Annotated in this window: 35 protein-coding genes and 1 other annotated feature; of the genes, 6 read left to right on the top strand and 29 right to left on the bottom strand. The window is 33.1% G+C overall.

Features of this window, described 5'->3' with window-relative positions; all coding sequences use genetic code 11:
• Positions 1–89 precede the first annotated feature (89 nt).
• Complete coding sequence (serS, locus tag FC81_RS02635) at positions 90–1,403, bottom strand: serine--tRNA ligase (protein ID WP_057742762.1); 1,314 nt, start codon at positions 1,401–1,403, stop codon at positions 90–92.
• A 50-nt stretch (positions 1,404–1,453) separates the two neighbouring features.
• Positions 1,454–1,659 (bottom strand) — a binding site (T-box leader).
• A 309-nt stretch (positions 1,660–1,968) separates the two neighbouring features.
• Between serS and FC81_RS02640 the strand changes: the two genes are divergently transcribed.
• A complete protein-coding gene (locus tag FC81_RS02640; RefSeq protein ID WP_057742764.1) occupies positions 1,969–3,315 on the top strand; it encodes an MFS transporter in 1,347 nt (448 codons plus the stop codon).
• Positions 3,316–3,413: 98 nt separating this feature from the next.
• Here FC81_RS02640 and FC81_RS02645 read toward each other — a convergent pair whose 3' ends face one another.
• The 23 genes from FC81_RS02645 to FC81_RS02755 form a co-directional block, all read right to left on the bottom strand.
• Positions 3,414–4,370: a TcaA 3rd/4th domain-containing protein gene (locus tag FC81_RS02645; protein WP_057742766.1), complete on the bottom strand. Its 957-nt coding sequence runs from the start codon at positions 4,368–4,370 to the stop codon at positions 3,414–3,416.
• An 80-nt stretch (positions 4,371–4,450) separates the two neighbouring features.
• The gene (locus FC81_RS02650; RefSeq protein ID WP_235804618.1) at positions 4,451–5,233 is read right to left on the bottom strand and encodes a hypothetical protein; all 783 of its coding nucleotides are present in this window, start codon (positions 5,231–5,233) and stop codon (positions 4,451–4,453) included.
• Positions 5,234–5,407: 174 nt separating this feature from the next.
• The gene (locus FC81_RS02655; protein ID WP_057742769.1) at positions 5,408–6,067 is read right to left on the bottom strand and encodes a hypothetical protein; all 660 of its coding nucleotides are present in this window, start codon (positions 6,065–6,067) and stop codon (positions 5,408–5,410) included.
• A gap of 840 nt (positions 6,068–6,907) precedes the next feature.
• Entirely contained in the window at positions 6,908–9,427 is a 2,520-nt protein-coding gene (locus tag FC81_RS02660) for an amidohydrolase family protein (protein WP_057742771.1), read from the bottom strand.
• A complete protein-coding gene (locus FC81_RS02665) occupies positions 9,427–12,102 on the bottom strand; it encodes a P-loop NTPase fold protein (protein ID WP_057742773.1) in 2,676 nt (891 codons plus the stop codon). The genes FC81_RS02660 and FC81_RS02665 overlap by 1 nt, the downstream gene beginning before the upstream one ends.
• Before the next feature lie 279 nt (positions 12,103–12,381).
• Positions 12,382–13,737 (bottom strand): phosphoglucosamine mutase, encoded by a 1,356-nt coding sequence (glmM, locus tag FC81_RS02670; protein WP_057742774.1) that lies wholly within the window; start codon positions 13,735–13,737, stop codon positions 12,382–12,384.
• 77 nt (positions 13,738–13,814) lie between these two features.
• Positions 13,815–14,660 carry a dTDP-4-dehydrorhamnose reductase gene (rfbD, locus tag FC81_RS02675; RefSeq protein WP_057742776.1) on the bottom strand — a complete coding sequence of 282 codons (846 nt, stop codon included), beginning with the start codon at positions 14,658–14,660 and terminating at the stop codon, positions 13,815–13,817.
• A gap of 16 nt (positions 14,661–14,676) precedes the next feature.
• Positions 14,677–15,660 (bottom strand): dTDP-glucose 4,6-dehydratase, encoded by a 984-nt coding sequence (gene rfbB, locus FC81_RS02680; RefSeq protein WP_057742778.1) that lies wholly within the window; start codon positions 15,658–15,660, stop codon positions 14,677–14,679.
• Position 15,661: 1 nt separating this feature from the next.
• Entirely contained in the window at positions 15,662–16,240 is a 579-nt protein-coding gene (rfbC, locus tag FC81_RS02685; RefSeq protein WP_420806339.1) for a dTDP-4-dehydrorhamnose 3,5-epimerase, read from the bottom strand.
• A gap of 7 nt (positions 16,241–16,247) precedes the next feature.
• The gene (gene rfbA / locus FC81_RS02690) at positions 16,248–17,117 is read right to left on the bottom strand and encodes a glucose-1-phosphate thymidylyltransferase RfbA (protein WP_057742781.1); all 870 of its coding nucleotides are present in this window, start codon (positions 17,115–17,117) and stop codon (positions 16,248–16,250) included.
• Positions 17,118–17,172: 55 nt separating this feature from the next.
• Positions 17,173–18,687: a lipopolysaccharide biosynthesis protein gene (locus FC81_RS02695; protein ID WP_268871903.1), complete on the bottom strand. Its 1,515-nt coding sequence runs from the start codon at positions 18,685–18,687 to the stop codon at positions 17,173–17,175.
• A 32-nt stretch (positions 18,688–18,719) separates the two neighbouring features.
• Complete coding sequence (locus FC81_RS02700) at positions 18,720–19,628, bottom strand: glycosyltransferase family 2 protein (protein ID WP_057742784.1); 909 nt, start codon at positions 19,626–19,628, stop codon at positions 18,720–18,722.
• A 24-nt stretch (positions 19,629–19,652) separates the two neighbouring features.
• On the bottom strand, positions 19,653–20,765 hold the full coding sequence (locus tag FC81_RS02705; protein WP_057742785.1) for a polysaccharide pyruvyl transferase family protein: 1,113 nt from the start codon (positions 20,763–20,765) through the stop codon (positions 19,653–19,655).
• 50 nt (positions 20,766–20,815) lie between these two features.
• Positions 20,816–21,862, bottom strand: a complete 1,047-nt coding sequence (locus FC81_RS02710; protein ID WP_057742787.1) for a glycosyltransferase family 2 protein — start codon at positions 21,860–21,862, stop codon at positions 20,816–20,818.
• Positions 21,863–21,940: 78 nt separating this feature from the next.
• On the bottom strand, positions 21,941–23,224 hold the full coding sequence (locus FC81_RS02715) for an oligosaccharide repeat unit polymerase (protein ID WP_057742788.1): 1,284 nt from the start codon (positions 23,222–23,224) through the stop codon (positions 21,941–21,943).
• A 17-nt stretch (positions 23,225–23,241) separates the two neighbouring features.
• Positions 23,242–24,150 carry a glycosyltransferase gene (locus FC81_RS02720; protein ID WP_057742789.1) on the bottom strand — a complete coding sequence of 303 codons (909 nt, stop codon included), beginning with the start codon at positions 24,148–24,150 and terminating at the stop codon, positions 23,242–23,244.
• A 19-nt stretch (positions 24,151–24,169) separates the two neighbouring features.
• Complete coding sequence (locus FC81_RS02725; RefSeq protein ID WP_057742791.1) at positions 24,170–25,417, bottom strand: glycosyltransferase family 4 protein; 1,248 nt, start codon at positions 25,415–25,417, stop codon at positions 24,170–24,172.
• A 161-nt stretch (positions 25,418–25,578) separates the two neighbouring features.
• On the bottom strand, positions 25,579–26,550 hold the full coding sequence (locus FC81_RS02730; RefSeq protein ID WP_057742792.1) for a glycosyltransferase family 8 protein: 972 nt from the start codon (positions 26,548–26,550) through the stop codon (positions 25,579–25,581).
• 48 nt (positions 26,551–26,598) lie between these two features.
• Positions 26,599–27,342, bottom strand: coding sequence for a CpsD/CapB family tyrosine-protein kinase (locus tag FC81_RS02735; protein ID WP_057742794.1), 744 nt, complete (start codon positions 27,340–27,342; stop codon positions 26,599–26,601).
• A 14-nt stretch (positions 27,343–27,356) separates the two neighbouring features.
• Positions 27,357–28,121, bottom strand: a complete 765-nt coding sequence (locus FC81_RS02740) for a YveK family protein (protein WP_057742795.1) — start codon at positions 28,119–28,121, stop codon at positions 27,357–27,359.
• An 85-nt stretch (positions 28,122–28,206) separates the two neighbouring features.
• Positions 28,207–28,875: a sugar transferase gene (locus FC81_RS02745; RefSeq protein ID WP_057742797.1), complete on the bottom strand. Its 669-nt coding sequence runs from the start codon at positions 28,873–28,875 to the stop codon at positions 28,207–28,209.
• A 298-nt stretch (positions 28,876–29,173) separates the two neighbouring features.
• Positions 29,174–30,130: an LCP family glycopolymer transferase gene (locus FC81_RS02750; RefSeq protein ID WP_187327404.1), complete on the bottom strand. Its 957-nt coding sequence runs from the start codon at positions 30,128–30,130 to the stop codon at positions 29,174–29,176.
• Between the two features lie 185 nt (positions 30,131–30,315).
• Positions 30,316–31,068: a hypothetical protein gene (locus FC81_RS02755; protein WP_057742798.1), complete on the bottom strand. Its 753-nt coding sequence runs from the start codon at positions 31,066–31,068 to the stop codon at positions 30,316–30,318.
• 228 nt (positions 31,069–31,296) lie between these two features.
• Here FC81_RS02755 and FC81_RS02760 point away from each other — a divergent pair, with 228 nt between their 5' ends.
• Both FC81_RS02760 and yjeM read left to right on the top strand, forming a co-directional pair.
• Entirely contained in the window at positions 31,297–31,869 is a 573-nt protein-coding gene (locus tag FC81_RS02760; RefSeq protein WP_057742799.1) for a sigma-70 family RNA polymerase sigma factor, read from the top strand.
• Between the two features lie 332 nt (positions 31,870–32,201).
• Entirely contained in the window at positions 32,202–33,695 is a 1,494-nt protein-coding gene (gene yjeM, locus FC81_RS02765) for a glutamate/gamma-aminobutyrate family transporter YjeM (RefSeq protein ID WP_235804620.1), read from the top strand.
• Positions 33,696–33,804: 109 nt separating this feature from the next.
• Here yjeM and FC81_RS02770 read toward each other — a convergent pair whose 3' ends face one another.
• From FC81_RS02770 to FC81_RS02790, 5 genes are all read right to left on the bottom strand, one after another.
• Positions 33,805–34,485: an MgtC/SapB family protein gene (locus FC81_RS02770; protein WP_162254809.1), complete on the bottom strand. Its 681-nt coding sequence runs from the start codon at positions 34,483–34,485 to the stop codon at positions 33,805–33,807.
• Positions 34,486–34,794: 309 nt separating this feature from the next.
• Positions 34,795–35,613, bottom strand: coding sequence for an aldo/keto reductase (locus FC81_RS02775; protein ID WP_057742804.1), 819 nt, complete (start codon positions 35,611–35,613; stop codon positions 34,795–34,797).
• A gap of 215 nt (positions 35,614–35,828) precedes the next feature.
• On the bottom strand, positions 35,829–36,617 hold the full coding sequence (locus FC81_RS02780) for a cyclase family protein (RefSeq protein WP_057742806.1): 789 nt from the start codon (positions 36,615–36,617) through the stop codon (positions 35,829–35,831).
• Positions 36,618–36,638: 21 nt separating this feature from the next.
• Complete coding sequence (locus FC81_RS02785) at positions 36,639–37,982, bottom strand: APC family permease (protein ID WP_057742808.1); 1,344 nt, start codon at positions 37,980–37,982, stop codon at positions 36,639–36,641.
• Positions 37,983–38,018: 36 nt separating this feature from the next.
• Positions 38,019–39,137 (bottom strand): 5-methyltetrahydropteroyltriglutamate--homocysteine S-methyltransferase, encoded by a 1,119-nt coding sequence (locus FC81_RS02790; RefSeq protein WP_057742810.1) that lies wholly within the window; start codon positions 39,135–39,137, stop codon positions 38,019–38,021.
• Positions 39,138–39,743: 606 nt separating this feature from the next.
• Between FC81_RS02790 and FC81_RS02795 the strand changes: the two genes are divergently transcribed.
• The 3 genes from FC81_RS02795 to FC81_RS02805 are packed head-to-tail and all read left to right on the top strand — an operon-like array spanning position 39,744 to position 41,676.
• On the top strand, positions 39,744–40,640 hold the full coding sequence (locus FC81_RS02795; RefSeq protein ID WP_057742812.1) for an XRE family transcriptional regulator: 897 nt from the start codon (positions 39,744–39,746) through the stop codon (positions 40,638–40,640).
• Positions 40,640–41,374 (top strand): hypothetical protein, encoded by a 735-nt coding sequence (locus FC81_RS02800; RefSeq protein WP_057742814.1) that lies wholly within the window; start codon positions 40,640–40,642, stop codon positions 41,372–41,374. Before FC81_RS02795 ends, FC81_RS02800 begins: the two co-directional genes overlap by 1 nt.
• On the top strand, positions 41,374–41,676 hold the full coding sequence (locus tag FC81_RS02805) for a hypothetical protein (protein ID WP_057742815.1): 303 nt from the start codon (positions 41,374–41,376) through the stop codon (positions 41,674–41,676). The genes FC81_RS02800 and FC81_RS02805 overlap by 1 nt, the downstream gene beginning before the upstream one ends.
• Positions 41,677–41,823 lie beyond the last annotated feature (147 nt).

Below are 41,823 nucleotides of genomic sequence, written 5' to 3' on the forward strand. Positions count from 1 at the left end.
AGGCTTCCCTTTTTCAATTCCCAATAATTCATTTACACATAATTATTTAAACACTCATTAAAATATACTAAGACTCTGCTAAATATACATTATTTTATATTATGAGCCTTCAACGCTGCCTTAATCTGTTGATCTTTGCTGATACTTGTCATTCCGTCCATATATGGTATTAAGACATCTGGAATTTTAATTGATCCGTCTTCTTGCTGATAGTTTTCCATAATTGCCGCAACTGTTCGTCCAACTGCCAATCCTGATCCATTTAAAGTATGGAGGTATTCAACCGTTCCATCCTCTTTACGATAACGAATCATCGCACGGCGTGCCTGAAAATCAAGACAGTTTGAACATGAACTAATTTCACGATAAGTATGTTGATAAGGCATCCATACCTCTACATCATAGGTTTTAGCTGATGAAAAGCCAGTATCACCAGTTGATAAAACGATCACGTGATGTGCTAAACCCAACTGTTTCAAGACCTCTTGTGCATCTAAAGTTAGTTTCTCCAGTTCAGAGTATGACTCCTCCGGTTTAACGTATTTAACCATTTCAACTTTATTAAATTGATGCATTCGTATTAATCCACGCGTATCACGTCCTGCACTACCTGCTTCTGAACGGAAACATGGCGTCAACGCTGTCAAATAAACTGGTAACTGTTTTTCATCTAGAATTTCTTGGGAATAATAATTAGTTAGTGGAACTTCAGCAGTTGGGATCAGCGTTCTTTGAGTCGCTTCAACTGTATAAACATCCTCTTTAAACTTAGGAAATTGTCCGGTCCCAAACATAGTTTTACCGGTTACTAAATATGGCGGCAATACTTCTTGGTAGCCTTGCTTTTTAGTGTGTAAGTCTAACATGAAATTATAAACTGCTCGTTCCAACCGTGCACCTGCATTTTTATAAAATACAAAACGTGCTCCAGATATTTTAGCAGCTCTCTCAAAATCCAATATCTGCAGATCATCACCCAAATCCCAATGGGGTTTAGGTTCAAACTTGAAATCAGGTATTGTTCCCCACTTTCTGATTTCAACATTGCTATCTTCATCTGGTCCAATTGGAATACTATCATCTGGTAAATTAGGTAAACGAACTGCAATATATTTGAATTTTTCTTCTAAATCCTTGATAGTTTTTTCAGATTGTTTAATCTGTTGGTTTAGTCCCTTTACCTCATCTATTAGTTCTTGTCGTTTATCCTGTTCTTTTTGTTGTTTAATTTCATCAGTTAATTGATTCTTTTTATTTTTCAACTCATCATTTTCTTTAATTTTAATTCTTCTTTGCTGATCCAAAGCTAAATAATTATTAATCTCTTCTTCTTTCACACCCCGAGTTGCTAATTTTTCTCTAACAAGTTTTTGATGTTCACGTACATATTTTGGATTTAACATAAACTTCACTCCTTTAAAATAGAAAAATCCCATAGCCTACTCTAAGTAAGCTATGGGATGTTAATTGCAAACATGGTACCACCCAAGTTAACTGCATTCCGGACTGCAGCACTCTTTTAGTTAACGATAACCCGTCCTAACTTAATTCATTAGGAAAGCTCGGCAGTGGATTCAACTAACTTCATCAGTCAATTTTCAGCTAACATGACTCTCTAAAATGACTACATCAGTTTACTAGCTGCTTCAGTGCAAATCTTTATTGCGACTCAACTATAGTTCAAATTAAATATCATGTCAATAATTTTTTATCACTTTTTAAAAGAATTATTATCTTAATTAAATTTATAACTACAGTATGGAACACAAACAATACTTTTTACAGCTTTATACAAAGAATGACAGCACAATTAATTTATCAAATTAAGAATATAGTTAGTAGTATAACCAAGAAAATCCTCAATATATTACTATTTGTATAGCTTATTTAATTAATCAAAATTTGCAAAGGCATATTATAAGTGACACAATAGTTATGGAGCAAAAAATGTTCAAGGAGGATAATCTTATGTTGGAATTCTTAAAACCTTTGCCTAATGCAAAAAAAGTTGCTGCAGAAAAAATTGGACCCGAGTACAAGAAAAGACAACTGGGCGTCTTAGTTGCAACTTGTTTTAGTTATATTGGGTATTATGTTATTCGCTTAATTTTTACAACTGAACAAGTTCCTTTGATGAAGGCCTATGGCTTCACATTAGGCCAAGTTGGCTTTATTCTATCAACTTTTGGAATTGGTTATGGTGTCTCCAAACTATTTATGGGTGCATTAGCTGACAAGTCAAATACCAAACGCTTTTTAGCTCTGGGATTGTATTTATCATGCTTCTTCAACTTATTAGTTGGTTTTACTAGTAATTATTATGTCATTTTATTTCTAATGCTCTTTATAGCAGTCACTCAATCCATGGGTGCCCCTGCTTGCCAACGTCAGATTAGTTTGTGGTATTCAAAAAAACATCGTGGAACAGCCTTTGCTATTTGGGCATCAGCACATAATGCTGGCGCATTTCTCTGCGTAGCTTCTGTTCAATTAGCTACATTTCTCTTTTCAGGATCCTTAATTGCAGTTTTCACCACTGCTTCAGTTATTTCAGCGGTTATTGCTACTTTGATGCTCCTGATTAATACTGATCGTCCTGAATCTGCCGGCTTACCCAATATTGCTGACTATTCCGGTTACTCTGAAGTTGATGAACATGGTAAATTAACTAATCAAGAATTAACTAACAAGTCCTTCCGCGAAATCTTTGTTCAAGATATCTTACTCAATAAGGTCGTTTGGGCCGTTACGTTGACCTCAATGTCCATCTATGTAATTCGCTATGGCGTTATGAGTTGGATTCCCAGTTACTTGCCTACTAAAGGTTTTACTGTTGAATGGGCTAAATGGTTTATTGGAATCTTTGAACTGTCAGCTGTTCCTGGAGTTATTCTAATGGGAATGCTTTCTGACTTTATCCAAGGACGACGCTCGCTCGTCTGTTTAATTTGTAGCCTTGGAATGGTTGCTTGCTTAATAACTTACTTCACTAGCAATAATCATCTAATAATTACTATAATGTTGTTTATTCTCGGCAGCCTAATCTATGCACCACTTGCACTTGTTGGCTTAATGGTTAATGAAGCAGTTCCCAACTACGCTGTAGGTCTTTCAACTGGTTTTATGGGGTTCTTCCAATATGTTTTCGGAGAAACAATGGCTACTGCCTTAATAGGTAATCTTGTTGATAAATTTGGTTGGAGTGCTGAATCAATAACTATTTATGCTGCTTCAGCTCTTGCCATTATCTTATTAGTCTACCTTGTCTTCAAAGAACGACAAATTTTAAAAATGGAATTTAAAGTGAATAAATAACTGTACTAACACTTAAAAACAACTCTCTAAAAACAACGTTGATAGTTTTTATTTCAGCGCTATTTTTATACAGAAAAACAAATATCAACTGTTATTCTCTACTCACCATACTGAGTAGCAACAACTTCATCTGTTGTCTGATTTTGCAGATTTCCATCTCCATCGATAATGAACATTCCGATATTAGGTGTAGTCATAGGGTCCGCCCCATGGTTCTTCATATTCTGACTAGCATGGTTTTCACGAACTACAATTTCTAACAAACCATCGTCATTTTTCTTCTGTTCAAACGTAAAGTCATCTTCAGTTACGGAGAATGGATAGTTGGACTTGATATGCATAAAGACCCAATCATTAACTTGCTGCGTGGTTAGATTCTTAGTATCAACTTGTTCCTTATCTGCCTTTTCTGAATCTGAATCAGAGTCTGTTTCATCAGCACCAGCATTAGCTATAGTTGGATCTACATCCGTTGTAAGGTAGATATAGTGCCTCCCCTCCGTCAATTCTTGATCAACACTAACAACAGGAGATTTCTTTTTTGAAGAATTGATTGTATAAACTTTTAGTTTGCCGCTCACCAGATAATTGCTGAACTTTAGCTGACCTTCACTATCTAAAGTTCCAACTTTTTTGCTATTTAAATATACCATTGCCCGCGGATCACCATAAATTGTGAAAGTTGCTGTCTTCGACTTTAATGCAACCTTAGTTGTGCCGGCAAAAACAACCTTAGTCGAGCTACTAGTAACTTTTCTACTTGCAATAACTCTTTCAGCTCTAAAAGTATGCTTACCTGGAAACAGTGGACCAACTTTTTTAACTGCCTCATGCGCACTTGTTTCTGAGATCTTTTTACCATCTTGATAGATTTCTGTTCCAGTACGATCAATATGTAATTTTACATATGCTGCCTTGATACTTACCTTGTAACGTGGGAAGAACAGCCAAGCATTGCCTGTCCGCTTAAATGCATAACTCCCCTTATAACTAATATTATTTTGAAAGGCTGTCTTTATAAAATAAGATCTTTGAACAATACATGAAAAGCTCATATCTTATAAATCTAAGATATGAACTTTATTTACATTCCTCTTAAATTGGATAAATACTATCTTATAATTATCTTTATCAGCTAATAAAAACTTTTTAAAACATATTTTGTTACTATTCCGGACGTTAAAAGATAAGATAAAGTAGTAAAAACTACGAACATAAGTGATACATTTTTAAATCCGTCTAAAATTTCTGTTTTATTTATGATACGTTGCAAAACCTTGATTGACTTTATTGAGTCAACTTTTATAGCAAACATTCTCAAAAATAAACAAGCAACTAATATCATCTCAACTATAGCCACAATAAGCCCTAAAAATATATAGATTGTTGCAAAGAATACAGAGTTATTCCAAAATAGTAATTTCATACTAAAATCTGATGGTATTTTAGCGACCATTGCTGGCAATATATTTGCATTATGGTAAATATAAAACGATAGCAGTACACTAAAAATACTAAACATTAATGTACTTTTTTGGATTTTATTCGTAATTGCTGATACAGTAATGCAAATCAAGCCGCTAGAGATAAAAAATAAGCTGATTGCGTATATATCAATTTGTACAATATGTTGGTAATCTTTTAAAGCTAATGCTCCAAAAACTAGTATTAAGAGGAACCAAAATAGCGTTGACAAAGAAACCTTTTGAAAGGTTCTTGACTTTCTATCTGAGAATCTATAGCTAGGAGATGGAATTATCTGATAACTCATGTTTGGCTTTTTTTCATTGAATGCAGATGGCAAATTACTTAGACATCTCTTAATGATAAAGAAATGCTTGCTGCACTTGTTAAATATTATCCTTAGTAAAATAACTCCTAAACTGATAATTGCACTAGTTACTATATCCCCTGGCACTGCCTTTACACAATCCATAAACCAAATAAAAAAACTTCTTAAAATACTCAGAATGAATTTTCACCTTCTCATAATACTTATCATAGAAAAAATAAACAGGCGCACTATCTATTGTGATTTCTATTATATTGAATCAATACTAACTTCACTTCAATATTATAGTACATGACATTTTTAAATTACCCAAGGTTGTAGACGATCTTTTGAAAAGCGTTCCTGTAATTTTGCTTGATCAACACCTTGTATGCCAAACTGCCAAGTTCCTTCAAATCTAATTTTTGTTTTTTCAAGATTTGAGTACTCACTAATATGCTCACGAAAATATTTAAGTAAATCATTAACATTTTGTTGATGTGCCGCATTACCCATAACTCCCGTAAATAAAATTTTTATTTTTATATTTACTAACGATAATAGTTCCAACTGATCCATAATTCTTTGGAAATATGGATCACTATCTTTTTTACCTCTTATTGCTTTAGAAGATATAGTATCCTGAATATCTGGATAAAAATCAGTTAGGTATGCTCCGTAATATTCTTGATAATTTGACACATTTTTTAAAATATAGCGCATATTTCTATCAGTTACACCCTTATGATGAAAAGCTGAGAAATCACTTTCTGGATTATTTTTTTGTTTATTTGAAGGATTAATTAGTAAAATTACCCTATCAAAACGAATCTTAGAAATTTCTCCTGCCTTCAAAGCATCCTGATATTCAATACCATCTCCAGCAACCTTATTCTTCTTCTTACTATCGGCCCAGATTGCAAAACTTGCTTGTTTATTGTATTTTTTATGTAATTCTTTATAAACTTTATCTTTTATCACTTCATAAACTCCCCTTTCAAAAATAAACTAGTTATCAATCCTTACAGACTTCTAAATCTACCACTTATATTTTTTCTCTATCGTCTTCAACAACCATCCTTCCATACATAGATGGGCGTAACTAAAAACCTGTTCAGTTAAAGTAAATACCTCTTTATTTTTAAGTCAATAATTCCCAAAATAGTATTAATATTGATCGTTGTAAGCAAATCTTTCTACCTCCAGTTAGAGTATCGTAACTATGAAAGTTTAGGCGCTAGCAATATTTTTTTGTATTTCACAACAACCATTCAGAGTTATTTACCTTAGTGCTGCAATTTTATGTATCTTAATCCGTTTGCAAACACACCAGCAGTCCTTTCTAATCAATACCGTTCAATCAACCCAGTACTCTTTAATTGATCGACCTCAGCATAGACGGACCACCGACGACCTACCTACACTTTTATAAGCTTGACTATCTCTGTCATGATAAGCACCATAAGAACTAAAGCCTGCTTTAGAAGCTATTTTAATATTATCTTTAACAACTGTTTTTACCGGAAATTACTCTATGTGCACAAACAAATAGTATTTATAGAGGGTAATAATAAGGTTCAAGAAAACGTCTACCGCCGGGGAAGTTATATAAATTATCAAAGAAAAATTGGGGTACAGATATTTTCTTCCCAATAATACCATCACAACTTTAAAATCGTCGGTATATCCTTTCATAATAAAAACTCTTATCCCAGCTATTAATTATGGAACAAATTTTTTAAGCATTTATATGTCAAACAATAGGATAAGAGAAATACGACACTGATTAACATTGACAAAATATTATATAAAATTAATTATTTATATTCTAGAATTTTTTTCTTTTTTACATGAATAATCTACTTTCTTTGGATCATCTACAAAACTAATTAAATTTGAAATCTCACGAATTTTATCCATATATTCTAACATTTCATCACTCGAAAAGTTTTTCTTTCTTAGACTAAGGGCAACCATACCATACTCAGTTGATAGATTAGTCTGAAACAAAGAACTGTCATCTGTATTAATTGAGGTAAGTACATCTTCTCTTGTTAATTTCAAATTATATTTAGCCTGTTTAAACAACGGCAAATCTTCATAATAATCAATTGCACTCATTTTACGATTAGATGTTGGATTAGCTTCAATATAAATTTTGTCATCAATCATTTTAGCCATAACTATTTTTTGGCAAAACTTAACCAGCTCAACTAACTCTTTGTTAGCCTTCAAAACTACAGTTTCTCTTGATTCCGTATAAAATTTTTCGCTATATTCAAAAATCAATTTTAATTTTTCTACCTTACTTAAACAAATCTTTTTTGAAGAAACTGCTTCTTTATTTTTGCTTTTTCTAAAAAAGCCCATTTCTTTATCTTCTCCAAAACGATTTCTATAAAATTCGCTATATTCTTGAATAGTTATCGTTTGCTTTCCTAGGTAATTACTCAGCCAAAAAGCATTATCATCAAATAATGTATTCAGCATCAATGCATTATCAATTCTTTCCTTGGAGTTTTTCACCATTTCAAATATCCATACAAGATTATCCAGCAACTCTATTTTAGTACAAATTATTTCCATATTTTTCCTTTTAAAATATTTTTTGACCTTAAAACCTAGGGCAAGTGCATGTCCTAAGCGATCACCGGGACTATAACTTAGATAATTTATCACTTCATACACATGCCGAATTCCCGTTATAAGACAGTTAAAAGCTTCTCCAACATGAAAAGTATAGTGGATGTTATACTTTTTCTTTAAAGGTACAAAACTTTTATAAAGCTTCACATAAAATTCAGGTGGATTATCTTTTTCATAATTTGCCGTATCAATACCTACTATTCTATGAGAAAATTTTCTGTTTTTTTCAATAAAAGCCATAAGTCGGTCAGCATTTCGTAAATAACTATCTTCTACATATTTCTTATGTTTACCATATGTTTTTATATTTTTTGTTTTTTCATCTTCTGACTTTTCGCTTTTTATAAAATGTACTATTAATCCATATTGTATTTTTGCATTTTTTTCCCTACACCTTCGTGACTCTTCTTCGTTATAGTAGTCCAATTTTGTAATTAGATCCGTATAATCGTCAATATCCCTTTTGGGAGCAATTCTTAATTCTATTTTATTAACCTTTGATTCCTTATAGTATTTATGAAATACAGACCTGTAGTTTTTTTCATCATCATCTGCAAATAATCCTTTAATATCTTCAATACTTTTAAAACTGTCAAACCCGCCTAACTCATTTCCTTGGATAAAAGATAATTTTAACTTCCCATAACATTGAAGTAATAAATTCAAATAATTCTGTTCAACTACTGTAGGCCGATTTTCCTTTTTTATATCCATCAGAATATTCCAATAGAATATTCTTTCTCTTAAATAATCATTTTCTGGTCTTTTAGATGTTATTTCTTTATTCCACCAGAAACTTTTATTGTGCTGCATACGTAATATCGAATCTCGCAACGTCTCATTTTTTAGGACATAGTATCCATTAAAGCCAAAAAGTTTCTCCCAGTATAGCAGCCTTTTTTTTAGTTCAGCAGGTTGAAAACTACTATTTTTATTAAAGCAGTAAGATTTATAACATGATAATTCATACAAATATATCCTTAAGATTTTAGTTTTATAAAATAGTATTTTTATCTCATCAATAGTACAAATCCTTCTCAGTGAAGCCATTGCTAATGAGTTTTCAATAAATTCATCTAAGCTATCAATCTCTTTTTGACTAAATTCCGTGCTTTCCAAATAACGGTCCATATTTTGCTCATAAATATACCCTGAAGCCTTTAAGTGAGCATGATTCTCAGAAAACCCATTTTTCAGCTTTTGAGCTAATCTATTATTATCATTTCGAGGTATATATGGAGTTTTTTCTATAATTTCTTTCGAATTTCCTGCTGAAAATTCTATCGCAGCAAAACTTATCAAGAAATTCAAATCAATCCTATTTATTAAACCATCCCATCTGAATAACATCTTAAAATCAAGCATCAATTGGTCATTCTGGACATAGAAGAGCCTACTTATTAATAATTTAACCAAACCTAAACTATTAGTACTTTTATATTTTTCTTGGAGTACATCACATATTTCTTTCAATAATAGTAACAATTCATTTTTATCATGTTCTTTGGGATACTTCATGAAATAGACATTAATAACATCCTCTCGAAACCTGGCATTTTTACGTAGATCAAATGCATATATATCAAATTTAAAATCAGTAAATTTATTAAGCAGTTTTATAGGGTTAAGATCCCTATAAACTACACCACAAAAATGTTCTATTACTTCAAGATCTAAATTTGTAACTTTTGCCATTACTTATCCTCATCTCTGAGCCTTGTCCTATTAAGCATTCCTTGGACACCAGGCTGTTCAATTTTTGATTGGCTAATTCGTTTTCTACTAGGTCTAGTTAACTCTTCATAAACAGCTTTATCCTCTTTATTTGGCGCAGGAGCTAATTTTTTCAAGTATCTTTTTCTTTCTAAAAAGGTAGTTCCTTGTTTAGTAATATTATCAATAATAGCTCTACGTTCATTTTGTCCTGCTTCATTACTAAAACTATTTAATAAATCGCTAACACCTTCAAGTGAAATTTTCGAATTATTATTTTCAGAATTTTCTTCTTCTGATTCCCCTTTAAAGTTTTCTGGATTATAGGGTGTCATGTACTTAAAATTCTCACCTTTATAGGCAAATAAAGACTGAAAACAGTCCGCTAACATACTGGCTTCTCTATTAATTCTTTGGTAAGTTAGGTAATTATTAATTCTTTCTAGTGTATAATTAGCCCAAGTATCTTTAGAATCATCTGCATAGTTATAAGTATTTATTAAATCTAGCTGAAAGACATCTGTTACTAAATACCCTAATTTTTTTTCATCACCTGGAGTATTAGTAAATATTCTTTTAGCCATCTCAATCTGTTCTTCAATATAATCTTGATGTGTTAAATACGCTAGCGGATCTAAATTATAGTTTCTTTTTGCAAACATCTGCATTTCAAATTTCATCATAGGATTTCTAAGATTCCAATACTTGATGTTATTTCCTTCTTTACTTACAGCATTTATAAAGTATCTTCTATTGAAAAGTAATGGTATTACATCCTTATCGCTTAAAACTTCTCTTGTCTGAGATCCCAAACTTGAGCGATTAGTGTATACCATGTATGGGAGAACATCTCTTAATAACATTGTAATATTACTATCTTTACTACTATTAGTTGGCCAGATAAATGGCTTTCTGAAACGTTTATTATAAGCTATAAAACTAGTTGTAACTTTACCATTCAATAAAAGTATGTAATTATTTTTGCTTATCTGCATTTTTTCTTTATTATCTTCTTTATCAATTACTCCTAAAATATTTTTCATTAATAAAATTGAATAATTAATTTTTATGAAATAAATTAATTTGTATATACTATTATTTTCTAGAAATCTTTGATAAGAAAATTCAAGAATCTCAATTATATTAAGTACATCACCAAGCGAAACATTCTCAGATGATATATAATTTATATTAAGAATATAATTTTGAAAAACACCATTTTTATATGTATCAATTCTTTCAGTATTTATTTCATTATCTAGTTTACCTAGCAAATTAAAGATTTCCCGATAAATGACATAGTTATGTTCTTTTATATCTGAATTCTTAATTTTGTTATATACCTCAATCAAATTTGAAGGTAAGATGCTTTTGGCAATTAAATTAAGATACGATTCAAATTTTTCGATATTTTTTAATTTTTTAGTTACTACGTCACTTAGTTCTACACTGTTAATATCTGAATTATTTTCAAACATATCCATATCAAAAATAACTTTTAAAAACTGTATCAAATCGCGCAAGTTTTTTGTAAAAAAATTATCATAAAATTCATTGTTTTTTGTTGGCTCAAATGTAAGCCCCGTTGCATTAAAAATAGCTTTAGTTAACCAATCCTTGACCGAGAGCCCATCATAATGTTTTTCACCTGACAAATCAATACTTGTAAGTAAATCCCTAATTTGTTGAGTATCCTTACCCTTTATTAAAAAGTCCCTTAAATAATCATACATTGGTTTTGCCATAGCGACAGATTGTTCTGGCAATAATATTTGATGGTTATGCGGAATTAACTTAGATAGCTGATTATTAACCCTGTCTTCAAGTTCGTTTATATCTATGACATTTTCGTCTAATAAAATTTTATTCTCATTTATACTTTCTGCTAATAAAGTATTTTCTAATTGCTTCGGACGATACGCAAGTATTACAATAAGTTTAGTATATGCAATAAACTTACTTAACATTTCAATTTCTTTTACGATGTACTTGTTACTAATAAGATCTAAATCATCAATAACACAAACCACTTTCATGTCTTTTTTGCCCTTTACACTAACAAATCTATCTATAAGGCAATTAACTTCTTTAATAAAATTAACTTTATTTTTCAAGTCTTCCGTAAAACTTTCTGTTGAAAGTCCTTTAGCTAAGTCTTTACGATCAATTCTTAAAGAACTTAAAGTCTTATTTACTTTTTCTAACTGTCCATAGAAATTATTCAAGGTATATTCAAAGCCGTCAGTGCTGCAAAAAAAGCTATCATCATCTATTTTATCTATTGTATTTTTCCTCTCACCCTCGACCTCCGAAGCTATTTTTGATATGATAAGTTCTAAAATATTAAGTTGATCGTCCAGTATACTTGGATCTATTGGATCAAGAATTATTATTTTTGAATTTTCTTCTTTTTTCTCGTCTCCTTTTATTTTATTAATTGCCACCTTTAAAAATGAACTTTTACCACTACCTCTATTACCTAAAATCCCAATAATTCTCGATTCGATTTGCTCATTATCAATCCCACAAATCTCTTTAAAAATATTTTTAAATTTTTCAAGTTTATCATCATACAAACTATGACTAAAACTATCGCTATTATTTCCAAAGGAATATATATTTCCATCAGATGGTAACTTCAAAAAATCAGTTTTCACTTTACTAACTCCTTATTATTTTAACTGTATTTTTTAGCTAAAGACAAATCATTATATTTTTATTATATAACTTTATTGCTAAATAGTAAGTATTAAAATTAGACTTATAAAGAATTGCCAGTGATGGTTTAAAAATATCCACATCACTTTATGAAATTTTCAAACTACTCTTAATAATCCTATATAAATTCCGAATTCATACAAAAAGGATTCTAATCACAACATGATTAGAATCCTAAATTATTATTTTCTTAACCACAGTTAAATCTATGTCTCTTACTAACCTACCCCAACTTCACTTTTAACAACATCAACTATCTCCATTACATAGTTATGAACAAGTTCAGGTGTGGCAGCTTCTGCCATTACTCTAAGTAGGTTTTCTGTTCCACTAGGTCTTACCAGTACACGACCTTCACCAGCCATTTTTTCTTCAACTTCAGTAATTTTACTTTTTATCAGTTGATTGTTCAATGCCGCCTTCTTATCAACTACGTGTACATTTACTAATTCTTGCGGATAGGTAGTAACTTCTGCAGCTAATTCAGAAAGTTTCTTACCCGTTTGTTTTAAGACGTTCAGTAATTGAATAGCTGTTAACATACCATCACCAGTCGTATTATAATCCGAAAAGATAATATGACCAGACTGCTCTCCACCAAGATTATAGCCGTTTTTTCTCATTTCTTGTGCTACATAACGGTCTCCTACCTGTGTTTTTACAGAACTAAGCCCATTAGCACCCATTGCTTTATAAAGCCCAAGGTTACTCATTACTGTAGTCACGATAGTTTCTTTCTTTAAACGGCCTGTATCACTCATATACTTACCACAAATGTACATGATCTTGTCACCGTCAATAATATTGCCTAACTCATCCACAGCAATACAGCGATCACCATCACCGTCAAAAGCTACCCCACCTTGGGCACCTGTCTTAGTAACAAATTTTGCTAGATTATCAGGATGAGTAGATACTACTCCATTGTTTATGTTAAGCCCATTTGAGCTTACTGCGGTTGTTTCAAGTTCAACACCAAGCTCTAAAAATAATGATTTAATTAATTCACTAGTTGATCCATTAGCACCGTCAACCGCAATATGTAATCCTGTTAAATCATTCGGAATCGTTTTCTCTAAAAATTGAATATATCTTTGGACGCCTTCATTAAAATTCTTAGCTGTTCCCAAGCCTTCTGCAGCTGGACGTGGTAAAGAATCAGTTTTCTTATCTAATAAGACTTCAATTTCTTCTTCTTGTTCATCAGATAATTTATACCCATCTCCGCCAAAGAACTTAATTCCATTATCTTGAACTGGATTATGGGATGCTGAAATCATGATACCTGCGTTAGCTCCTTCAGTTCTTACAAGATAAGCAACACCTGGAGTTGTCATAATCCCCAACTTTAAAACTTCAATCCCAACTGACAGCAATCCAGCAACTAAGGCATTTCCCAACATTTCACCAGAAATCCGTGTATCTCGAGCTACAATAACCTTAGGTCTCATACTCTTATTCTCAGCATGCTTTGTTAAAACATAACCACCGGCTCTCCCAAGTTTAAAAGCTAATTCAGGACTAAGCGTTTTATTTGCAACACCACGAACACCATCGGTACCAAAATATTTCATTTTTGTACTCCTTCAAAAAACTCTTCACCAAGTTAACCATAGATAACTAATATCTCTATATGCAAATACAATATTAGTTATAGATTATTATCAATTTCTTTTATAAACTTCTGCAGAGCATCTTCCCATTGTGGAAACTTAAAACCAGTTTCCTTAGCTAAATGCATCACTGAGTAATGTGGTCTAAATGCTGCAGTTGGATATTGATCAGATGAAACCGGAAGGACCTCAACGTCCTTATCCTTTAGTATCTCTTTAGCAAATTCATACCATGAACATTGACCATCATTGCTACATTGGTAAATACCATATTTGATTTTATTGTCAATTAAATAAGTTAAAAATTCTGCTAAGGTACGTGTCCAAGTTGGTCGCCCTATCTGATCAGACACAACAGTCAATTTATCATGACTTTTTGCCAGATTTAGCATAGTGTAGACAAAGTTATGCCCCCATTGTCCATAAACCCATGCTGTCCGAACAATATAATACTTATCACAATACTTCTGTACAGCTTCTTCACCTAATAATTTAGTACGTCCATATTCATTACGTGGACCTTTAGGATCATTAGGCATATATTCGCCACTTGTTCTTGTTCCGTCAAAGACATAATCAGTACTTACATAAACTAACAAAGTATCATATTTCTGACAAGTTCGAGCAATAATCTCTGTTCCAACAGCATTGATTAGTTCATCTGCAGCTTTACCTTCACCTTCAGCTTTGTCAACTGCCGTATAAGCTGCACAATGATATACTATCTCTGGCTGATGTTCAGCAAAATAACTAGCTACTTGTTTTTCATTGGTAATATCTAACTCTTTAACATCAGCTGCTTCGTATGCAACATTCCGTTCATCTAACAAATGTTGCAATTCTTGCCCTAATTGACCATTCCCACCTGTAATTAAAATTTTCACTTAGTATTCCCCCAAACTAATTTAATGCTGCCTTTTTTTTCAAAGGACGCCACCAATCTTCATTATGCAGATACCACTGAACTGTTTCCTTAATTCCAACATCAAATGTATAGTTCGGTTTCCAACCAAGTTCTCTTTCAATCTTGGCTGGGTCAATTGCGTAACGTCGATCATGCCCTAAGCGATCTTTAACATATTCAATTGAATCTTCAGTTAAACCCAATTTTTCAACAATTAAGTGAACAATTTCATTATTAGTTCGCTCATTATGTCCACCAACATTATAGATTTCGCCCTTAGTACCTTTATGCAAAACTAAGTCAATTGCTTGGCAATGATCTGACACATGCAACCAGTCTCGAATGTTTTTACCATCACCATAAATTGGTAACTTTTTGCCATCCATCCCATTAGATGTCATTAATGGAATAAGTTTTTCTGGAAATTGATAAGGGCCATAATTATTCGAACACCGCGTAATATTAACATTTAAACCATAAGTTTCATAATACGCACGAACTAGCAAGTCTGCTGAAGCTTTACTAGCAGAATATGGCGAATTAGGTGCTAAAGGTGTTGTTTCTTTAAAGTATCCTGCTGCACCCAAAGTCCCGTATACTTCATCAGTTGAAACCTGTAAATATTTATGAACACTTAACTTCTTAGCAGCATCTAGTAACGCCAAAGTCCCCTGTACATTAGTCTCAACAAAGACTTCTGGGTGTAAAATAGACCGATCAACATGGCTTTCTGCAGCAAAATTAACGATTGTATCAATTTGATGTTCTTGGATAAGGTGCTTTAATAATTCACGATTTGTTATATTCCCCTGCACAAATGTATAGTTATCATTGTTAGCAATATCGTCTAAGTTGTGGATATTTCCCGCATAAGTTAGCAAATCTAAATTAACTATTTTATAGTCCGGGTATTTTTTAAGCATGTAATGGATAAAGTTGCTTCCAATAAATCCTGCTCCACCAGTAACTAATAAATTCATGCTATTTACCCTCCCCATAGACAAAATTCAGCTTTGCATCTTTAAGTCTTGGATGCTTTGTATCTTTGTCAGATAGAATTAAATGCTCCAAAGGCATTGGCCATTCAATCCCAATATCAGGATCATCATACGCTATACCGCCATCTGCTTCAGGTGCATAATAACCATCGACTTTATAAGCTACATTAACATTTGGAGTTAAAGTCACAAAACCATGAGCAAAGCCCTTGGGAACTAATAACTGTCGATGATTATATTCACTAAGAATATATCCTTCCCACTTGCTGTAGGTTGGAGAACCTTTGCGGATGTCCACGAGTACGTCATAAATAACACCAGTAACTGCCCTTAACAATTTGGTTTGAGCATATGGCGCAAGTTGGTAATGCATTCCACGTAAGACACCGGGTTCAACAGAAAGAGATTGGTTATCTTGCGTAAATTCAACATTAATCCCTGCATTCTGAAACTTATTTTGTGTATATGTTTCTGTAAAAAAGCCACGATGATCCCCAAAAACATCTGTTTCTACTAGTTTTACATCTTGTAAATTTGTATCAATAATTTTCAACTTTACCACTCCTTATTTAGTTTTGGTTTATTAGTCTTATTAAGTATTGACCATAATCATTTTTTTTCATTGGTTGTGCTAATTCAAATAGTCGTTCTTTATCAATGTAACCCATCCGATACGCAATCTCTTCTAAACAGGCAACCTTTAAGTTCTCACGTTTTTGAATCGTTGAAATAAAACTAGCTGCATCAAGCATCGATTCATGTGTTCCCGTATCAAGCCATGCATATCCGCGACCCATCAGTTTAACGTTAAGCTCACCGTTATGTAGATAAATTTTATTGAGATCTGTGATCTCAAGCTCACCGCGCTCAGAAGGTTTAAGGTCAGCTGCGTAATTAACAACCTTATTATCATAGAAATATAAACCTGTAACCGCATAATTACTTTTAGGCTTCTTAGGCTTTTCTTCAAGTGAAACTGCCTGCATATTTGAATCAAATTCGACAACCCCGAAGCGTTCTGGGTCATTCACATGGTATCCAAAAACCGTTGCCCCCGCAGTTAGCTTAACTGCATCCTGCAGCATATTAGCCATACCACTGCCGTAATAAATATTATCTCCCAAAATTAAACATACCGGATCATTTCCAATAAATTCACGTCCAACTATGAAAGCTTCAGCTAAACCATTAGGTCTTTCCTGTACTGCATAGCTTAAATTAATTCCGAAGTCAGAACCATCACCTAACAATTGGCTAAACATAGGTGTGTATTCTGGTGTTGAAATAACCAATATATCTTGTATTCCCGCTAACATTAATGTAGATAATGGATAATAAATCATTGGTTTGTCGTAAACTGGAATCAATTGTTTTGAAATACCACGCGTGATTGGATATAACCGTGTACCACTGCCACCTGCTAACACAATTCCTTTCATTACACCCCACCTCAATATGAATCTAATTTAGTGTAGATACGTAAAAAACATACTATTATTTTCTTCTTTGTTTAATAATTAATTTTATAATTATACTTCTAAAGTCTAATCTAGCAGAAAATATTGCCATAAATATTATAATTATAATCAAACCTATAATAATTATGTTTAACAAAAAATTAAACATACTAGTTACTATTAACCAACGATTTAGCATAATTATTGGAATTACAGTAATAAAAAAACTAAAATAAAACCATATCGTATTTTTAATGTACCACCAAGCACTAGATTTAAAGCCATACTTAAAGACTATATATGGTTCAAACCACAAATTAATACATGCCGAAGAAAATATCGTACCTAGAAGTACACCATCTATTTGTAATTTAAAAATAACTAGTAATAAAGTCGAGATTACAATATTTAAAAAGGCTTCGCACATTGCTTTCCATCGTTGTTGCCAAAAAAGACCATACGCCGAGATAAAGGTCCGAACGGTTCCTTGGTACATTAAAATAACTAAGTATAATGACATAAAAAAAGAGGTATGTATAGGTAAAACATATTTTTTACCTAACCATATAAAAATAAAATTATTTATAAAAGCAAATACTAGAACTCCCGCTAAATAACTAATAGCTGCATTAAGAATCCAGTACATTTTAAATGCCCTATATGATTTTCCATTCGTACTATCTGCAATTAAATTACCTATACTGGGAATTACAGCATTAGTAGCCTGTTGTAGAATACTTTTTACTGAATTAGTTATTAATGTATAGTTAGAATACAACCCAACTGATGCTAACCCAACAAAAGCAGACAACATAATGTTATCAGAACCAAGAACAATTATAGTACCTACTTGAGAAGAAACGTTACCTACTACGTTCTTTTTCAAATTTTGAATTACATCTTTTGATAATTTTTTTACTTTTTTTTCTTTTAAAAAAGGGTACTGTCGATTAACAACAAACGTAATACTAATATTTGAAACTATTGTAGTAGTAATTTGAATTATTAAATAATAAGTATAGCTGTGAAAAAAAACTAAAAGTATAATTTGTAAGGCTACTGATATACAATAAAAAAGTAAGTCGTTTACAACTGTTATGTAATTCTTCTGGTCTGCATTTAACATAGACCGCTTATACGTAAAAAAATAACTTACAACTGAATTAAATAAAAATAACAAATAATATATGTATACTTTCCCGCTAATAGAATTTTCTTTTATAAACAGAGGTAACATTGGAACTAATAATATTCCTAAAAAACCAATAATAATACCAATAGCGTTATAAACATTTTTATATAACCTCATTAATGATTTAATTTCCTCTTTATCATTAAGTACTATCGGTTTATATAGCTCGTACACGATAGAAGTGCCAATTCCCAATTCAGCTAGAGAAAAAAAGCTAAGAATATTTGTAAATAAACCATTTAACCCTAGAATCTCAACTCCTAATAAATTAATAAAAATAGAACGTGTAACAAATCCCAATAGTGTCCTTATAGAGTACGCCCCCACGGAAACTGAAGAATTAACTAAAGAGTTTCTCACTAGATTTCTCAATTAAATAATTTACTCCTTTTTTAACCTTTTAAGTACAACTTAAATAATTCAAAATATAATCTACTACTAATCAAAAAACGACAAATAGTTTGCTGCTCTCTAATCCATGATTTTAGCACATATATGTCCATATTTTTTTTGTGATTACAAATATAATACGCTATTGAATACCAACTTTGACGGTATAACCAGTAGTTTCGATACATATAGTTGTACGGCAATAAATCCGAAATATATTTTTTTTCTTTAATATTTTCAATAATAAATTCGATTGAAATTGTTTTAGTTATATTATTATCATGGTGTCGGTAATTACCCATAATAGTTTGATCTATAAAAGCATCTCCTTCTAAAAGAGATCTTAAATATATCACTGTATCGTTTAACATGTACACATCTAAAATACCACTTTTAATTAAAGAAGACCTACGAAAAACCGTAGTAAATGTAGATGTTGGCTTATTGTATTTAAATCCAAAACTTTTAATAAACTTCTTTCTCGAAATATTACCATCATACTCAAGTCGTTTTGGCTTTAAAATTTTTTGTTCTTTTTCAAAAAAATCATTTACTGAAAAACTAATAAACGCTAATGTTTGATTGACTTTTAACCGTCTTACGGCCTTTTTAAGAAAGTCATCCCTAATATAATAATCATCATCATCCATAAATACTATAAAACTTCCTCTAGAAACACTTAAACCAAATCTTCGACAAAACCCTGGACCTAAATTCTCCTTGTTTTTATAATAACGAATTTTATCACCATATTTCTCAACTAGTTTTAACTCTATTTTACTTGATGGTTCATCATCAACAATAATAACTTCTACATTAGAAAAGGATTGTAATAAAATAGACTCTATCGCCTTCTCCAAGTACTTTAATCTATGATACGTTGGAATAACGAAAGAAACTTCTATGGACATACTATCTCTCCTTCACTTCATTAATTAATTAATTAATTTATCTACATAAATAAACTGTTTCTTTGCGGCTAACTCATATTTTCTTAGTTTAGATATTGGCATTGTATTCGCTAATCTAAAAATCTGTTCATACTCTTTCGAATTTAAATTAGTTAATTTTATAGACATCTGTTTAGGATAAAGATCTTTAATAACATTTATTGTCTTATCACTGTATGGGACAACTATTTGATTTATCTGACATTTCCAACCAATTATCATTGAATGAAATCTACTACTAACTAAATACTTTGACGAAGCTATTATGCCAATTTTTTTTTCAATATTATCATTATCATAAACAGATATGTGTTTTATACTACTATGTTTTAGTTTAGATAGAATTAAACTTATTACTTCATTATCTTTCTCTTCATTACAAAAAGAAATCAAATTTACTTTTAACTTTTTTTTCAAAGAATACTCAATAAGATTAACTAACCAACCTACATATGCTGAATTATATTTATCGAGACTTTTAAAATTTGATCGTCTGTCGTACTTTAGATTGACGGGTACAATAGACACTGAGTTAGTTTTTATATTTTTTTTATTTAAAGGATAGTTAAACACTACATCAGGAGCATAACTTACATTCTTCAGCTTTTTAAAAAGCTCATACGACTGTTTATCCCGAAACACAACTCCCTCAATCTTTGAAAAAAATTCTGTATAAGCCTCATAATACTTTTTATTTCTATATGGTCCAAAATTACTACCAATTATGAAGTAATGTTTGGATAGCCTCATATTAATTTTTCGTTCCTTGGATAATTCACAATTTTTTTCAATTTGTTGGAATATTGACCCTCCAATCTCAATAATTGCTTTATAGTGAGTGGGATAACCAAGAAATACATTACTACTTACCTTGTTTCTTATAAATCTTAATATCCTATTGAAAATGTTTTTATAAATAATATGTATATTTTTTAAATCTACGAAAGAATTTGCAAATTCTTTTTCAATATATATTTCAAATATCTCATTAGGATAATTTTTTACTAGAGTTCTTACAAAAAGATCGTCTCCTACATTTCCTTTAAAATATGCACTAATATATATTTTACGTTTATTATTAGAGACTATTTCAACCACAAATATTTTTCTCCTTTCAAAACTTACTCACAAGAAATTAACATACTTATTCAGCGTACCTTCAAGCGATTACCTCTAATTTTTTTAAGTAATATTAACAGTATCATCCCGAATAAGTTATTGTCTTTTATAATTTTAAATGCTAAAACTTTGTAAAAATGTTTAAAATTCGGGGTATAGCCTCTGTACTCGTTATAATATATGGAATTTCTAATTCTGTGTATCTCTTTCTTCTTAGATATTAAATCTAATTCACTATTTATTACTGACATTATACAAACATAATATGATTTAGAGATCATTTTATTTGACAAATCTATCAAACTATCATCATTATGATTCCACTTCAGGGCGTACTTCATTCTTAACTTGTTGACATATTCTATATTATGAAGTTCCATTCTGTTATAGTAACTAGTTACACTGGTCTTGTTTTCTCTATAATAGTAGAGTATATCACTTATATACATAACGCTATTGCTATTATCTACTATTTTCAAGCTTTCCATAAAATCCTCATATGTCGATATGCTTCTTTCATTTTTGCTTTCTTGAATCTTACTAAATAGCTTTCTGTTTATACATTTACTCGACAACGAATTTAACTTTTCTGTACCTAATATTAATTGATAAATGTACTGCATACTACTACCTTGAAAATAGGTACTTGTTTCAAAACCATATGAATACATCGGAACATTAAGTTTCTCTGATTTCGATAAATTGAATAATAATAAATCGACTTTTTTGAGTTTAAGACTATTTTTAAGTACATTTAAAGCATTTAAACTTAGCTTATCATCTGAGTCCAAAAATACAATATACTTTCCTCTAGATATTTCTATTCCTTTCCTTCTTGTTTCAACTACTCCCTCATTAGCTTTATTTTTCAAAATAAACTTTTGAGAATATTTTTTTTGGAATATACGACAAATTTCCAAGCTATTATCGGTGGAGCCATCATTTACTAGAATACACTCAAAATCTTGGAATGTTTGATTTACTACTGACCTTAAACACTCACTTAAAAACCTATCCTGATTATAAATTGGTATTATTATTGAAAAAAATGGAGTGGTTTTTACTTTATTATTCACAAATCATCGTACCTTTCCACAATATTAAGTAATTGAATACTCTAAACTTAGCGTTTAACTTCAGCTAATTTTTTTATTTTATTTTAAATTTAAAATAAATATTTTGTAATATATATATATAAAAATAAGTGTTAATATCCCAGTAATATTGAAAAGTAACTGAGTGGTTATACTATAATATGCCATAGTATATGGAAAGAAACAAAAAGATAATAAAATTAATTGACCATTTCTTTTTACAGAAGATGCCGTTTTTATCAAAAAAGAATTTATTAATAAACTACCAATAAAGTATACAAAGAAAATATATATAATCATACCTAAGAGTCCGAAGTTTAATACATATTCAAAAATAGTGGCTACATTTCCTCCATAGTTTAAATTTCCTAAATAAACGAAATTTGGTAACTCAATATTATTACTAAAAAGTGGTATTCCCCTTTCAGAGTAAACCATATCCAACTTTAAATTAAGTACTTGTAATGGACTCCCAATATAATAAGAAATATATGTTAAAATAGACTGAGTTTGTGATAATTCTACATTGCTTGTTTTTATTATACTTCTCACTGAATAAGCAATCACAATAATAATTAATACAGAAGGTACTATAATCTTCAAAACTGAAAATAAAGCTTTTTTTAACTTAGTACTTTCCCAAGTTATCTTTTCAAAATACAATATACAATAATCGAATAATCCAGCTGAAAATAATCGTAATATTTCCGTACGAGATGCTGAAAAAATAGTTATTATAATAGCAGAAAAAATTATTATTATGGAAGGAATATTTTTGGTGATTTTTTGTTTTAATATTAAACAATTATTGACTAAGTAAAATATAGTTACATAAGAAATTGCCGTAACAATTTTAAAACCTTGGCGTATCAGAGGGTTCATAGAAGCTGTATCATCGTTACCCATGCTTGCCGATTTTGTGTATGCAAAAGCATTTATAGTTGATCCTCCATTTAGTACCCCTACTTTATATGCTTCCAAACCGTATAAACAAGTTAAAAATAACACGATCATCATTACTATAACTTCAAAACTTTTACTAACTTTAATAAGCTTCAAATTATTAGTATCATTTTTATATATTTTTTTACCTGGATTTAAATTAAATTTTGTTGATATAAAACATGCAATAGTCATCGTCACCATTCCAGTAGTAACGACAAACATAGTCATAGCTGATACCTGCATTTCCCATATATCCGCACTAAACCAGGCAAAAAAGTTACCTATAAGAATCATTATTGAAGAAATAACAGCTGGTATTATTATGTTTCCACGAAAAATAATTAAGTTAACTATAACTATAAACAACTCTATAGCTAACAAAAAATAGTAATTTACCATATGGTCCTCCTAAAATACTAATAATGATTTATAAGAATAGAAAACTTAAATAATAACGTTGCCAATAATGTAGGTCTTTTAAACCTAATATCAAAAAGTATAGAAATTTTATTTTTTGAATTTTTTCTATAATTAATTAGTTTATTTAAAAAGTTCTTTTGTGACTTTGTTAGTAATGAACTATATCCATTTGACAAGTCTTGTGCTGGATTCATGTAAGCAGAATCAGTTGTAAATATTTTTTTTAATCTATCTACTCTTCCTAAAAGAATGTTACCATCTCTCGACGAATTTGTTTTATATCTAATATGATAAAACTTTGGCTTACTGCAAAAATAAATATCACCAAAAAGATATCCTAAAAGTCCGACCCAATAATCATGTGTTATCCTAGTATCTCTGGGCACATATAACCTAACTATCCTCATAAGTTCTTTATTCCAAATCATTCCACATCCTTGAAAATATTCAGTAGCTATAGCCATTTTGAAAGAGCTTGGTTTTGGTTTTCTTTTTTCTTGTTGTAATCTTTTTTTTAAATTTTCATCTACACTAATTGCACCTACATGTGCTAATTTTGGTCCTTTATCTTTATGATTCTCTATTAATTTTATACAAGAAATTACTTTATCGTCCATCCATAAATCATCTTGATCTGAAAAACCATAATAATCATATTCTTGTGCACTCTGAATTAAATAAAAAAAACTTTTTCTATAACCTATATTTGCGTCTTTAATGATTTCTATTTTATTTCTATATTTTTTCCGTAAATCAAATAATACATCCAATGTATTATCTGATGATCCATCATCTCTTACTAATATGTGAGCATCTACTTCCCTTTGAGCAATAATACTTTCTACTTGTCTTTTTACTACACTCTGTCCATTAAACGTTGAAAGCAATATTAAAATTCTTTTCATAGTTACCATCCTTTTGAAACTATAAACTACTCAAAAAATTATCTAAGTATTCTTCTGAGTTAAATTCACTTTCTATTTTCTGTAATCCTTTATTTACGATATTGTCTAAAAATATACTATCTCTAGTAATTCTAATATACGCTTCTGAAAGAAGTTTTGGTAACTTCTCATAATTATTTTCAACTATAATCCCGCAATCGGAAACGTATTCTGGTATTCCTCCAACATCAGTCGTTATAACTGGGGTCCCACAGGCTATAGATTCTAACATAGTTAATCCTGCTGGCTCCTCCCATACTGATGGAAGAATTGAGACATCTGCAATATTATACATATACACCAAATCATTATTCGGAATATAACCTGTAAAAAAAATTTTTTTTCTAGAATTATTATTAATATCATCTGCTATTTCTTTTAAACTGTAATAATAACTATCTTTTAAATCCGAATCATAAATCAGACTACCTATAATTAGAACAACAATATCTTCATTTTCTGGAAAAAGCTTTACTGCCTCTAACAGTCTGTCAACACCCTTTTCTGGAGAGAGTCTTCCTGCGTATACAACAACTTTACAATTCTCTTTAATATCATATTTATCACGAACTAGTTCTAATTTAGAACTAGTTTTTTTAATTTGCCTAAATACTTTAGTATCTACACAATTATAGCAAGTTGTTATTTTCTTTTTTGAAATAGGACCAATGACGCTATTACTTTTTGCTACTTGTTCACCTACATAATTACTAACACATATAATTTTTTTTGCTTCTTGGATGATTTTCTTACATTTTCCATTTATACGTGGAACATTATGTAGATGAACATAGTATTTTTCTGAATATTTAGTTTTCAAATTTCGAAATACATTACAGAAAATCATGTTATTTTCAATAATTACTGCATCAAAGTTTCTTTTTCTTAAATCAATATGTACTTTAAAAAGCATATACAACATTGAAAAAACTGACCTATATGAGATACTTTTTTTATTTTTAAAAAATTTGCTTACAATAAAGAATAATATTTTATCAAATAATTTTATAACATTTGGAACCTCTGTCCAATAAAACTTAGTGTTATTATACTTTTTAGCTGTATTAAAGGCCTTTTTTTCAAAAAACGTGAAGATTGAGAGTTCAGCTTTTTTTTCACGCTCATTATTCTTCACTAATTGTTCTACTAATTGACTTACCGCTCCTCCTTTGCTGGCTGGTACTGGATAGCCTCCATTAGAATCAGGTACTATAATAGCTATATTCATTTAAATATTACTCCTATCCACTTACTTTTAAAAAGTAAAATTCAAAGTATCTTCTAGTTCTTTATAAACGGGTTATAAAAAATATATATTTTAATATATATCTGTAATAATTTATCTTTTTAATTAACAATACTCACAATTTATATTGTTTTAAATACTTCTCAAAATATTGCTTTTATCTTTAAAATCAAAGGTCTAACATAAGCCTGCAAACACCCAAAAATAATTATAGCTATTTTCCTAGGCATCTTTTGGAAAATCACTTTCAAAAAGTTCTTTTTATTGCTCATATTCACATTGATTTTCACATAAATATTTTCATCTTTTAAGTACTCTAGCCACTCTTCTTTATATGGATGTATGCTTTCTTTCACCCAAGGTCTATTATTTAAGAAGGTGCTTGTAAAGTGAATTATCGAAGGATTGTCAATAGCCTTATTTATATCAGTCTGAGAATAAAAACCGATAGGTTTTCTATAACAAAGTAGTTCTTTATACTTCAATTCGAAGTAAGATGTTATTACATTAAATTTAGGTTCTAGGATTTTAAAATTTCCCTGCGCTAATTCATTTAAAATTCCTTGATCAGCCTGGATAAAACTTTTTTTATTCATTATTATTTTTTCTATTTTTTTATCATAGTTTTTCTTTTTCCAACAATTAATATCAATTAAAAGAACTCCATCATTAAACATGTTAGAATCTCTTTTCAATTTAAACAAGCTTTTATAAGCTGGCCCCCATGGATCTATTGTACCAGCTAAAGCATAACCATTCATATCAGCATAAAACATCTTTTCAACATCATTGTTCGTTATCAACGTATCACAATCAAGATACAAAACTCTTTTTATATTAGGTAAGTCCGCAAAAATTTCAGTAACATACAACCTGTAATACTGACATTTTGATCCTCTGTCTGGAATCAATCGTTCAGATATTTTTGGAGATTTTAAAATTTTAATTTTTATCCTATTATTTTCTAAATTTTCCAACCATTCTTTTGTTTCTTTGTTAATATTATCAAAAACTATGAAGATATTTAAATTAATGGTTGTATGTCTAATTAAAGAAAGTACCGAAACAATTAATTGTGCTTCAAATCCGCTATTTAATGTATATAAAACATTCAATTAATTTCTCTCCTTACGTTAAAGAACTCTATTGTAGCACCTTGCCCGTTAATCTTTTTTTACTCCATAGTATCCATAACCATAGTAACCGTAATAGCCGTTTCCACCTTTAGTTTCAACATCATTTAACAAGGTACCTACAATATTCGCTTTAACGTGCTTTAATAACTCTACTGTTCGACGCACGGCCTCTTTTTCCGCAACATTTTGTCTTACTACTAAGATAGTTCCATCAACCTTTGTAGATAGTACTTGCGCATCTGTTACTGATAAAACTGGCGGGGCATCATAAATAACTAAGTCTAGTTGTTTTTCTAATGAATCAATCAAAGAGTCCATTCTTCTAGAATTAAGCAATTCTGCTGGATTAGGCGGCACTGGACCACTTGGCATAACAAATAAGTTATCTGTTGAAGTTTCGTAAATTGCTCCATTAACATTGAATTCACGATTGGTTAAGTAGTTCGTCAGACCTTTAGGATTTGCAATGCTAAAGGTTGCATTAATTGTAGGGCGTCGCATATCGGCATCTACTAAGAGTGTCTTTAGTCCCTGCTTAGCAAATGTTACAGCTAAATTAGCAGCTACCGTCGATTTTCCTTCTGAAGCTAGGCTAGAAGTCAACATTAAAGATTTATATGTCTTATCAGCATTAGAAAATTGAATATTTGTTCGAATTGTTTTAAACTGCTCTGATATGACTGAATTGGGGGCAGCTGCAGTAATCATATGAACTCCATTCTCCATTGAATCATTTGATAACTGCTTTTTTTTATTATTAAAAAATATCATTATATTCCCCTTTCTTAAACACGTCGCCGTGTTGCAACACTTTGTTCATCAGTAACAACACTGACCGCATGACGACTTGTACTCTTTTTCATATGGCTAACTGCACCTAAACTTACTAATCCCAGTTCATCAGTTAAGTAATTCTCATCTTTTACTGTCGTATCTAGTAAATCACGAATAACTACAATCGCAATTCCAATAACAATTCCTACTAGTAACCCGATTAAAATATTAAGTTGCTTATTTGGTGAAACTGGATTTGTATTAGCCGTTGCTTTGGTTACAACAGTCACATTATCAACTTTCATCATTGTTTTAATCTTTTTACTAAACACGCTACCTAACGTATTGGCTATATCAGAAGCAGTATATGCATTCTTATCCGTTACTGTCACACTCAAAACTTGTGAATTGGTTTGGTTTTCAATTGAAAGAGAATTTTGTAAATCACTTAGACTACCACTATAGTTATCCTTCTGACGAACCTGTTTTAAGACTGGTGATAAAACTACGTCCTTTTTTAAAACGTCTTTATATGTATTGATAGCTTGCAAATCTGCTTGTTGGACATTAAATTGCATCTGTTGATTATCAACCTTTTGGTTAACCAATAAGTCGATCGTTGCACTATACTTTGGTGCCATAAAAACAAAAGAAATAAAGAAGGCGACTATTCCACCAACAAGCCCCCACACCAAGATACTTAGAATGTTTTTGCGTAATAATTCCCATAACTGTTGAATATCAATTACTGTTTCCGTATTATTCTTTTCCACTATCTATCTTGCTCCCTTAATCACTAAAATATTAATAAACTTAATCTATTTATAAAAAAATATAACGCAATTACCGCATAAAATTATCTCAATACGCCCCATTCGGCACAACCATTATCTTGATCGTTCTTAAAACAATTATAAAATCATATATTAAATTACTCTTTTGAATATATCTCAGATCAAGTTCTACCATTTCATTAAAACCAACTTCGTTACGTCCGCTAACCTGCCATAGTCCTGTACACCCTGGTGTGACATAAAGGCGCTGTTTGTCATACTCGCTGTACTGTGCAACCTCATTAGGTAACGGTGGCCGCGGTCCAACCAAGCTCATATGCCCCATTAAAACATTACATAGCTGTGGCAGCTCATCAATGCTCGTTTTTCTAATAAAGTGTCCGATCCGTGTAACGCGTGGATCATGCTTCATCTTAAACATGGCACCATCAACTTCATTATATTTTTTTAACTCTGCTAGTTTTTCATCGGCATTCATGCACATTGAACGGAACTTGTACATATAGAAAACTTTTCCACCACGACCCAATCTTTTTTGTTTATAAAAGATACTGCCATGATCTTCCAACTTAATTAACAGCATTACCACTATAAATAGTGGCGCAAGGACTATCAAACCACCAAGGCTAAAGATAAAATCACTAAGACGTTTTAATGTTCTATAGACATAGCGGTGATCAATATGGTAGCGATCTAAATGAATAAGTTGTTGTACATTGAGTTGACCTCTCTCCATAAATGCTACTCCTCCAAAGATTAATTTTTAAACATTAAACGATGACACAGGTTTGATTATACACGCTTCAACTTTTCATTTAAATACTATTTTTAACAAAAAATTATAAAATTGTTAGTAAAAAGTTTATTTTTCTTCTTTATAAACTAATTCTATCCAAAAAAGAATCTTATCTTACCCTTTGTTATAGTTTTCTTAGAGTGAAGCCAATTAACGGCCTTTAATATTAAATTTTGTTTACAAAAGCTAAGCTGCCTAGCATTCATCTAGGCAGCTTAGCTTATACTATTCTAATTATTTACTTTAACTCTAATGCCCGACGTAATTGTTGTGAAACCTTATCACTATTAGCTTTAGGTACGACTTCATATGAAACACCATCGATCATCTTTCCATTACCTTGCAGTTGGAGTTGCTTAACATTATCAGCTTGACGATACTTGCTTGCGATCGTTTTCATCTGATCAAAGGTAATATCGGTCTTCATGTTACTTGAAAGTGCTGAAAGTATATCTTGATACTTCATTACACCATTAACCGTCGTAATCTTCTTGACCAATCCAGCTAAGACCTCACGCTGACGTTTTTGACGCCCATAATCACCACGTGGATCTTCATAGCGCATCCGCGTAAAAGCTAGAATATTATCCTTGTCGATCTTAACTTCACCTTTAGGAAAATGAGTATCCATATTAGTAAAGTCCAGGTCATTATTGACCTTAATCGGCCCTAAAGCCGAAGAAAGTTGGACTAAGCCCCCCATGTTCATCTCAATATAATGGTCGATGGGAACATTTAGGTAACTTTGGACCGTGTTCATCGCGCCACTGACACCATCATAGGCATAAGCCGCGTTGATCTTGTTATTAAATCCATGTCCTGGGATCGAAACCTTAGTATCCCGTGGGATACTTGCCAATGTCGTAGTCTCAGTCTTAGGATTAACAACTGCTACCATAATGGTATCTGAACGTCCCTTATATGTACGGCCGTACTCACCAGTATCGGTTCCTAAAAGTAAGATCGAGAACGGCTTACCATTCTTGATGTTCGCGTCATTATCACGCCCACTATCATGTTTTACTTTCTTATAGGTAACGTCTACCGCCTGTTTTGCATCATTATACATCTTGAATAAGATTACGGCATCAACCGCGAAGAAGAGGATCAAGAAACCAACGACATACTTCCAGATCTTTCTCTTGCCCTTTTTGTGGTGATGATGATGGCGTATATTTTCATCTTTTGCCAAGATAAATCACTCCAAACTATATTAAAATATTTATTATTTCAAACACACAGATTGATTCTACCACTTTTTTAGTTAAAAGAAAATCTCTTCTTGTTTATGCCAAGTTCCATGCGCCAGTCTTTAATCTTTATTATGCCCATAAAAATAAGAACTAGAGCAAACGCCCTGTTCCTATCTTTTCGAACTATTTACATCAATTTGCTCATTCGATTACGCACCTTTGCATAAGTTTCATTGACTATTTCCGGCATTGGCTCCATCTCAAGTGCCTGGATCGTATATTTAATGAGCTGCTTGTGGTATTTCTCACTAAGGCTAACACAGTATCGTGAGATCGCACGTTTCTTATCCAGCGCGTGAAAGGCTTTAGCCTGCGGATGCCTAGGATAATGATCCGCTACCATCTTCAACGCCAACTTGCTCTCCCTATCAGACACTTTCTCAGCAGCATTGATCACACGCATACAGTAAGCCTTATTAGTCTCCACTGCGATCTTAAGTGCGCGGTCGAACACCTGCGGACAGTACAGAATAATCTTATTCCCCGCAGAGTTAAAAGAATAACTTGCGACGTTATTGACGAAAAACCAGCTGGTTGAATGCTGCGTAGCTCCTGTTAATGGGATCATCATCGTCTCACCATAGACATAAAACAACACGCCCTTGATATTCTCAAGCTCCATTGTTGCTCGAATAAAACCAAACGTCACTATATCCTGAACAACAAACCGGTTAATCAATCTCTTAGTCTCCATGTTAGAAAGACAAATACCTTTATTACGATCAAAGATAATCGACTTAATATTTTTTAGATTATATTTTTGACAATCCAGTATCAGTAATGTGCTGTCTGCCTGAATAGCGGCATCGTTATCGTACTCTCCTAATTCAATTATTTCCTTGATCTTTGCTGTATCTAGAACATCTATCTTCGGTTGCATTCTCTCTCACTTCCTTCACAATTCATTATTAAGGTCTATACCCTGCTTTTTAAGAATGCGTTTTCATTATACATTGTATCTAAATTATTTGCTAGTCTTTTTTTAGTTAACACTTTTTAGCTGCAGGGTTAAAGGACTTTTCTCTATGTTTCTTTTGTTTTTGAAAGCGCTTATTATTATAAAGGCCCGAAAATTGGGCTAATCATAACTTTAACGGAGGTTTTTTATATGACACGCGAAGAGGCTTTTAGGTTTTTATTTTCCGAAGAACGTGAACGGTTGATCTACGGTGTCTGCAAGCGTCTGCATCTCTCTCCACAGAACCCCCAGTACCAAGATTATTTACAGGAAGCACGTATCATCTTCACGGATGCTTACATGGCTTACAAGAAACTGAATCCCAAAATGGATGACGAGAAAGCCTTGATGCTCTTTGCATACCAACGTATTTACTGGCGGTTATTAGATATGCTGCGCAGGGAACGACGTAATCAGGTTAACTGTCAAAACATTGAGGGGGTTCATAACGATGAAAGTGATACTGAAGTCAGTCTTGATCTAGTAGATCCAACAACTTACAATCTTGAAGACGAGACCTTGCACTTCGAGCTCTATCAACGGCTTCTCGCGTTATGCACTCCTAATGAAGCTAAGTATCTGCGTGAAAGTTTTCTTTATGTCCGGCCAATCACTCAAATCGCAAAGATGTACGGTGTCTCCCGTCAAACGATCTATAAGTGGCGTGCAGGGGTCCAGGTTAAAGCTCGCATCCTTTTAGCCGAAGAAAAGCCAGCAGCTTAACGTGTCAGATAATAGTCATAGGTTTACTGTAATTATGTTCATCTTAAGCAAGGAGGACCTCTCCTTGCTTTTACATAATCTAGTCATCTTAGGTTCATCATCTCTTCTTAATTTTAAAAGAGCTGGCAGAATTATGGTGGCATTCTTTTTGGCTTATATCTATGCACCAAAATAGATATTTCTACCTTTAACAGGCTATAAAATGAATTTATTCTGAAACTAAAGTTTATTTATACATCTAATTAGTGTAGAATTTTAACATAATCATGAAAAAGTAATAGGTTTTTAAATCCTTTTTCTAATTATATTATTATTTTAGTGAGGTGACTCCTTTGACAAAAAAAGTTACACCCATCAGACAAGTTACACTTCTAGGTATGATGCTGATGATCTTTACATCGACCTTTGCCTTCGACAATACTTCAATCGCGTACTACACCATGGGCTATGCGGGTATTATCTGGTACGTTCTTGCTGCCTTACTCTTCTTCATCCCCTCGTCTTTAATGTTCGCTGAATTTGGTTCAGCTCTCCATAATGAAGCCGGTGGGGTCTATTCATGGCTACAATATTCACTCGGAACCAAATGGGCTTTTATTGGTGGTTTCGTCTGGTTAGCATCATGGATCATTCTGATCGTTTCCACCGTCTCGAAGATTTGGATCATGCTCTCAACGACACTGACTGGAGCCGATCGAACTGATCAATGGCATCTTTTGGGGCTCGACTCCACAACAACCTTAGGCTTGATCAGTATCATCTTCTTCTGCACGATCACTTTTATATCAACTAAGGGACTAGGTAAAGTCGTCCACTTGGCAGCCATTGGGGGTCTGGCTGCGGTAGCCATTACGATCTTCTTCTTTCTTATTAGTTTCGCAGTCCTTGCCGCTAATCATTTTGAGTTAGCACAACCCGTCCACTTGCCGCGCAGTCTCTTCGTCTCACCGCGAAAAAACTATCAGTCACTAAGCCAGACGATCTCCTTTGTAATCTTCGCAGTCTACGCTTATGCGGGTATTGAGGCTCTGGGTGGTGTCTCAGATCGAATGCGCAATGCTAAAAAGAACTTCGCGCTGGCAATGGGACTAGGGACACTGGCGATTACTGCCGTCTACGCCCTCTTCATCTTCATGTGGGGTTTCTCAGCCAATTGGAACGCGACCTTCAATGATTCTGCCGTCAACCTTGGCAACACGACTTATGTTTTAATGAGTAACCTTGGCTACACACTTGCGACCAGTTTAGGACTTAATAACATGGCCGCAAGTTTCAGCTTCTGGTGTGCACGCTTTGCTGCTTGTATGATGTTGCTAAGTTATTGCGGCTCTTTCTTCGTTATTGCCTTTATGCCGATTAAATCATTTATTTTGGGAACTCCGCAAGCTTTATGGCCACAAGCTTTAACCAGACTGAACCGGCACCAGATGCCTGCCAACGCGATGTGGGCACAGGCTGTTATCGTCTCAATTTTACTGGCACTAACTTCATTTGGCGGTAAAACCGCTGTTAGTTTCTATAATATCTTGACCTTGATGGATAATATCTCATCAACACTGCCTTACCTCTTCTTAGTAACGGCTTTTGCCTTTTTTAAATACCGCAATCCGCTTAAGCAAGACTTTATCTTCTTCAAGAATGGCACGTTAACTTATTTTATCGTTGGCTTAACAGATATTTTATTGTTGTTAGGAATTGGCGCTACCATTATTTCATCTCTTACAGCCAAACAATATTGGGATATCTTCCTCGAGATTGTTGGTCCCGTTCTCTTCGGGCTGATTGGCTATCTGTTATACTTGATCTATAAACGTAAACAGGCATAATTATATCCTAAAAAGAATTACACATTGAAAAAGCACTGCTTGTTCGGTCAAAAACCAACTAGCAGCGCTTTATTTTTAATATTATTACTTTTCTCAACCATAAAAATTCTCACAGTGATTTTACATTCTCAACTTCAGTAATCTGTTTATACTGACTTAGGAAGATAACAATAAAGCTCAGTTCTTCTTCCGTTTGAATAATAAAGTTGAGTTTGAAGATCAGGTTTTCAGAATCATATGCTAATACAATGGCTTGCAGTTTCTTAATCTTCTGACTGCGTAATTCCTCCACGATCTTCTCCATCATCCGCGTATCACCTTTCAAGTGAACGATCAGTCGTCCTTCAAGTGCTCCCGGTAATCCGTCAAGAAAATGGCGGTGATGCAGTAAAATCTGAATCAGCAAGATTAAAATCGTCGCCGTGAATGCCAAGAAGTGCATTCCTGCCCCAACCGCTAATCCAATAGCTGTCACACACCAGATACTGGCTGATGTCGTTAATCCTTCAATCCCATGCCGATACGTTAAGATCGCACCTACACCGATGAAGCCAATACTACTAACAACTTGTGAAGCTACCCTGGATGGATCTAAGTCAACTTGGGCATGGTTCAGCATATCAAAGAATCCGTATTTGGAGATCAGCATCATCAATGCCGCGCCGAGCGTGATCAAAATATGCGTTCGGATCCCCGCTGATTTGAGCCGCAGCTGACGTTCATAACCAACCAGCCCACCATAGATAACAGCTTCAACTAAGCGGATCAAATAATCTAATTGTGTTTCCATCGACACTCATCTCAACCTTCCACTGCTTGTGCTTTCCTTATAATTTCTTCTATAATATTAGACGTTATTTTTTATGTGTTAGTCATCACTATGTTTTACAAGGGTAACGTTTATCGCAAGCGCTGTCAAAAGAGTTGTTTAGTATCAAGCTAGTTTAAAGGATTATGAAGCTAACCCTGTTTAACTGTGATCAATACCAATCTAAACGGGGTCATTAACTTATAAAATAAATAAAGAGCCCTGCTCCAACCTTTGGGCACAACTCTTTAAAATAGTTCATTTTACTTCCTATTAAGATTTCCAATTAACTTAAAGTTCTGTCTTCAACTGATTCAACTTCACCATATCTTCAGTAGAAATATGAAAGTCCAGCTGAGCGTTATTCTTAATATGTTCTTCATGTGCAGCTTTAGGAAGTGGCAATGCACCATTTTGCAAGACAAACTTGATTGCTAATTGTGCCACACTTACATCATAGTTAGCTGCAATTTTCTCAATCGCTGCATTTTGCAGAATACCACCTGTTGCTAAGGGTGAATAAGCTTCAACTAGAATATCATTTTCCTTAGTAAACTTAGTTACCTCAGGTTCAGTGTACCCAATGAAGTAGCGAATCTGGTTAACTGCCGGCTTGACCTCGGCATCTATTAAAATATTCTGCAGATCATGAACATTAAAGTTTGAGACCCCAATCGCCTTAACTTTTCCACTGGCATAGATATCTTGCATCGCCTGCCAAACCGCAATATTTTCCTTATCGTAGTTTGCACCTTTTTCCGCCCAAGGCCACGGTGCATGTACAAGATAGAGATCCAGATAGTCTGTCCCAAGATTTTCCATTGTTTTCCTAAAATCGGCAATTGCTCCCTTGTATGTCTTTGTTTCGGCTGGCAGTTTAGAAGTTAAAAAAATATTATTCCGTTGTATTCCAGAATCACGCATAGCCTTTCCGACACTCTTCTCATTATGATAGACCTTAGCTGTGTCAATGTGCCGATAACCTGCTTTTAAAGCTGCCGCAACAGCATCATAAGTTGGTGCACCATCAGGGATCTGCCAGGTTCCAAAGCCCACCTTAGGAATCTGCACCCCATTATTTAATGTAAATGTTTCAGTTAGAATTGACATCTAAAATACCTCCTTAAAAAGTGCTTTTTGCACATTGCTTAACGGTTATATTATGTCATTCAATTCGTAAAATGACGAGAAAAGTGGCTTAGACTTACGAGATTTTTGCCAAGATCTCTGACTAAGCTCAAACAAAAAACAGATAAGCAAAATACACTTATCTGCCAAATTTTAAATTAGTCAATTAGTTTTCATACCATACTCAACCATGGAATTTATTTGGGAATAATCGCAAAGGCTCTAACGGGAAAGCCAGGCGCCTTTTCAGCCTTGGGAACAGAAATAAAAATATAAGCTCCAGTAGCTGGAACAAGGTCTAAATTATCAAGCAATTCCACCTGATAATGACCATGTGACAGGACATAATACTCACCCACTAGCCCATTTTCTTGTTTAATAGCCGTGTCTGTATCAAAGGTTTCATGCCCATTAGCTGTTACGTTGCGTTGTTCATAGATAAACTTCAATGCATCTAAGTCCCAGCCTGGGTAATGATCTTGACCCTTACTATCTTTATTTTCAGATTTTTCTTGACTCGGCCAACGTTTACCCCAGTCAGTCCTTAAAGCAACAAATGACTTTTCAGGAATCTTACCATACTTTTTCTCCCACACTTTGATATCTTCAACAGTTAATGAAGAATCAGGATCTTTCTTAGCGGCCGCTGATTTATCAATTACAATTAACGGCAGGACAAGCTGTTTGAGAGATATATCTTCAACATATTTGTCCCGATGAGCATCAAAATGTACCGGAGGATCGATATGAGTCCCAAATTGTCCTGGAAACGTAAACTCTTTTACAAAAAAACCATCATCATGCGTAAAAATTGTATTAAACTTTGGTTTGGCAAATGCTGGGAAACGTGGGCTTTCAGGACCAAATGTGTGCGTTAAATCAACCCACTTAAAAGATTTTAATTTATCAATAATTTGGCCCAGTGTTTGGTTATCAGCTAAGTTTTTTACTGTTTCCGTAGTTTTATTATTTGAATTAATAGTCATATGATAATTTCCTCCTGGTATTTAATCTTTGCTAGAAAAATCCAAACTAGGTGTCTTAGTCTTAAAGAACTTCGTTTTAACCAACAAGATGACTAACCCTACCAAAATCCAGATGGCTCCAAGAATTTTAGCATCAAGTGATAAGCTTAGAAAAATCCAACTGCTAACGGCAAAACCAATAAATGGCGATAAGGCATATTTAACAAATGCCAAAAACGAATCATGATCGCCTTTAATGTAAAACTTCCAAATAACTGACAAGTTTAGCAGGATAAAGCCAAACAATGCACCAAAACTTATCAGATTTGAAACTGCCGTCTGCGATAATGTAAGTGAGATTACTAGCGAAATCAAGCCTACAAGTAAAATAGCATTCACAGGTGTCTGGTATTTCCTATGCAATTTTGCTAATGGTGATGGTAAGATGCCATCACGACCCATTGCATATAAAATACGCGAAATGGCAGTCTGCCCTTCCTGTCCACTAGCAAAACCAAACGAAAGAATGATTGTTATATCAGCAAGTTTAACCAGCCATGTTCCTCCAACACGTTGCAAGATACCCAAGAATGCAGTATCTGGATTGAGTTTTTGATAATCAGGTGCTACAAAACCAGCTAAGGTCGTAATAACAACAAACAAAAGACCAATTGCAACAATTGAGAGGATGATAGCTCTGCCAACAGATTGACGTGGGTTTTCTGTTTCTTCAGATAAGGTACTAATCGCATCAAACCCTAAATAGCTGACTATAACGATCCCCGTAGCTTGAAGAACTCCTTGAATATTAAAATGTGTCGGATTGTACCACGAAATCGCATGCGGTTGAATGGCACCCGTAAACAATAACTTGAGTGTTCCAATTATAAATGCGCTTAATACTAGTCCTTGAAGTACAAATAATATCCAGCTAACTTTAGTAACAATATTAGATCCTAAAATATTGATCCAGGTATTGAATACTACTAACACTATTATCCATACCCACCCAGGAACGTCTGGCAATAATGATTCTCCAAAAGACTGGCTGATCAAGTAAGTTATTACTGGAATCAAAAAATAATCAAGTGTAATTCCCCAACCACCTATAAAACCTAAACCTGCATTAGTTCCTTGCTGGACGTAAGTATACACAGAACCAGAATATGGAAAAGCCGCTGACATAGTAGCATAGCTGAACCCTGTGAATAACATAGCAACCATTCCTATAAAGTATGCCAAGGCGACCATCCCATTGGCTGGTTCTAAAAATGAACCATAAAAAGCTAATGGAGCGACTGGAATCATGAAAGTTATTCCATAAACGAGTAGATCTTTCGTACTCAAACTTACCTTTAAACCCGAACCAATACCTGTTTCTTCCATAGAGAGGAACCTCCTATTTATAAAATAATTGCCTAACTAACTCTGCCAAACTTCTTTTGCTGTATCAACAACTAACTGGATCTTCTTCCATTGCTCTTCCTCTGTTAAGTGATTTCCTTCTTCAGTCGAAGCAAAACCACACTGCGGAGACAAACACAAATTATCCAGTGGAACATACTTACTAGCTGAAGCAATTCTTTTCTTTAGTAAAACTTTGTCTTCTAATTCTGCTTTCTTAGTCGTAACTAAGCCAAGCACTATTCGCTGTAAGCGTCCATTATCAGCAATTTTCTTCAAGGGTTCAAAACCACCTGAGCGTTCGTCATCATACTCCAAGAAATAACCATCAATATGCAACTGTGCTAGATAATCTGCGACGGGATCATATGCACCAGCACCTGCCCAATTAGAATCATAATTTCCGCGGCAGACATGCATTGTTAGAACCAAATCATCTGGCTTATTATCTGCAATAGCATTAATTGCCTTAACAGCTGCTTCACACAATGGTTTTAACTCTGGATTAATAACATTTTTTGAAAAACTTGCCCACATCCCCCAAGAAGTGTCGTCAATCTGGAGATAACGACAACCAAGATCATAAAAGTGTTGCACTGTCTTTTGATAAGCCTCAATCTCATCAGCTAAGAACTCACCTAATTTATATTGATAATGTTCATCGTAAACTTCAGCATCTTTATTTGGAAAAAAAACAGATGGGCTCGGGATCGTCTGCTTGGCTACCACGCCTTCTGGTACAATACTGTTTAAATATTCGAAGCCTGCGAAAAATGGATGTTCTGGATTATAAGCAAGCTTACCTTCGATCTTAATACCACCCTTTCTTGTCTCTTGTCCATTAAAAATAAAACCATGATCCGGTTCAAAAAATTTTGCTCCCCTTAAACCGGCGAAAAAGTCTAAGTGCCACCAGCTGCGTCTGAATTCACCATCTGTTACATCTTTTAAACCTAATTCAACTTGCTTAGCAACAATTCGCTTAACTTCTTGATCCTCAACAGCTATTAGTTTTTCACGCTTAATTTCACCTCGTTGAAAAGCAATACGTGCTTTCTTCAAACTTTCAGGTCTTAAAAAACTCCCTGCGATATCATATCTGCTTGGATATTGTGTTGTACTAGTTGCGCTTGTCATTAAAATCTCTCCCTTATTTTTTAATACAAAAAAAGCCCTCGGAATAACTAAAATTCCAAGGGCGAACGAAACGATCGCGGTACCACCTTTTATTTACCTAACTCGCATTAGATAACTCTGAAAGTACAGTAAAAAGCACTATACTCCGGTACATTAATGGGTACCAAACAATGCTTTCTTACACAAACACTCTAGCGCTCGAAAAACATATCGCTCCAAGACCATTTTCACTACCTAATCGTTTCTCACTTTCACCATTGCATGAGCTCTCTCAGCACGATTTTAGCAGTTACTCATCTTTTCATCGCATTAAATTATTGTTGTTGTCTTATTAATTTAAGATTATAGCTTTCACATAATTGCTTGTCAAGTAGTTATTTACCTTATCCTGCTAAAAAATAAATACTTTCAGTATCTTTTCTGCAAGATATTTTGCTGTATTTTCTCTCAGTATCCATCACCTTTATCACCCATTACATGCTGCTGTAGCAACAATGCAACCATAAGTTGCGTATACAGCATCCATAATTAGACAGGATAATTGTTTACTTACTTTGATTCTAATGGATAATAGAACGAGTATTCAACAGGAGGTTACAAGTCAATATGAAAAATATTTTTTCACATCAATTAATTACCTTGCGGCGCCGAAAAAAGCTCTCACAAAATGATCTCGCAGGAAAACTATACGTCTCGCGCCAATCCGTTTCTAAATGGGAAAATGGTGAAACCGAACCAGGTATCGATAAACTAATTAGTTTAGCAGAGATCCTAGGCGTTGACCTAGATTTTTTACTTTTGGGTAAAGAGAACATTAATGATCTGATTATTAAAATTAGTAATTTAAAAAAATCTTTCGCCTCCCCAGTTTTAAATGGCGTTAATTTAAATATCTACGGCAAAGATCGGATTGCTCTTCTTGGCAGCAACGGAGCAGGAAAATCAACATTTACAAAAATAATTTATGGTGAACTCACGCCTGATAGCGGCAGTATCGAAAGTTACATTGATAGTAGAGACGCTTTAAATGTTATGCCTCAAGATGACGTTTTGATGGGAGACCTGACAGTAACTGAGCATATTCAGCTAGCGGCACTGATTGACCGAGTCTATTCTACGGGATTTATTGACCAAATGATCCGTAAATTTCGGTTGGAAAAACAACAGGGAACATTTGTTAGTAAATTATCCGGTGGGCAAAAGCGCCGTTTGTCTCTGTTACTGGCTCTCCTACGCGAATCCAAACTACTGATCTTAGATGAACCAACTGTCGGTATGGATCTGAACTCAATCGATTTTTTCTGGCGTTATCTAGATCATGTCGGAGGCTGCGTTATCACAGTCACACATGATTTTAATCAAATTGATAAGTATTTTTCACGTATTTTACTACTAAAAGATGGAAAAATTGCACAGGATGTCTCTGTTGATAAGATTCACAGTCATAATCAAACAATTGAACAATGGTATCGTCAACATAATGATGGAGAGGGACAAGCCTAATGATCAAATTAATTCAATTAAAACAAGTTTTACGTAATCGTCGTTTCTTCTTCTTTACGATTCTCATCCCTTGTTTCTGGTATTTGTTTATGCTTAATCTGATAAAAGTTGACCAGCATACTGCAGCTAGTTTGAAATATGATTGGTTTCTAGTTGCTTGCCTGATGGGTATTACCGGAAATTCAATTGTTACTTTCAGCAAGCGCATCAGCAGCGGTAGTCGTTTTTATCTACTTAAAGCTCGGCTATCGCACTATTCGATCTGGCATTTCATGACAGATCAGCTTATTACCCAGTTGATTCTTAACGTGATGATTATGATGATTATTATTACTGTCGGCTTAGTATTGGGCACACTTAGTTTGAATACTTCCTTACTAGTCTCACTGCTTCTCCTAAATATTTTTGGCATCTATTACAGTATTATTGGTTTTGTTTTGGGACTGACAATGGAAAGTTCAGCGCTTGATGCGGCTGGTGCACCCTTGATGGTTATTGCTGCACTTTTCTTCGTACCCTTTAATACTTTCATCAACAACAGTTTTGAACATTTTGTAACAATTATTCAGCAGCTATTTCCAGGCTATTATTTATATTCAATTGGGACCCACTTGATTGACCATGCTTCGATCCAGCTTGACCTGATTAGATTCTTTATTTCATTTTGTCTTACTATCATCCCTTTTATCATGATTCTCTGGTTCAAGTTAATTAAGAAAGTAGGAAATAACTAATGTTTAGACAATTACATGAATTTATAAAAGAAAATTATGAACAAGAAAATTTTAACACGACCTATAACAAAGCATCTAAGGGATGGGAAAAAGATAACTATACGACATGCCAGCATATTTGCAGTGACTACCAGCTTGGCTATCAGCAAGCAAAATATGATTATCAAGCTCACCACTTCTTTTATCATTATCCTGCTAAAATAGTTAGTTTGCTGAACAGAATTACCCGTGGACGTATTAGTGAAATTGAAAACTATATTTGCGGCTATAATGATGCTAAAGCTACTATTTTACATAGATAATTATGTTTAAAGTAAGCCAACTTAACTAATGGTTCTGCACAAGGTACTGATACTATTCATCATATAAATAAAGAATGCTACGCTTAAAATAAACGGTTCTACAATATCTGTTGTTGGTAATAGATTTCTCTATTACTAATGACAGAT

Source organism: Liquorilactobacillus capillatus DSM 19910 (genome assembly GCF_001434915.1).
In the GTDB taxonomy this organism is placed as follows: domain Bacteria; phylum Bacillota; class Bacilli; order Lactobacillales; family Lactobacillaceae; genus Liquorilactobacillus; species Liquorilactobacillus capillatus.

Excerpts from the sequence above, each read along its gene's own strand:
- serS (WP_057742762.1), bottom strand. The coding sequence starts at position 1,403 with ATGTTAAATCCAAAATATGTACGTGAACATCAAAAACTTGTTAGAGAA.
- FC81_RS02640 (WP_057742764.1), top strand. The coding sequence starts at position 1,969 with ATGTTGGAATTCTTAAAACCTTTGCCTAATGCAAAAAAAGTTGCTGCA.
- FC81_RS02645 (WP_057742766.1), bottom strand. The coding sequence starts at position 4,370 with ATGAGCTTTTCATGTATTGTTCAAAGATCTTATTTTATAAAGACAGCC.
- FC81_RS02660 (WP_057742771.1), bottom strand. The coding sequence starts at position 9,427 with ATGGCAAAAGTTACAAATTTAGATCTTGAAGTAATAGAACATTTTTGT.
- glmM (WP_057742774.1), bottom strand. The coding sequence starts at position 13,737 with ATGAAATATTTTGGTACCGATGGTGTTCGTGGTGTTGCAAATAAAACG.
- rfbB (WP_057742778.1), bottom strand. The coding sequence starts at position 15,660 with ATGAATTTATTAGTTACTGGTGGAGCAGGATTTATTGGAAGCAACTTT.
- rfbA (WP_057742781.1), bottom strand. The coding sequence starts at position 17,117 with ATGAAAGGAATTGTGTTAGCAGGTGGCAGTGGTACACGGTTATATCCA.
- FC81_RS02700 (WP_057742784.1), bottom strand. The coding sequence starts at position 19,628 with ATGTCCATAGAAGTTTCTTTCGTTATTCCAACGTATCATAGATTAAAG.
- FC81_RS02715 (WP_057742788.1), bottom strand. The coding sequence starts at position 23,224 with ATGGTAAATTACTATTTTTTGTTAGCTATAGAGTTGTTTATAGTTATA.
- FC81_RS02720 (WP_057742789.1), bottom strand. The coding sequence starts at position 24,150 with ATGAAAAGAATTTTAATATTGCTTTCAACGTTTAATGGACAGAGTGTA.
- FC81_RS02725 (WP_057742791.1), bottom strand. The coding sequence starts at position 25,417 with ATGAATATAGCTATTATAGTACCTGATTCTAATGGAGGCTATCCAGTA.
- FC81_RS02735 (WP_057742794.1), bottom strand. The coding sequence starts at position 27,342 with ATGATATTTTTTAATAATAAAAAAAAGCAGTTATCAAATGATTCAATG.
- FC81_RS02745 (WP_057742797.1), bottom strand. The coding sequence starts at position 28,875 with ATGGAGAGAGGTCAACTCAATGTACAACAACTTATTCATTTAGATCGC.
- FC81_RS02755 (WP_057742798.1), bottom strand. The coding sequence starts at position 31,068 with ATGCAACCGAAGATAGATGTTCTAGATACAGCAAAGATCAAGGAAATA.
- FC81_RS02760 (WP_057742799.1), top strand. The coding sequence starts at position 31,297 with ATGACACGCGAAGAGGCTTTTAGGTTTTTATTTTCCGAAGAACGTGAA.
- FC81_RS02770 (WP_162254809.1), bottom strand. The coding sequence starts at position 34,485 with ATGGAAACACAATTAGATTATTTGATCCGCTTAGTTGAAGCTGTTATC.
- FC81_RS02775 (WP_057742804.1), bottom strand. The coding sequence starts at position 35,613 with ATGTCAATTCTAACTGAAACATTTACATTAAATAATGGGGTGCAGATT.
- FC81_RS02780 (WP_057742806.1), bottom strand. The coding sequence starts at position 36,617 with ATGACTATTAATTCAAATAATAAAACTACGGAAACAGTAAAAAACTTA.
- FC81_RS02785 (WP_057742808.1), bottom strand. The coding sequence starts at position 37,982 with ATGGAAGAAACAGGTATTGGTTCGGGTTTAAAGGTAAGTTTGAGTACG.
- FC81_RS02790 (WP_057742810.1), bottom strand. The coding sequence starts at position 39,137 with ATGACAAGCGCAACTAGTACAACACAATATCCAAGCAGATATGATATC.
- FC81_RS02795 (WP_057742812.1), top strand. The coding sequence starts at position 39,744 with ATGAAAAATATTTTTTCACATCAATTAATTACCTTGCGGCGCCGAAAA.
- FC81_RS02800 (WP_057742814.1), top strand. The coding sequence starts at position 40,640 with ATGATCAAATTAATTCAATTAAAACAAGTTTTACGTAATCGTCGTTTC.
- FC81_RS02805 (WP_057742815.1), top strand. The coding sequence starts at position 41,374 with ATGTTTAGACAATTACATGAATTTATAAAAGAAAATTATGAACAAGAA.